The 41439-nt window shown below is 71.6% G+C and carries 44 protein-coding genes and 1 tRNA gene; 31 read left to right on the top strand and 14 right to left on the bottom strand.

Going from position 1 to position 41439, the window contains the following annotated elements:
• The 3 genes from ACIQMV_RS34530 to truA all read left to right on the top strand — a co-directional run.
• Positions 1-497: DNA-directed RNA polymerase subunit alpha C-terminal domain-containing protein (locus ACIQMV_RS34530; protein ID WP_388345496.1), on the top strand; the 497-nt coding region annotated here is incomplete at its 5' end.
• 201 nt (positions 498-698) lie between these two features.
• Positions 699-1193, top strand: coding sequence for a 50S ribosomal protein L17 (gene rplQ, locus ACIQMV_RS34525; RefSeq protein WP_100569758.1), 495 nt, complete (start codon positions 699-701; stop codon positions 1191-1193).
• Positions 1194-1284: 91 nt separating this feature from the next.
• Complete coding sequence (gene truA, locus ACIQMV_RS34520; protein WP_141359357.1) at positions 1285-2139, top strand: tRNA pseudouridine(38-40) synthase TruA; 855 nt, start codon at positions 1285-1287, stop codon at positions 2137-2139.
• Positions 2140-2194: 55 nt separating this feature from the next.
• On the opposite strand, the gene ACIQMV_RS34515 is transcribed toward truA, so the two are convergent.
• Complete coding sequence (locus ACIQMV_RS34515; RefSeq protein WP_402597121.1) at positions 2195-3076, bottom strand: hypothetical protein; 882 nt, start codon at positions 3074-3076, stop codon at positions 2195-2197.
• Positions 3077-3454: 378 nt separating this feature from the next.
• On the opposite strand from ACIQMV_RS34515, the gene rplM reads away from it, so the two are divergent.
• From rplM to glmM, 3 genes are all read left to right on the top strand, one after another.
• Positions 3455-3898, top strand: a complete 444-nt coding sequence (rplM, locus tag ACIQMV_RS34510; RefSeq protein WP_141359353.1) for a 50S ribosomal protein L13 — start codon at positions 3455-3457, stop codon at positions 3896-3898.
• Between the two features lie 42 nt (positions 3899-3940).
• Positions 3941-4453, top strand: a complete 513-nt coding sequence (rpsI, locus tag ACIQMV_RS34505; RefSeq protein ID WP_095750302.1) for a 30S ribosomal protein S9 — start codon at positions 3941-3943, stop codon at positions 4451-4453.
• 203 nt (positions 4454-4656) lie between these two features.
• On the top strand, positions 4657-6015 hold the full coding sequence (gene glmM / locus ACIQMV_RS34500) for a phosphoglucosamine mutase (RefSeq protein ID WP_402597120.1): 1359 nt from the start codon (positions 4657-4659) through the stop codon (positions 6013-6015).
• A gap of 187 nt (positions 6016-6202) precedes the next feature.
• Here the strand turns inward: glmM and ACIQMV_RS34495 are convergent, their stop codons facing one another.
• The gene (locus ACIQMV_RS34495) at positions 6203-7171 is read right to left on the bottom strand and encodes a DUF389 domain-containing protein (RefSeq protein WP_402597119.1); all 969 of its coding nucleotides are present in this window, start codon (positions 7169-7171) and stop codon (positions 6203-6205) included.
• 16 nt (positions 7172-7187) lie between these two features.
• Positions 7188-8156, bottom strand: coding sequence for a type I pantothenate kinase (gene coaA, locus ACIQMV_RS34490; protein WP_402597125.1), 969 nt, complete (start codon positions 8154-8156; stop codon positions 7188-7190).
• A gap of 218 nt (positions 8157-8374) precedes the next feature.
• Between coaA and ACIQMV_RS34485 the strand changes: the two genes are divergently transcribed.
• Positions 8375-9163, top strand: a complete 789-nt coding sequence (locus tag ACIQMV_RS34485) for a hypothetical protein (RefSeq protein WP_402597118.1) — start codon at positions 8375-8377, stop codon at positions 9161-9163.
• 100 nt (positions 9164-9263) lie between these two features.
• Entirely contained in the window at positions 9264-11111 is a 1848-nt protein-coding gene (gene glmS, locus ACIQMV_RS34480) for a glutamine--fructose-6-phosphate transaminase (isomerizing) (protein ID WP_141359343.1), read from the top strand.
• Here glmS and ACIQMV_RS34475 read toward each other — a convergent pair.
• Genes ACIQMV_RS34475 through ACIQMV_RS34465 form a run of 3 tightly spaced genes read right to left on the bottom strand, consistent with a single transcriptional unit; the run spans position 11072 to position 12356 of the window.
• On the bottom strand, positions 11072-11287 hold the full coding sequence (locus tag ACIQMV_RS34475; protein ID WP_402597117.1) for a DUF397 domain-containing protein: 216 nt from the start codon (positions 11285-11287) through the stop codon (positions 11072-11074). The two genes, glmS and ACIQMV_RS34475, sit on opposite strands and share 40 nt — an antisense overlap.
• Positions 11288-11295: 8 nt before the next feature.
• Complete coding sequence (locus ACIQMV_RS34470) at positions 11296-11496, bottom strand: DUF397 domain-containing protein (RefSeq protein WP_141366354.1); 201 nt, start codon at positions 11494-11496, stop codon at positions 11296-11298.
• An 8-nt stretch (positions 11497-11504) separates the two neighbouring features.
• The gene (locus tag ACIQMV_RS34465; RefSeq protein WP_402597116.1) at positions 11505-12356 is read right to left on the bottom strand and encodes a helix-turn-helix domain-containing protein; all 852 of its coding nucleotides are present in this window, start codon (positions 12354-12356) and stop codon (positions 11505-11507) included.
• 158 nt (positions 12357-12514) lie between these two features.
• Here ACIQMV_RS34465 and ACIQMV_RS34460 point away from each other — a divergent pair, with 158 nt between their 5' ends.
• The 9 genes from ACIQMV_RS34460 (at position 12515) to ACIQMV_RS34420 (ending at position 19776) form a co-directional block, all read left to right on the top strand.
• On the top strand, positions 12515-12928 hold the full coding sequence (locus ACIQMV_RS34460) for an ATP-binding protein (protein ID WP_402597115.1): 414 nt from the start codon (positions 12515-12517) through the stop codon (positions 12926-12928).
• Positions 12929-13053: 125 nt separating this feature from the next.
• The gene (locus ACIQMV_RS34455; protein WP_402597114.1) at positions 13054-13875 is read left to right on the top strand and encodes a hypothetical protein; all 822 of its coding nucleotides are present in this window, start codon (positions 13054-13056) and stop codon (positions 13873-13875) included.
• Positions 13862-14326 carry a type II toxin-antitoxin system VapC family toxin gene (locus tag ACIQMV_RS34450; protein ID WP_402597113.1) on the top strand — a complete coding sequence of 155 codons (465 nt, stop codon included), beginning with the start codon at positions 13862-13864 and terminating at the stop codon, positions 14324-14326. The genes ACIQMV_RS34455 and ACIQMV_RS34450 overlap by 14 nt, the downstream gene beginning before the upstream one ends.
• Before the next feature lie 48 nt (positions 14327-14374).
• Positions 14375-14746, top strand: coding sequence for a holo-ACP synthase (locus ACIQMV_RS34445; RefSeq protein WP_402597112.1), 372 nt, complete (start codon positions 14375-14377; stop codon positions 14744-14746).
• Between the two features lie 69 nt (positions 14747-14815).
• On the top strand, positions 14816-16252 hold the full coding sequence (locus tag ACIQMV_RS34440; protein ID WP_402597111.1) for an NAD(P)H-hydrate dehydratase: 1437 nt from the start codon (positions 14816-14818) through the stop codon (positions 16250-16252).
• 126 nt (positions 16253-16378) lie between these two features.
• Positions 16379-17587, top strand: a complete 1209-nt coding sequence (alr, locus tag ACIQMV_RS34435) for an alanine racemase (protein WP_402597110.1) — start codon at positions 16379-16381, stop codon at positions 17585-17587.
• A gap of 120 nt (positions 17588-17707) precedes the next feature.
• Entirely contained in the window at positions 17708-18961 is a 1254-nt protein-coding gene (locus ACIQMV_RS34430) for an alpha/beta fold hydrolase (RefSeq protein ID WP_402597109.1), read from the top strand.
• Positions 18930-19448 (top strand): tRNA (adenosine(37)-N6)-threonylcarbamoyltransferase complex ATPase subunit type 1 TsaE, encoded by a 519-nt coding sequence (gene tsaE / locus ACIQMV_RS34425; RefSeq protein WP_402597108.1) that lies wholly within the window; start codon positions 18930-18932, stop codon positions 19446-19448. The genes ACIQMV_RS34430 and tsaE overlap by 32 nt, the downstream gene beginning before the upstream one ends.
• 130 nt (positions 19449-19578) lie before the next feature.
• Complete coding sequence (locus ACIQMV_RS34420; protein ID WP_172632880.1) at positions 19579-19776, top strand: hypothetical protein; 198 nt, start codon at positions 19579-19581, stop codon at positions 19774-19776.
• A 304-nt stretch (positions 19777-20080) separates the two neighbouring features.
• On the opposite strand, the gene ACIQMV_RS34415 is transcribed toward ACIQMV_RS34420, so the two are convergent.
• Entirely contained in the window at positions 20081-20638 is a 558-nt protein-coding gene (locus ACIQMV_RS34415) for a hypothetical protein (RefSeq protein WP_402597107.1), read from the bottom strand.
• 113 nt (positions 20639-20751) lie between these two features.
• Between ACIQMV_RS34415 and tsaB the strand changes: the two genes are divergently transcribed.
• From tsaB to ACIQMV_RS34390, 5 genes are all read left to right on the top strand, one after another.
• A complete protein-coding gene (gene tsaB / locus ACIQMV_RS34410; RefSeq protein ID WP_402597106.1) occupies positions 20752-21405 on the top strand; it encodes a tRNA (adenosine(37)-N6)-threonylcarbamoyltransferase complex dimerization subunit type 1 TsaB in 654 nt (217 codons plus the stop codon).
• Between the two features lie 44 nt (positions 21406-21449).
• On the top strand, positions 21450-21932 hold the full coding sequence (gene rimI, locus ACIQMV_RS34405) for a ribosomal protein S18-alanine N-acetyltransferase (RefSeq protein WP_141366348.1): 483 nt from the start codon (positions 21450-21452) through the stop codon (positions 21930-21932).
• Positions 21925-23031 (top strand): tRNA (adenosine(37)-N6)-threonylcarbamoyltransferase complex transferase subunit TsaD, encoded by a 1107-nt coding sequence (gene tsaD, locus ACIQMV_RS34400; protein ID WP_402597105.1) that lies wholly within the window; start codon positions 21925-21927, stop codon positions 23029-23031. Before rimI ends, tsaD begins: the two co-directional genes overlap by 8 nt.
• Complete coding sequence (locus tag ACIQMV_RS34395; RefSeq protein ID WP_402597104.1) at positions 23028-23294, top strand: hypothetical protein; 267 nt, start codon at positions 23028-23030, stop codon at positions 23292-23294. Before tsaD ends, ACIQMV_RS34395 begins: the two co-directional genes overlap by 4 nt.
• A gap of 69 nt (positions 23295-23363) precedes the next feature.
• A tRNA-Arg gene (locus ACIQMV_RS34390) sits at positions 23364-23436 on the top strand.
• A gap of 192 nt (positions 23437-23628) precedes the next feature.
• Here ACIQMV_RS34390 and ACIQMV_RS34385 read toward each other — a convergent pair.
• From ACIQMV_RS34385 to ACIQMV_RS34370, 4 genes are all read right to left on the bottom strand, one after another.
• Complete coding sequence (locus ACIQMV_RS34385; protein ID WP_402597103.1) at positions 23629-25941, bottom strand: glycoside hydrolase family 3 N-terminal domain-containing protein; 2313 nt, start codon at positions 25939-25941, stop codon at positions 23629-23631.
• Positions 25942-26007: 66 nt separating this feature from the next.
• Positions 26008-26907: a carbohydrate ABC transporter permease gene (locus ACIQMV_RS34380; RefSeq protein ID WP_373996167.1), complete on the bottom strand. Its 900-nt coding sequence runs from the start codon at positions 26905-26907 to the stop codon at positions 26008-26010.
• 4 nt (positions 26908-26911) lie between these two features.
• Positions 26912-27808, bottom strand: a complete 897-nt coding sequence (locus ACIQMV_RS34375; RefSeq protein WP_402597102.1) for a carbohydrate ABC transporter permease — start codon at positions 27806-27808, stop codon at positions 26912-26914.
• Positions 27805-29115, bottom strand: a complete 1311-nt coding sequence (locus tag ACIQMV_RS34370) for an ABC transporter substrate-binding protein (protein ID WP_402597101.1) — start codon at positions 29113-29115, stop codon at positions 27805-27807. Before ACIQMV_RS34370 ends, ACIQMV_RS34375 begins: the two co-directional genes overlap by 4 nt.
• Positions 29116-29269: 154 nt before the next feature.
• Between ACIQMV_RS34370 and ACIQMV_RS34365 the strand changes: the two genes are divergently transcribed.
• Together ACIQMV_RS34365 and ACIQMV_RS34360 are read left to right on the top strand one after the other, a co-directional pair.
• On the top strand, positions 29270-30298 hold the full coding sequence (locus ACIQMV_RS34365) for a LacI family DNA-binding transcriptional regulator (RefSeq protein WP_141359310.1): 1029 nt from the start codon (positions 29270-29272) through the stop codon (positions 30296-30298).
• 94 nt (positions 30299-30392) lie between these two features.
• Positions 30393-31478 carry an LCP family protein gene (locus ACIQMV_RS34360; RefSeq protein WP_402597100.1) on the top strand — a complete coding sequence of 362 codons (1086 nt, stop codon included), beginning with the start codon at positions 30393-30395 and terminating at the stop codon, positions 31476-31478.
• 14 nt (positions 31479-31492) lie between these two features.
• Here the strand turns inward: ACIQMV_RS34360 and ACIQMV_RS34355 are convergent, their stop codons facing one another.
• The gene (locus ACIQMV_RS34355; RefSeq protein ID WP_402597099.1) at positions 31493-32809 is read right to left on the bottom strand and encodes a methyltransferase domain-containing protein; all 1317 of its coding nucleotides are present in this window, start codon (positions 32807-32809) and stop codon (positions 31493-31495) included.
• Here ACIQMV_RS34355 and ACIQMV_RS34350 point away from each other — a divergent pair.
• The 7 genes from ACIQMV_RS34350 to ACIQMV_RS34320 all read left to right on the top strand — a co-directional run bounded on the left by ACIQMV_RS34350 (position 32792) and on the right by ACIQMV_RS34320 (position 39722).
• A complete protein-coding gene (locus ACIQMV_RS34350; protein WP_402597098.1) occupies positions 32792-33721 on the top strand; it encodes a polysaccharide deacetylase family protein in 930 nt (309 codons plus the stop codon). The genes ACIQMV_RS34355 and ACIQMV_RS34350 overlap by 18 nt on opposite strands.
• The gene (locus tag ACIQMV_RS34345; protein WP_141359304.1) at positions 33718-34554 is read left to right on the top strand and encodes a polysaccharide deacetylase family protein; all 837 of its coding nucleotides are present in this window, start codon (positions 33718-33720) and stop codon (positions 34552-34554) included. Before ACIQMV_RS34350 ends, ACIQMV_RS34345 begins: the two co-directional genes overlap by 4 nt.
• A gap of 415 nt (positions 34555-34969) precedes the next feature.
• Complete coding sequence (gene groES, locus ACIQMV_RS34340; protein ID WP_100569792.1) at positions 34970-35278, top strand: co-chaperone GroES; 309 nt, start codon at positions 34970-34972, stop codon at positions 35276-35278.
• Between the two features lie 130 nt (positions 35279-35408).
• On the top strand, positions 35409-37034 hold the full coding sequence (groL, locus tag ACIQMV_RS34335; RefSeq protein WP_141359302.1) for a chaperonin GroEL: 1626 nt from the start codon (positions 35409-35411) through the stop codon (positions 37032-37034).
• 206 nt (positions 37035-37240) lie between these two features.
• Positions 37241-38020: a LamB/YcsF family protein gene (locus tag ACIQMV_RS34330; RefSeq protein WP_402597097.1), complete on the top strand. Its 780-nt coding sequence runs from the start codon at positions 37241-37243 to the stop codon at positions 38018-38020.
• Positions 38017-38679 (top strand): allophanate hydrolase subunit 1, encoded by a 663-nt coding sequence (locus ACIQMV_RS34325; RefSeq protein WP_402597096.1) that lies wholly within the window; start codon positions 38017-38019, stop codon positions 38677-38679. Before ACIQMV_RS34330 ends, ACIQMV_RS34325 begins: the two co-directional genes overlap by 4 nt.
• A gap of 113 nt (positions 38680-38792) precedes the next feature.
• The gene (locus tag ACIQMV_RS34320) at positions 38793-39722 is read left to right on the top strand and encodes a biotin-dependent carboxyltransferase family protein (RefSeq protein WP_402597124.1); all 930 of its coding nucleotides are present in this window, start codon (positions 38793-38795) and stop codon (positions 39720-39722) included.
• A 6-nt stretch (positions 39723-39728) separates the two neighbouring features.
• Here the strand turns inward: ACIQMV_RS34320 and ACIQMV_RS34315 are convergent, their stop codons facing one another.
• Both ACIQMV_RS34315 and ACIQMV_RS34310 read right to left on the bottom strand, forming a co-directional pair.
• On the bottom strand, positions 39729-40436 hold the full coding sequence (locus ACIQMV_RS34315; RefSeq protein ID WP_402597095.1) for an ester cyclase: 708 nt from the start codon (positions 40434-40436) through the stop codon (positions 39729-39731).
• A gap of 145 nt (positions 40437-40581) precedes the next feature.
• Positions 40582-41355, bottom strand: a complete 774-nt coding sequence (locus ACIQMV_RS34310; protein WP_376500803.1) for an SDR family NAD(P)-dependent oxidoreductase — start codon at positions 41353-41355, stop codon at positions 40582-40584.
• Positions 41356-41439 lie beyond the last annotated feature (84 nt).

Below are 41439 nucleotides of genomic sequence, written 5' to 3'. Positions count from 1 at the left end.
ACAAGGTCGAGGCCACGCGTGTCGAGCAGCGCACCGACTTCGACAAGCTGATCGTCGACGTCGAGACCAAGCAGGCCATGCGTCCGCGTGACGCCATGGCGTCCGCCGGCAAGACCCTGGTGGAGCTGTTCGGTCTGGCCCGCGAGCTGAACATCGACGCCGAGGGCATCGACATGGGTCCGTCCCCGACGGACGCCGCCCTGGCCGCCGACCTGGCGCTGCCGATCGAGGAGCTGGAGCTCACGGTCCGCTCCTACAACTGCCTCAAGCGTGAGGGCATCCACTCGGTGGGTGAGCTCGTCGCCCGCTCCGAGGCCGACCTGCTGGACATCCGCAACTTCGGTGCGAAGTCCATCGACGAGGTCAAGGCGAAGCTGGCCGGCATGGGCCTGGCCCTGAAGGACAGCCCGCCCGGATTCGACCCGACCGCCGCGGCGGACGCGTTCGGCGCCGACGACGACGCGGACGCCGGTTTCGTCGAGACCGAGCAGTACTGAGCGCTCCGCGAGGAGGCCGTACTGTGACTGCGGGCCGGCTGTGGCCGGCCGCGCCCGCACGGCGGAGCCGCATAATGTAGCGGCCCCGCACCCCTTCCAGATGCCCCTTCGGGAGCATCTGGATCTCCGACGGGCGACCGCTCGCTCGGATACTGACCCCGGTACCTGATACGGCCGGGGCAGACAACTAGGAGAAGAACCATGCCGAAGCCCGCCAAGGGTGCCCGTCTGGGCGGCAGCGCCGCGCACGAGAAGCTGCTCCTCGCGAACCTCGCGAAGGCGCTGTTCGAGCACGGCCGCATCACCACCACCGAGGCGAAGGCCCGCCGCCTGCGCCCGTACGCCGAGCGTCTGGTCACCAAGGCGAAGAAGGGCGACCTTCACAACCGCCGCCAGGTGCTCCAGGTCATCACGGACAAGAGCATCGTCCACACGCTCTTCACCGAGATCGGCCCGCGTTACGAGAACCGTCCGGGTGGCTACACCCGCATCACCAAGATCGGCAACCGCCGTGGCGACAACGCGCCCATGGCCGTGATCGAGCTGGTCGAGGCGCTGACGGTGCAGCAGAACGCCGTGGGTGAGGCCGAGGCCGCCACCAAGCGTGCGGTCAAGGAGGCCGAGGAGGCCAAGGCTCAGGAGACCACCGAGGCCCCGGCCGAGGAGGCCGCTGCCGAGGAGTCGAAGGACGCCTGAGGCTCTGCCTGACGCCGGAAGCGGGTCCGCCCTTCGGGGCGGGCCCGCTTTCACGTTTTTTCCGAGGGATCCGCCCTGAGAGGATCTGCACGTGAGTGACGAAGTACAGCCCGGTCATGTCCGCGTCCGTCTCGACCTGTCCTACGACGGCACCGCCTTCCACGGCTGGGCCAAGCAGGCCGGCGGCAGGCGGACCGTGCAGGGGGAGATCGAGGACGCGCTGCGCACGGTCACGCGGTCCGTGGAGACGTACGAGCTGACCGTGGCCGGACGGACCGACGCCGGGGTGCACGCGCGGGGCCAGGTGGCGCACGTGGACCTGCCCGAGCGTGTCTGGCGCGAGCACCACGAGAAGCTGCTCAAGCGACTCGCCGGGCGGCTCCCCAGGGATGTGCGGGTGTGGGCGCTGCGGCCCGCGCCCAGCGGCTTCAACGCCCGGTTCTCGGCCGTCTGGCGCCGGTACGCCTACCGCGTCACCGACAATCCCGGCGGTGTCGACCCGCTGCTGCGGGGCCACGTCCTGTGGCACGACTGGCCCCTCGACGTCGAGGCCATGAACGAGGCCGCGCGGCGGCTGCTGGGCGAGCACGACTTCGCCGCCTACTGCAAGAGGCGCGAGGGCGCGACCACCATCCGCACGCTCCAGGAGCTGAGCCTCGAACGCGGCGGCGACGGCATCATCACGGCGACCGTCCGGGCCGACGCGTTCTGCCACAACATGGTGCGCTCGCTCATCGGGGCGCTGCTGTTCGTCGGGGACGGCCACCGTGCGCCGGACTGGCCAGGAAAGGTGCTGGCCGCGGGCGTGCGGGACTCCGCCGTGCACGTCGTGCGGCCGCACGGGCTGACCCTGGAGGAGGTCGGTTACCCGGCCGACGAGCTGCTCGCCGCGCGCAGCCGGGAGGCGCGCAACAAGCGGTCCCTGCCGGCGGCCGGCTGCTGCTGAGCGGCGGTCCGCCGGTCCCCCGTGTGCCGCCCGCCGCGCCGCGGCGGGCGGCCGGCTACTGGTTGGCCGCGGCCGACGCCTGGGTCTCGCCGCGCCGGCGGATCTGCTGGAAGGAGAACTCGGCGAGGTCGTCGCCGGCCCGGAAGGCCGCGGTGTCCTTGTTCGTCACGCTCGTGCCGTTGGTGAAGCCGGTGAGGGTGAAGTAGGCGTAGCGGCCGTAGGAGTTGGTCGTGGAGCGGCAGACGGCGCCGTTGCAGAAGGCCTTGACGCCGCTGCCGGACAGCGGCTTGATGATGCTCTTCGTGTCCGTCTCGCTCTTCGCCTTGAGCGCCTGCGCCTCGGTGTCGAAAACCGCGATGCCAACCGTGACCGCGACGCCGCCCTGGCTGTAGGTCACCCGCAGCAGGCGGGTGCAGTCGTTGTCCGTGAGGGCCTTGACGAGCGTGCCCTGGGCGGCCGTGGCGCAGCTCTTGGCGTCGTCCGTGGGGCCCTTCTTGTACACGGTCTCGCCCATGGTCAGCTGGGTGCCCGGGAAGAGCGTGTCCGTGCTGAGGGGGGCCGTGTCCTTCTTCGCGCTGGATATGAAGTCCTTCGGGTCCAGCGGCGGCGGTGCGGTGGTCGGGGCGAAGGACGGCCCCGTGGCGGACTCGCTCGGCAGGGCGGCGGTGCCCGGCAACCGGGTGGCCGGGCCGCCCGACGCGTCGTTGTCGCCGTTCGCCGACACCACGGCCATGGCGACGGCCGCGCCGATCCCGACGGTGGCCAGCAGGCCACCGCCGACGAACAGCAGCCGGCGCCTTCTGTTCCGTGCCTCCGAGGCCTCGGCGAGCGCAGCCCAGTCCGGGGTCTGGTCACTGCCCCCGCTGCTCCGCGACTGCTCAGAATTCGGTTTCCAGGGATCCCACTGGGACTGCGAGCCCCCCTGCCCATAACTCATGGGGCGCATCTTAGACGGGGTCCGAGGGCCCTCCGCGCGCCCGCCGCCGGCCCTCCCGGGGCCTTAGGTGCACGCCGGTACAAAGCGACACGCCGCCGGCCGGTGCCGGCCGTCGAGCGGCCGGGAACGAGGTGCCGGAACCGCCGGGACCCGCGGTCGCACACCGTTTTGACCGTTCCAGGGCGCCACGGGTATCCTGCTTCTTCGTTGTGTATTGGCTTGCTCATTCTCACGGGACGGGCCCTTACACCGGTCCACCGGGCCGATGACCAGCGACCAGCACGCGGTTTGCGTCACCGTGGTGCGGTCAGGGCTGTCGTGATCGTCTTCGGTGACCTTGTCAGGACCACTCACTGAAGATAGCGAAGGCTACGAACCGTGCGTACGTACAGCCCCAAGCCCGGCGACATCACGCGCCAGTGGCACGTCATTGACGCCCAGGACGTCGTCCTGGGCCGCCTGGCGTCCACTGCCGCCACCCTTCTGCGGGGCAAGCACAAGCCGATCTACGCGCCGCACGTCGACGCTGGTGACTTCGTCATCATCATCAACGCGGACAAGGTGCACCTCTCCGGCAACAAGCGGACCCAGAAGATGGCGTACCGCCACTCCGGCTACCCGGGTGGCCTGCGCTCCGTCCGTTACGACGAGCTGCTCGACAAGAACCCCGAGAAGGCCGTCGAGAAGGCCGTCAAGGGCATGCTCCCCAAGAACTCCCTGGGCCGTCAGATGCTCTCGAAGCTGAAGGTCTACAAGGGTGACCAGCACCCGCACGGCGCCCAGCAGCCGGTGCCGTTCGAGATCACCCAGGTCGCGCAGTAAGTCCGGCCACCCCCTAAGACTGAAGAGAATCTGAGGAGAATCGTGGCCGAGACCACTGCCGAGCAGCCGCTCGAAGAGCTTGACATCGACAGCTACACCACCGAGTCCGAGGTCCCCGTCGAGGGCGAGTACACCTCGGAGTCCATGGCCTCCCGCTTCGGCGAGCCGCAGCCGGCCGCCGGCCTGGGCCGCCGCAAGAACGCCATTGCCCGCGTCCGGATCGTTCCGGGCTCCGGCAAGTGGAAGATCAACGGTCGCACCCTCGAGGACTACTTCCCGAACAAGGTGCACCAGCAGGAAGTCAACGAGCCCTTCAAGGTGCTCGAGCTCGAGGGCCGTTACGACGTCATCGCCCGCATCGCCGGTGGCGGCGTCTCCGGCCAGGCCGGTGCCCTCCGTCTCGGTGTCGCCCGCGCCCTGAACGAGGCCGACGTCGACAACAACCGCGGCGCGCTGAAGAAGGCGGGCTTCCTGCGTCGTGACGACCGTGCGGTCGAGCGCAAGAAGGCCGGTCTGAAGAAGGCCCGCAAGGCCCCGCAGTACAGCAAGCGCTAATCTCAGCGGCGCCCCTGCACGTACTCCGAACGCCCCGGCGGCACGCCTATGTGCCTCCGGGGCGTTCGTTTATCGCAAGGCTTCGGCGTATAACGGCACAAGGTGCTCAACGGCTGGTGTGATCGGATGCCCGGAGCGTCGAATGCCATGGACCGGCCCACGGACCGGCCCCTTCTCGAACTGACGCTTCCTCAGGAGGACAAGTGGGACGACTCTTCGGCACGGACGGCGTCCGTGGCGTCGCCAACGCGGACCTGACCGCCGAGCTGGCGCTCGGCCTCTCGGTCGCGGCGGCGCACGTACTGGCCGAGGCGGGCACCTTCGAAGGCCACCGGCCGACGGCGGTGGTCGGGCGGGATCCGCGCGCGTCCGGGGAGTTCCTGGAGGCGGCCGTGGTCGCGGGCCTGGCGAGCGCGGGCGTGGACGTCCTGCGGGTCGGCGTGCTGCCGACGCCGGCGGTGGCGTACCTGACCGGGTCGCTCGGCGCCGACCTCGGCGTGATGCTCTCGGCCAGCCACAACGCCATGCCCGACAACGGCATCAAGTTCTTCGCCCGGGGCGGTCACAAGCTCGCCGACGAGCTGGAGGACCGGATCGAGTCCGTCTACGAGGAGCACCGCACCGGCGCGCCCTGGAACCGCCCGACGGGCGCCGGTGTGGGCCGGGTACGCGACTACGACGAGGGCTCCGACGGCTACGTCGGCCACCTCGTCGGCGTCCTGCCGAACCGGCTCGACGGACTGAAGATCGTGCTCGACGAGGCGCACGGCGCCGCGTCCGGCGTCTCGCCCGAGGCCTTCCGGCGTGCCGGGGCCGAGGTCGTCACCATCGGCGCCGACCCGGACGGCCTCAACATCAACGACGGCTGCGGCTCGACCCACCTCGGCCCGCTCAAGGCCGCCGTCGTCGAGCACGGCGCCGCCCTCGGCATCGCGCACGACGGCGACGCCGACCGCTGCCTGGCCGTGGACCACACGGGCGAGGAGGTCGACGGCGACCAGATCCTGTCCGTGCTCGCGCTGGCGATGCGGGAGCGTTCCGCACTGCGCTCCGACACCGTCGTCGCGACCGTGATGTCGAACCTGGGCTTCAAGCTGGCCATGGAGCGCGAGGGCATCCAGTTCGTGCAGACCGCCGTCGGCGACCGCTACGTCCTGGAGGAGATGAAGGACAAGGACTACGCCCTCGGCGGCGAGCAGTCCGGCCACGTCATCATCCTGGACCACGCCACGACCGGCGACGGCACGCTCACCGGCCTGTTGCTGGCCGCCCGGGTCGCCGGGACCGGCCGTACGCTGCGGGACCTGGCCTCCGTGATGGAGCGCCTGCCGCAGGTCCTCGTCAACGTCCCCGACGTGGACAAGTCCCGGGTGCAGACCTCCGCCGACCTGGCCGCCGCGGTCGCCGAGGCGGAGCGGGAGCTGGGCGGGACCGGCCGGGTGCTGCTGCGCCCGTCGGGTACCGAGCCGCTGGTCCGGGTCATGGTCGAGGCCTCGGACATCGAGCAGGCCCGCTCGGTGGCGGGCCGCCTGGCCGATTCGGTGAAGTCGGCGCTCGGCTAGGGTCTTTCGTTTGGATCTGGCCGGATCAGGGAGCGGGATCCGGTGCCGTGCATCGCGAGGCGGAGGAGGGCGGCAGGGCGGAGCCCTGCCGACCGACGACAACGCGGCTGGGGGTACCCCCTGCTCGAAGAGCTTGGGGGAACGGTGCCAGGACCCGCGAGCCCGGCATGATCCAAACCGAGGGGCCCTAGCCCCTGCCGCTCTGGAGCAGGCCCTGTCCGGCCTTGGACACGCGCTCGCGCTGCCTCGCCCAGAACCACTTCTGGGCGAGCAGGGTGAGCGTGCCGGCCAGGACGATGCCGAGCATGTTCAGCAGGAGCTGGACCGTCGAGCCCATGGTCTGGGCGGTGTCGCCGTAGGCGAGCGCGACGGCCGCGTTGGCGGCGGCCGGGACGGTGGTCACGGAGATGGCCACGCCGATCAGGGCGCCGGACTTGGCGGAGGTCAGCGAGAGGGTGCCGGCGGCTCCGGCGAGGACGGCCACGACGAAGGAGAACGCGTCGGGGGCGTAGACGAAGGCGGTGTTGGGCCGGGGGCCCTCCAGCTTCGCCTTGCTGAACAGCCCGACGGCGTCCATGAACAGCGTGAAGCCCGCCGTGACCGCCATCGCCAGCGCGAACCCTGCCAGCAGGGCGATCAGCGAGCGCAGTGCCAGCCGCGGGGTCCGCTGGACCAGGGCCGTGCCGATGCCCGCCAGCGGTCCGAACTCCGGTCCCACGGCCATCGCGCCGACGATCAGGACGGCGTTGTCGAGCACCACGCCACAGGCGGCGATCATGGTGGCCAGCGTGATGAACGCGAGGTAGGTGACCGACAGCGTCGACTCCTCGTGTGTGGCCTCCGTCAGCTCCTGCCACAGCACCGCATCCGCGCCCTCGCCCGGTGCCGCCCTCTCGGCCCGCTCGGCCTGGGCGGAGAGCGTCAGGTCGGGGCTCTCGACGGAGACGGAGCCGCTTCGTTCGATCCCCAACTTCCGCAATCCGTCGAGGAGTTCGTCACCGGCTTCGCGTGCGACGTCGCACAGGACCACGTCACCGGCCGGGCTGCGGGCGGCGGAGGGCAGCACGACGAGGTGCGCGGTGCCGACCGTCGTCTCGATCAGACGCACCACGGCGTCGGTCTGTTCGGGCGGTGTGATCAGGCGCAGATGCAGCATGGCGGCAGCGTAGACGTCATAGTTTCCGCAGGCTCAGCCGCTGCACCTTGTGGTCGGGTCCCTTGCGCAGCACGAGCGTGGCACGGCCCCGGGTGGGGGCGATGTTCTCCACCAGGTTCGGCTTGTTGACCGTCCGCCACATCGTGCGGGCGTAGTCGAGGGCCTCCGCCTCGGACACCTGGGTGTACTTGCGGAAGTACGAGGACGGGTCCTGGAAGGCCGTCGTGCGCAGCTTGCCGAACCGGTTCAGGTACCACCGCTCGATGTCCTCGGCGCGCGCGTCGACGTACACGCTGAAGTCGAAGTAGTCGGCGAGTCCGACCCTGGTGCGGCCGTCCGTGCCGGGCAGGGCGGGCTGGAGGACGTTCAGGCCCTCGACGATCAGGATGTCGGGACGCCGTACGGTGAGCTTCTCGCCGGGGACGATGTCGTAGATGAGGTGGGAGTAGACGGGCGCGGTCACCTCGTCCTTGCCCGCCTTGATGTCGGCGACGAACCGGGTCAGGGCCCGCCGGTCGTACGACTCCGGGAACCCTTTGCGCGACATCAGCCCCCGCGCCTCCAACTCCCGTGTCGGCAGCAGGAACCCGTCGGTGGTGACCAGTTCGACCCGCGGATGCTCGGGCCAGCGGGACAGCAGCGCCTGGAGCAGCCGGGCGACGGTCGACTTGCCCACGGCGACCGAGCCGGCCACCCCGATCACGAAGGGCGTGCCCGACTGGGATCCCTGCTCGCCGAGGAACGTGTTCAGCGCGCCGCGCAGCCCGTCCGTGGCGCCGATGTAGAGATTGAGCAGCCGGGACAGCGGGAGGTAGATGTCGCGTACCTCGTCGAGGTCGATCACGTCGCCGAGACCGCGCAGCCGTTCCACCTCCGCGGCGGAGAGCGGCAACGGCGTCTTGTCACGCAACGCGCTCCACTCGGCGCGGGTGAGGTCGACGTAGGGAGTCGCCTCCGGTCGGGACCGGTGGGCGCTCCGGGGCATCGAGGAGACCGGAGAGATCACATTCCATTGTTAACGGAGTTCGAACAGCGCGCGGGGTGGGGTGTGTCACGTAGGCGGGGGATCGGAGGTCACGCCGGCGTCACGGTCGGATACCGGGCGGCCGATTCATGATCATCTTTGGCTTCGCGGCACGTAGGGTGCGCGGTAACCCGCCGCGGAGACCGTCCGCCGGTCTTGAAGAGAAAGAGTGCCCTTCCGTGAGTTCCCCCGTGGTCCGCCGTACCGTGCTCGCCGCGTCCACCGCCGCTCTGGTCCTGCTCGCCACCGCCTGCGGCGGTTCCTCCGGCAGCGGAGACGAGAAGGCCGCGGACGGCGGGACCGCGCAGGCCGACAAGACGGCCTCCGCCGCCCCGGCCAAGGCGCTGGGCGCCGCCGAGCTGGAGAAGGCCGCGCTCACCCAGGCGGACGTCAAGAGCGGCAAGGTCACCACCAAGCTGCCGGCGACGGACGACGTCGCGCAGGACAAGGTGAAGACCGGCGACACCGCCTGCACGCCGCTCGCCCTCCTCCAGGCCGGCAGTTACGTGGGCACGCCCGCGGCCACCGTGAAGCGCTCGTGGCTGGGCGACGCGAAGAAGCCCTCGGCGGGCGCCGACCCCCAGGTCGCCCTGCTGGCCGGACTCGACCGGTCGAAGGTCGTCGTGACCCTCGCCTCCTACGACGACGGCGGCGCCGAGCAGGCGATGAAGGACCTTCGGACGGCCGCCGAGAAGTGCGCCGGTGGGTACTCCTACACCGCGGCCGGCACCAGGACGGGGATCGACAAGGTGGCCGTGACCCAGGCGCCCGCGGGCGCCGACGAGGCGTTCGCCGTGACCCAGACCGTGAACGCCGAGGGCGTCAAGGCGCCGGTGAAGGCCGTCGTCGTCCGCAAGGACGCCACCCTGGCCTACTTCCCCGCTGTCAACCTCGCGTCGGCCGCCTCGGGCAAGGACTTCGACTTCCCCGCGGAACTCGTCGACGCGCAGCTCGCCAAGCTGAAGTGATCCGGAGACCCACCGGGGCCCTTCCTGCCCCGGTGGGAATTTCCGATTTCGGGCACGAAGTAGCCACTTTCGCCGGGTGCGTGCCCGTAGGCTGCCGCCCATGTGCGGAATCGTGGGATACGTGGGGTCGCAGTCGGCACTCGAAGTCGTGATGGCCGGTCTGAAGCGGCTGGAGTACCGGGGTTACGACTCGGCCGGTGTCGCCGTGCTCGCGGACGGCGGGCTGGCGGCGGCGAAGCGCGCCGGGAAGCTGGTCAACCTGGAGAAGGAACTCGCGGACCGGCCGCTGCCGACCGGTTCCACGGGTATCGGGCACACCCGGTGGGCCACCCACGGCGGGCCCACCGACGGCAACGCCCACCCGCACCTCGACAACTCGGGGCGGGTCGCCGTCGTCCACAACGGCATCATCGAGAACTTCGCCGCGCTGCGGGCCGAGTTGGCCGAGCGCGGGCACGAACTGTACTCCGAGACCGACACCGAGGTCGTGGCGCACCTGCTCGCCGAGGAGTTCTCGGTGAGCGCCGATCTCGCGGAGGCCATGCGGCTGGTGTGCCGGCGCCTGGAGGGCGCGTTCACGCTGGTCGCCGTGCACGCCGACGAGCCGGACGTGGTCGTGGGCGCCCGCCGCAACTCCCCGCTGGTCGTGGGCGTCGGCGAGGGCGAGGCCTTCCTCGCCTCCGACGTCGCCGCGTTCATCGCCCACACCCGCTCCGCGATCGAGCTGGGCCAGGACCAGGTCGTGGAGCTGCGCCGGGACGGGGTGACGGTGACCGGGTTCGACGGCCGGCCCGCCGACGTCCGCTCCTACGACGTCGACTGGGACGCGGCGGCCGCGGAGAAGGGCGGCTACGACTACTTCATGCTCAAGGAGATCGCCGAGCAGCCCAAGGCGGTCGCCGACACGCTGCTGGGCCGTATCGACGCGGGCGGCTACCTGACGCTGGACGAGGTCCGCATCTCCGCCTCCGAGCTGCGTGAGATGGACAAGGTCGTCATCGTCGCCTGCGGTACGGCCTTCCACGCGGGCATGATCGCCAAGTACGCCATCGAGCACTGGACCCGGATCCCCTGCGAGGTGGAACTCGCCAGCGAGTTCCGCTACCGGGACCCGATCCTGGACGCCCAGACCCTCGTCATCGCCATCTCCCAGTCCGGCGAGACCATGGACACGCTCATGGCGCTCCGGCACGCCCGCGAGCAGGGCTCCAAGGTGCTGGCCATCTGCAACACCAACGGCTCCACCATTCCGCGCGAGTCGGACGCGGTCCTCTACACCCACGCGGGTCCGGAGGTCGCGGTCGCCTCGACGAAGGCCTTCCTGACCCAGCTGGTGGCCTGCTATCTGGTGGCGCTGTACCTGGGCCAGGTCCGCGGCACCAAGTGGGGCGACGAGATCCAGGTGGTGATCCGCGACCTGTCGCAGATCGGCGGCGCGGTGGAGCGGGTCCTGGAGACGATGGAGCCGGTACGGGCGCTGGCGCGCTCGCTCGCGGACAAGAACACGGTGCTGTTCCTCGGCCGGCACGTGGGCTATCCGGTCGCCCTCGAAGGCGCCCTGAAGCTCAAGGAGTTGGCGTACATGCACGCCGAGGGCTTCGCGGCGGGCGAGCTGAAGCATGGGCCGATCGCGCTGATCGACGAGGACCTGCCGGTGGTCGTGGTGGTGCCGTCCCCGCAGGGCCGGTCCCTCCTCCACGACAAGATCGTCTCCAACATCCAGGAGATCCGCGCGAGGGGTGCCCGCACGATCGTGATCGCGGAGGAGGGCGACGAGGCGGTCGCCCCGTACGCCGACCACCTGATCCGCATCCCGGCCACCCCGACGCTGCTCCAGCCGCTGGTCGCCACGGTCCCGTTGCAGGTCTTCGCCTGCGAACTCGCGACGGCGCGGGGCAACGAGGTGGATCAGCCGCGGAACCTGGCGAAGTCCGTCACGGTGGAGTGACCCTTCAGCGCGTCAAGGAAGCTGGTGAAGGCCTCGGCCGGGAGCGTGACAGTGCCTCCGGCCGGGGCCTTGGAGTCTCGGACGGCTATGTGGGTGGGGGAGTGGGCGATCTCGACGCAGTCGTTGCCGTCGCCGGGGCCGGAGTAGGACGACTTCCGCCAGTCGGGGGTGGACATGGGGTGCGTCAGCCTTCCGGAGTGCCGGTGCTCTTCAGGGCCTTGACGAAGGCGGTGAAGGCTCCGGCCGGGAAGGTGAGGGTGGCCATGGTGGGCGTTTTCGAGTCGCGGATGGCTATGTGTGTTGGCGAGTTGGCGATCTCGACGCAGTTGTTGCCCTCGCCGCCGCCGGAGTAGGACGACTTTCGCCAGTTGGCCGGGGTGGTCACGATGAGCCTCACAATTCCTTGGCCAGCCTGTGGATGAAGTCACGCGATCGGTCGGGGTCGAGTGACACCTCCTCCACTTTACGGAAGAGCGTTCGAAAGACACCGAGTTGTGCCTCGGAGTCGATGAACGCCGTGCCGTGGGGTGCGTCGCGAACGGCTGTGTCCAGCTTGGGTACGGCACCGCCCGCCAGCATCATGTTGCTCCAAGCGCCCGCGAAACCGTCCAGGTCGAAGGGGATGACCCGCAGGCTGACGTGGTCCGCTTCGGACAGCTCCAGCACGCGGACGAGTTGAGCCCGTGCGGCAGCGCGGTCGCCGACTCTTATCCGCAACGCCGCCTCATGGATCACCGCTTTGTACGGGACGGGAGTCGGCCCGTCGATGACGACCTTGCGGTCCATACGGTGCCGTACCCGCAACGCGACCTCGTCTTCGGGCAGTGCCGGTACCTGGTAGGAGAAAGCGGCGCGGGCATAGTCCTCCGTCTGGAGGAGGCCAGGGATGCAGAGGAACTCGACGTCAGCCCGGTACGTGGCATGGTGTTCGAGCTCCGCGAGGTCCAAGTACAGCGTGGGAAGCAGGCCTCGGTACTTCTCCCACCAGCCGCGCGTCCGGTCGGTGGCGAGGGGGACCAGGGCATCGATGAACTCGTCGTCCGTACAGGCGTAGTGGCCTGCGAGCCGGCGCAGACGCTTCTCGCTCACGCCCGCGAGGCCGGCCTCGATCTGGCTGATCTGCGCGGGGCTCACGCCGAGTAGTGCTGCCGCTTCGCGGGATGTGAGACCGGCACCATCGCGGAGCCTGCGTAGCTCCATGGCCAGCCGCATCTGGCGTGCCGTTGGGTTGTGTCTCAACGCCACTGCCTGCTCCTCCCAACATGTCCGCCTGCGCGACTCGTTCGGGGGTCAGACTACGCGACCGGCTTGCAGAACTTAAATAGTTAGCCCTACCGTCGGTGATGTGCCGCACACGCTGCGGAGCGAACCGCAACCCCTCCCCGTCCGAACGGAGTTGAGCCATGCCCGAAGACGTGACGGAACCCTGGGAATACTGCCTCTACATCCCCAACGACCTCCGCGCCGTCACCGTCAGTCGGCGTACGCTCCGGCTGATTCTCACCATGCATGGGCTGATCCGGCTGGTCGACGTGGCCGAGTTGCTCGCGACCGAGTTGGTGTCCAACGCCGTACGGCACACCAAGGGGCCCGCCGCGCTCCGGCTGCGGTGGGCCGCGGGGGTGCTGCGGATCGGGGCGTGGGACGCCGACCCCGCGCCCCCCGAGCCGCGCGTGCCCTTGGAACGGGTGGGCGAGGGGGAGGAGGGACGCGGGCTGGCGCTCGTGCGGGACTGTTCCGACCTGTGGGGCTGGCAGCCCCTGGCCAGGGAGGGCAACCGCGGCAAGATCGTCTGGTGCGAACTGGCCGCCGCGTAGTGAGGCTCCGTCTCCCTTCCTCGACGGCGTCTCTTCCGGGTGAAAACGTGGTGGGTGAGCGGCACCATGGAGGCGGGCTCTGAGTACCGTGACGTCGCTAGCCCATGAGGGGGAGGAGGTGCGGCATGAGCGTCGAGCTCGAACTGAGGCTACGAGGCCCGCACGCCGGCATGGACGCCCAGGAGTCGCTGCGCACCGTGCAGAGTGTGCTGTCGCTGCTGCGCGAGCTGGAGAACAGCGAGACCGCGCGGCCGAGCCGCCATGGCACCCGCTGGTCCTTCAATGAGCTCAGGCTGGGCAGCGTCACCTGTATCCTTGAGCCGCTGCGCATCGCCGAACACTCCGACTACCAGGTCGTGGAGCGGGTGCTGCGGACCGCCGTGACCGGGCTGGGGGAAGCTGAGACCGCAGAACGTATCCCGACCGGTTGGACCGCCCGTGCGGCATCGCTGGGGCAGCAGGTCGCCCGTTCCCTCGGAGCATCGCCCGACGTCGGCATGTTCGTCGCGGTACGTGCGGACGGCGTCGAAGTCCGGACGGCTGAGGTCACGCAGAGGACCGCGTTCAATCTGCAAGCCGCCACGCGTGCGCGCCTGCGCACGTTCGGTTCGCGGCGGGGACGTCTCAGCGGCCTGGTGGAGGGAAAGCATCGCCGTCCCCGAGCGGTGCTGCGCACCGAGGTCGGCGGGGAAGTGATTCCCGTCTATTTCGGTGATGATCTGGACACCGAGCTGCGGCGGGCCTGGCGACGCGACCGGGTGGAGGTCACCGGCGAGATCACCGAGAACGCACAGGGCCAAGTGGTCCAGGTGCGTGCAACGGAGATCGAGCTCCTTCCGACGGAGCCGCAGCTCTCGGACGACGAGCTGCGGGCGGGGTTCTGGCCGGACATGACCGGCGGCCAGGACGCGGTGGACTATGTGGAGGCTCTGCGTGGGGGAAACTGACCGCCCCGAGTCGGTTTACTTGGACAGCAACTGCTTCATCGACTGGGCGCAGGGCACAGGCAGCGCGCGCGAGGCGGAAAGCATGCTGCGGGCAGCCAAAGCCGGGTATGTACGGCTCTACACCTCCACCGTCACCCTTGCTGAGGCGCGCGGCACCACCGCGAGTGTCCATCGGCTCCATATTCGGACCCTGCTCCAGGAGCCCTACATCACGCTGGTGGAAGTGACCCGCCGAGTCGGCCTCATCGCCAACGACATCACGGCCGAGAAGCCGAAGATCAAGGGGCTTGACGCCATCCACCTGGGGTGCGCGATCTTCGCCCGGGCCGAGATGTACGTGTCGCGCAACTTCCGCGACTTCGCGCCCGGCGACGTGTACAACGGCGTCTTGCTGCGGATGCCGTTCGAGTTCGGCGGCGAAGGGCTGTTCCCGGCCTCTGAAGTCGACTGACAGTGGGAGGACCACGGCAGGTGAGGTGCGGCCCGTAGGGTGCTCCGCATGAGCATCATCGGGGTCGGTATCGACGTGGCCGAGATCGACCGGTTCGCGGCGTCGTTGGAGCGGACGCCCGGGCTGGCGACGCGGTTGTTCGTGGAGAGCGAGTTGCTGCTGCCCGGCGGGGCGCGCCGGGGCATGGCCTCGCTGGCCGCCCGCTTCGCCGCCAAGGAGGCGCTCGCCAAGGCGCTCGGCGCGCCCGCCGGACTGCTGTGGATCGACGCGGAGGTGTACGTCGAGGACTCCGGCCGCCCGCGGCTGCGAGTGACCGGCACGGTCGCCGCCAAGGCCGCGGAACTGGGCGTCTGCTCCTGGCACGTGTCCCTGAGCCACGACGCGGGAGTGGCCTCGGCCGTGGTGATCGCGGAGGGCTGACGCCTTCCGCCACCGCCCCCGTCACCGTCCGCGTGCGGGACCGGACGCATCCGGGGCAGACTCGACCGCATGCGTACCGCGTACAGCGTTGAGACGGTCAGGACAGCCGAGCGCGCGCTCATGGCGAAGCTCCCCGACGGCGCGCTCATGCAGCGGGCCGCCGCCGGACTCGCCGCCGCGAGCGCGGACTTGCTCGGGCGGGTGTACGGACGCCGGGTGGTGCTGCTGGTCGGCAGCGGCGACAACGGGGGCGACGCGCTGTACGCCGGGGCCCGGCTGGCCCGGCGCGGCGCCGGGGTGACCGCCGTGCTGCTGGCGCCCGACCGCACCCACCCCGGCGGTCTCGCCGCGCTGCGCCGGGCGGGCGGGAGCGTGGCCCGGGCCGACGGCGCCGAGGAGGCGGTCGACCGGGCCGACCTCGTCGTCGACGGCATCGTCGGCATCGGCGGCAAGGGCGGCCTGCGCGCCGACGCCGCGCCGCTGGCCGAGCGCGCGGCACGCTCCGGGGCGGCCGTCGTCGCCGTGGACCTGCCGAGCGGGGTGGAGGCGGACTCCGGCCAGGTGCTGGGCGCCGCCGTGCGCGCCGACCTCACCGTCACCTTCGGCACGCACAAGCCGGGGCTGCTCGTCGACCCGGCCCGCGAGCACGCCGGCACGGTCCGCCTCGTCGACATCGGCCTGGGCCCCGAGCTGCCCGCCGAACCCGAACTGGAGGCGCTTCAGCACACCGATCTGGCCGCGCTGCTGCCGCTGCCCGCCGCCGAGAGCGACAAGTACCGGCGGGGTGTCGTCGGCATCGCCGCGGGCTCGGCCCGTTACCCGGGCGCGGCCGTGCTCGCCGTGTCCGGCGCGCTGCGCGGCGGGGCGGGCGCGGTGCGGTACGTCGGTCCGGCCGGACGCGCCGTCATCGCCCGCTTCCCGGAGACGCTCGTGTCCGACGAGGGGCCGCACAAGGCGGGCCGCGTGCAGGCGTGGGTGACGGGACCGGGCGCCGGGGACGACGCGGCCACCGTCGCCGAGGTGCTGGAGACCGACGTACCCGTACTGATCGACGCGGACGGACTGCGCCTCGCCGACCGCGACGCCGTACGCGCCCGTACCGCCCCGACCCTGATGACCCCGCACGCCGGGGAGGCCGCCGCCCTGCTCGGCGTGGCCCGCGAGCAGGTCGAGGGCGCGCGGCTGGCCTCCGTACGCGAACTCGCCGCCCGCTACCGGGCGACGGTCCTCCTCAAGGGCTCCACCACACTCGTCGCCGACCCGGACGGGGGCCCCGTCCGGGTCAACCCGACCGGCACGTCCTGGCTCGCCACCGCCGGCAGCGGTGACGTCCTGTCAGGCCTCGCCGGTTCCCTGCTGGCCGCCGGTCTCTCCGCCCGCGACGCGGGCAGTGCGGCGGCCTATCTGCACGGACTGGCCGGCCGGCTCGCCGCGCACGGCGCGCCGATCGGCGCCCACGACATCGCGGAGACCATCCCGCGGGCCTGGCGGGACGTGCGGGACTGAGCGGCGCACAGCGCGGCGGACGGGGCACGGCTGCGGACCGGAGCGTCGGCCGGCGGCACACGTCGCGTCCGTCACCGACCCGCTTCTCGAATGGCCGTACGGTGCCTCTGAGACACTGGGGGCGCGATGAACGACACAGCACACCCACAAACGACGCCGCTGCGTGCCCGTGCCGAGATCGATCTGGCCGCCGTACGGGCCAACGTGCGGGCCCTGCGCGGGCGCGTGTCCGGCGCCGCGGTCATGGCCGTGGTCAAGTCCGACGCCTACGGCCACGGCGCGGTCCCGTGCGCCCGCGCGGCCGTCGAAGCCGGGGCGACCTGGCTGGGCACCGCCACACCGGAGGAGGCCTTCGCCCTGCGCGCGGCCGGGCTGTCGCCCGCGCAGGCGCGGATCATGTGCTGGCTGTGGACGCCGGGCGGACCCTGGCGGGAGGCGATCGAGGCCGACCTCGACATGTCCGTGAGTGACATGTGGGCTCTGGCGGAGGTCCGGGAGGCCGCCCGGCAGGCCGGCCGTCCCGCGCGCGTGCAGCTGAAGGCCGACACCGGACTCGGCCGCAACGGCTGCCAGCCCGCCGACTGGCCCGAACTCGTCGCCGAGGCCCTGCGCGCCGAGGCCGAGGGGCTGGTCCGCGTCACCGGGCTGTGGTCCCACTTCGCCTGCGCCGACGAGCCGGGCCACCCCTCCATCGCCGCGCAGCTCGGCCTCTTCCGCGAGATGACCGCCCACGCCGAGCAGCGCGGCCTGCGCCCGGAGGTGCGGCACATCGCCAACTCGCCCGCCGCACTGACCCTCCCCGAGGCCCACTTCGACCTCGTCCGCGCCGGGATCGCCGTCTACGGCGTCTCGCCCAGCGCCGAACTCGGCACCCCGGCCGACTTCGGGCTGCGCCCCGCCATGACGCTGTCCGCCTCGCTGGCCCTGGTGAAGCACGTGCCGGGCGGCCACGGCATCAGCTACGGGCACCACTACGTCACCCCCGGCGAGACCACCCTCGGCCTGGTGCCCGTCGGCTACGCGGACGGCATCCCGCGCCACGCGTCCGGCACCGGGCCGGTCCTGGTCGGCGGCAAGTGGCGTACGGTCGCGGGACGGGTCGCCATGGACCAGTTCGTGGTCGACCTGGGCGGGGACGAGCCCGAGATCGGCTCCGAGGCCGTGCTCTTCGGCCCCGGCGACCGCGGCGAGCCCACCGCCGAGGACTGGGCGCAGGCCGCCGGCACCATCGCGTACGAGATCGTCACACGCATCGGAACACGCGTTCCGCGCGTCTATGTGAACGAGGAGCCGGACCGGGCAGAGGGCGGGGAGCGGGCAGCACAGGACGGGTGACCCACGCGGACACCCGGCCGGGGCACGGCACCCCGCGCGGGACGGCGGCACCCTCCGCGCCCACCGGGACCGGTGCCGGCCGGCGAGCGAACAACAGTACGGCAACAAGAGGAGCGGTACGTGAGCGAGAGCAGTGCGGGGGCCGTCGCGAAGGCCGCCACGGCGGCCGTCGCCTCTGCCGCGGAGGCGGTCGGCGGCTGGCGGCGGGCGACGGGTATCGCCGGCGCCGCGATAGGCGTGGTGGCGGCGGGCGCCGCCGCCGGGGTCGCCATCGAGCGGATGACGGTCGGCCGCGGCATACGCCGCAAGGCCCGACTCGCCCTGGACTCGGCGGGCCCCTACGGAGCCCTGCGCGGCACCCCGGGCAAGGCCCTGGCCGACGACGGCACCGAGCTCTACTACGAGGTCGACGACATCGACCCCGACTCCACCGCGAACCTCGGCCCGCGCCGCCGGCGGCTCTTCGGCCGCAAGGCCCCCGCCCCCGTCACCGTCGTCTTCAGCCACGGCTACTGCCTCAGCCAGGACTCCTGGCACTTCCAGCGCGCCGCCCTGCGCGGTGTCGTACGCACCGTGCACTGGGACCAGCGCAGCCACGGCCGGTCCGGGCGGGGTCTGACCCAGACCCGCGACGGCGTGGAACTGACCATCGACCAGCTCGGCCGCGATCTGAAGGCCGTCATCGACGCCGCCGCGCCCGAGGGGCCGCTCGTGCTGGTCGGGCACTCCATGGGCGGCATGACGATGATGGCGCTGGCCGACCAGTATCCCGAGCTGATCCGCGAGCGGGTCGTCGCCACCGCCTTCGTCGGCACCTCCTCCGGGCGGCTCGGCGAGGTCAACTTCGGACTGCCGGTGGCCGGTGTCAACGCGGTGCGCCGGGTGCTCCCCGGCGTGCTCAAGGCGCTCGGGCAGCGCGCCGAGCTGGTGGAGAAGGGGCGGCGGGCCACCACGGACCTTTTCGCCGGCGTCATCAAGCGGTACTCGTTCGCCGGCCGGGACATCGACCCGGCGGTCGCCCGGTTCGCCGAGCGCATGATCGAGAGCACGCCGATCGACGTGGTCGCCGAGTTCTACCCGGCCTTCACCGACCACGACAAGACCGAGGCGCTCGCCCTCTTCGCGGACATACCGGTGCTGGTCCTCGCCGGGGTGCAGGACCTCGTCACGCCCAGCGAGCACAGCGAGGCCATCGCCGACCTGCTCCCCGACGCGGAGCTGGTGCTGGTCCCGGACGCCGGGCACCTGGTGGTCCTGGAGCATCCGGAGGCCGTCACGGACCGCCTCGCCGACCTGCTCGCCCGCGCGGGCGCGGTCCCGGCAGGCACTACCGTTGATGGCTATGGAAGCACCAGCAGCACGGCACACCCCTGACCCCGGGTCCGTCGAGATCACCGTCAACGCCCCCGAGCAGATGCGCGAGCTGGGCCGCCGTCTGGCCAAGCTGCTGCGCGCGGGCGACCTCGTGATGCTCAGCGGGGAGCTCGGCGCGGGCAAGACCACGCTGACCCGCGGTCTCGGCGAGGGGCTCGACGTGCGCGGCGCCGTCACCTCCCCGACCTTCGTGATCGCCCGTGTGCACCCGGCCCTGGTCGACGGCCCGCCACTCGTCCACGTCGACGCCTACCGCCTGTCCGGCGGGCTCGACGAGATGGAGGACCTCGACCTCGACGTGTCGCTGCCGGACTCGGTGGTCGTCGTGGAGTGGGGCGAGGGCAAGGTCGAGGAGCTGACCGACGAGCGGCTCCAGGTCGTGATCCACCGGGCCGTCGGAGACACCACGGACGAGGTGCGGCACGTGACGGTGACCGGGATCGGGGACCGCTGGGCCACCGTCGACCTGGGCATTCTGACCGCCTGAGGGCCGGCCGGACTTTCCGACAGTACGTCGGCAAATCCTTGCGCCGGGTGCTCCGGGCATGGTCACATGGTGGTCAGCCCGTGGTTAGGCGTGCCTCACCACGTCCGCCCCCGGCCCCCAGGAGGCGTCCATGTCGGCCATGGAGAGCAACGAGCAGCAGCAGCGGCGGCACCGGACGAATCCGAAGCCGCGGCCGTACGCGGTGGGCGGTGTGTCCATGCGCGATCTGCTGGCCGCCTGCGCCGCCGCCGACGCGGTCTCCCGGCCGCCGCGCGCCCCGGAGCCGGCGGACCCCCGCACGGTGGAGGAAAGCCGTGAAGCGGCGTAGCCCCATCGGATGACTTTCGGCCGACGCGCCCCGGTGAAGGACACGACCTCGCGAGGGCGCGTTCCGCTGGGCGGCGGCTCCAGTGCTGTGACCGGAAGGGTTCACCGGCTCGCGACGGCCGGCACGGCACTCCCCCAGCCTTCGGCCGGGGGTACCCCCACGCCGCGTTGTCGCATCACCCGAGTACATCCCGTACGCGGGCAATGCTCCGCCTTGAGATGTTCCCCCACTGCCTGAACGGCGTGGGAGGTGCCCCCAGCACCGGACGCCGCGAGCTTCCCGGCAAACCTTCCCGGCCACAGCACTAGCGGATGACGACGACCTTCTGGCCGATCGTCGCGAACATCCACATCGCCTCGCCGTCCGCCCGGGACTCACGGATGCCGCCGGTCCTGATCGCCGGGTCGGACGTCGGCCAGGAGCCGTCCAACGCCGCGCTGAAACCGATGACCGCCCCGTCCGTGCTGGTGAAACGCACGACGTGCTCGACGGGGACACCGTCGGTCCCGGTGATCGCCTTCGAACGGGACACGACGGCGTAGGTCCCCGGCGCCGGGTCGACGTTGCCCGGGCCGACCCGGAAGGTGTTCTGGACCGACCCGTCCGGGCCGACCAGCCACACCCGGTCGTCGTCCAGCGAGTACACGACCCGCTCGCCGGTCCCGGAGCCGCCGGGCAGCGCGGTCGGGCGCCGTTTGTCCCGGGGTGCCTTGGAGACGCTCGCCGCGGGCGTCGCCGTCGGGCCGGGCCGGCCGCTCAGGCTCCGCGGAATGGTCGCCTGCGCCTGGTGGGCGAGGAAGCCGACCGTGAGGACGGCCGCGGCGGTGAGCCCGGCCACGAACCCCGAACTGCTCCGTGCCACGGTCGTCCACCTCCGCCTCGGTCGTCACGAGCTGCCTCGCGGCGACCGTAGCAGCCGGAATCCGCCCGACCGGGGCGGCCGTGCCGGAGGCGCGGGAGCCGTAGGCTGTTTGCGTGCTCTTGCTCGCTCTGGATACCGCCACCCCCGCCGTCACCGTCGCCCTGCACGACGGAACGGACGTCATCGCCTCCTCCAGCCAGGTGGACGCGCGCCGGCACGGAGAGCTCCTGCTGTCGGCCGTCGACCGGGTGCTCACCGAGGCCGGGCTCAAGCTGGACGCCGTCACGGGCGTCGTCGTCGGCGTCGGGCCCGGCCCGTACACCGGCCTGCGCGTCGGCCTGATGACCGCCGACACCCTCGGGCTCGCCCTCGGCGTGCCCGTGTACGGCGTGTGCACGCTCGACGGCCTCGCCTACGCGGCCGACCTCCCCGGCCCCTTCGTCGTGGCGACCGACGCCCGCCGCAAGGAGGTCTACTGGGCCCGGTACGCCGACTCGCGCACCCGGGTCACCGACCCGGCCGTGGACCGGCCGGCCGACATCGCCGACCGGGTCAGGGGCCTGCCCGCGGTCGGCGCGGGCGCGCTGCTGTACCCCGAGACCTTCCCGCAGGCGCACGAGCCCGAGCACGTGTCGGCCGCCGCCCTCACCTCGCTGGCCGCCGAGAGGCTGGCCGCCGGTGAGGAGCTGCCCGCGCCCCGGCCGCTGTACCTGCGCCGGCCGGACGCCCAGGTGCCCAAGAACTACAAGGTGGTCACACCGAAGTGACGGGACAGACGACGACCGGGTCCGCCCGGTGCGCACTGCGCGAGATGCGCTGGTGGGACATCGACCCGGTGCTGGAACTGGAGAAGGACCTGTTCCCGGAGGACGCCTGGTCCCGGGGCATGTTCTGGTCCGAGCTGGCGCACTCCAGGGGCCCGGAGGCGACCCGGCGCTACGTGGTGGCCGAGGACGGCGGCCGGATCGTCGGGTACGCCGGACTGGTCGCCTCCGGCGGCCAGGGCGACGTGCAGACCATCGCCGTCGCCCGCGACCACTGGAGCACCGGGCTGGGCTCCCGGCTGCTGACCGAGCTGCTGCGGGCCGCGACCGCCTTCGAGTGCGCCGAGGTGATGCTCGAATGCCGCGTGGACAACGTCCGCGCGCAGAAGCTCTACGAGCGCTTCGGCTTCGAGCCCATCGGCTTCCGGCGCGGCTACTACCAGCCTGGGAACGTGGACGCCGTGGTGATGCGCCTGTCCGACCCGGCAACCTCCGTCAACGGTGTACAAGGAACCGAGATCCATGACTGACTTGAGGGACGAACCGCTCGTCCTCGGCATCGAGACCTCCTGCGACGAGACCGGCGTCGGCATCGTCCGCGGCACCACCCTGCTGGCCGACGCGGTCGCCTCCAGCGTCGACGAGCACGCGCGGTTCGGCGGGGTCGTCCCGGAGGTGGCCTCCCGGGCCCACCTGGAGGCGATGGTGCCGACCATTGAGCGCGCGCTCAAGGAGGCGGGGGTCAGCGCCAGGGACCTGGACGGCATCGCGGTCACCGCGGGACCCGGTCTGGCCGGCGCTCTGCTCGTCGGCGTCTCGGCGGCCAAGGCGTACGCCTACGCCCTGGGCAAGCCGCTGTACGGGGTCAACCACCTCGCCTCGCACATCTGCGTGGACCAGCTGGAGCACGGCCCGCTGCCGGAGCCGACGATGGCGCTGCTGGTGTCCGGCGGGCACTCCTCGCTCCTGCTGTCCACGGACATCACCGCGGACGTACGGCCCATGGGCGCGACGATCGACGACGCGGCGGGCGAGGCCTTCGACAAGATCGCGCGCGTACTGGACCTGGGCTTCCCGGGCGGGCCGGTCATCGACCGGTACGCGACGGAGGGCGACCCGGCGGCGATCGCCTTCCCGCGCGGGCTGACGGGTCCGCGCGACCCCGCCTACGACTTCTCCTTCTCCGGCCTGAAGACGGCCGTGGCCCGCTGGATCGAGGCCAAGCGGGCGGCCGGGGAGGAGGTTCCGGTGCGTGACGTGGCCGCGTCCTTCCAGGAGGCGGTGGTGGACGTGCTGACCCGCAAGGCCGTACGGGCCTGCAAGGACGCGGGCGTCGACCACCTGATGATCGGCGGCGGCGTGGCCGCGAACTCGCGGCTGCGGGCCCTGGCGCGGGAGCGGTGCGAGGCGGCCGGGATCCGGCTGCGCGTGCCCCGGCCCAAGCTGTGCACGGACAACGGCGCGATGGTGGCGGCGCTGGGCGCGGAGATGGTCAGCCGGGGCCGGGCGGCCTCCGGCTGGGACCTGTCGGCGGACTCCTCCCTGCCGGTGACGGATCCGCATGTGCCGGGCACGGGGCACACCCATGACCATGTGCACGAGGTCAGCAAGGAGAACCTGTACCCGTGACGGTGGCGCTGATGTGGGAGGCGCGGGCGGTCGCGGGCCGGGGGGAGGAACTGCTTGCCTGGGCCCGGCGGCAGGAGCTCGCGCCGACGCCCCTGCGGCGGGAGACCTTCCGCGCTCCGCAGGACCGGGTGCTGGTCATCACCTGGTGGGACGCGGAGCTCACCGCCGAGCTGCCGGAACTTCCCGAGCCGGAGGGTGAGTTGGTCATGCGGGCCGTGCATCGGTGGCGGTTCGAGTCGGTGGGTGAGGGCCGGGACGGCTGATTGGCCCCCGGCCCTTCCGGTGGGCTATGATCATCACACGCAAGCGGCCAACTCAGGCCCGCGAGCAGTGCGTTGGTGGTCCAAGGAAAGACGTCCCGCTTCCTGCGGGGAGATGCAGGTGCAAGGCCTGCCCGGCGCTCCACGGAACCCCGCCCCCGGTGCAACCGGGGGCGGGGTTTTTTGTCGCGACTTCGCCCACCCCCTGGGGCTCCGCCCCGGACCCCGGCAGGGGGGCTCTGCCCCCTTGCACCCCCGCTTTCCCACCCTCCCACCTGTCTCGGTGAGTTGAGAGGCTGTGAAGCGGGGGTCCGGGGTGGCGGCCCACAGGGGCGGGTCAAGCCGTCGGTGAGGTTTCCGTCTCGCAGTGCAGGCGGCGCTCCACGCCCACCTCGCGCACCGGACCCGTCAGGGTCAGGTGCGCCGTGTGGCGGACGTCCGACGCCGACGTGGCCAGCCGCAGTTCCAGGGCGCCCGGCTCCACCACCCGCCGGCCCGTGCGGTCGGTGAACGCCGACAGGTCCGCGTGGAAGCGGAAGGTCACCCGGCGGGACTCGCCGGGGTCCAGCTCCAGCCGCCGGTAGCCGATCAGGCGGACGTCCGGACGGGTCACCGACGCCACCGGGTCGTGCAGGTACAGCTGCACGACCTCCGCGCCGGTCCGGTCACCGGTGTTGCGCACGGTCAGCGAGACGTCGTGCGAGCCGTCCGTGCCGATCTCGGTGACATCGTTGCCCTGGAAGTCCGCCCACTCGAACGTCGTGTAGGACACCCCGTGTCCGAACGGGTACAGCGGCGTCGGGTCCAGGCTGCTCACCTCGCCCGCCAGGCCCAGCGGCGGCTGGAGGTACGTCCACGGCTGGCCGCCGGGCCCGCGCGGCACGCTCACCGGCAGCCGGCCCGAGGGGTTCACACGGCCCGACAGGACGCCCGCGACCGCCGGTCCGCCCTCCTCGCCCGGGAAGAACGCCTGGACGGCCGCGCCGAGCCGGCCGTCCCAGCGGCCGAGCGCGTAGGGGCGGCCGGTGAGCAGGACGAGGACGACGGGGACGCCCGTCTCCACCAGCGCGTCCAGCAGCGCGCCCTGCACACCGGGCAGCGCGAGGTCCGCCACGTCGCAGCCCTCGCCCGACGTGCCCCGGCCGAACAGGCCCGAGCGGTCGCCGAGGACGGCCACGCACACGTCCGCCTCCCGCGCCCGGGCGACCGCCTCCTCGAAGCCCGAGGTGTCCGGCTCGGAGACGCCGCAGCCCTCCGTGAACGTCACCTTCGCGTCGGGCAGTTCGCCGCGCAGGGCGTCCAGCAGGGTGGGGATCTCGATGCCCATGGGCACCTCGGGGTGCTGCGTGCCCACGTGGGACGGGAAGGAGTAGCAGCCCAGCATCGCCAGGGCGTCCGCCGCCCGGGGGCCGACGACCGCGATCCGAGTGTCGGGGGAGAGGGGCAGCACCCCGTCCGGGTTGGCCAGCAGCACCACCGACTCCTCGGCCACCCGGCGGGCCACGGCCCGGTTCTCCGCCGAGTCCAGGTCGATGGACTCGGCCGGGGCGTCCGCGGCCCAGTCCTCGTCCAGCAGGCCCAGTTCGCACTTCTGGAGCAGGACGCGGTGGGCCGCGCGGTCCACCAGCGACTCCGGGACCGTGCCGTCCTGGACCGCCGCCACCAGTTCCTTGCCGTAGCACTTCAGCGTCGGCAGTTCGACGTCGATCCCGGCGGCCAGGGCCAGATGCGCCGACTCGGCGGGGGTACCGGCGACCCGGTGCAGGGTCCGCAGGAAGTCGACGGCGAAGTAGTCGGCGACCACCGTGCCGGTGAACCCCCACTGCCCGCGCAGGAGTTCGGTGAGCAGCTGCGGGTCCGCGGAGGCCGGGACGCCGTCCGTCTCCGTGTACGCGGCCATCACCGAGCGCGCGCCGCCCTCGCGCAGCGCCATCTCGAAGGGCGGGAGGGTGACGTCGGCGAACTCCCGGGTGCCGGCCCGCACCGGGGCCAGGTTGCGGGCGCCCGCCGAGGAGGCGTACCCGGCGAAGTGCTTCAGCGTGGACACGATCCCCGCCGACTCCAGGCCCCGCACGTACGCGCTGCCGATCGTGCCGACCAGGTACGGATCCTCGCCCGCGGTCTCCTCGACCCGGCCCCAGCGGGGATCGCGGACCACGTCCAGGACGGGCGCGAGCCCCTGGTGCACGCCCACCGCGCGCATGTCCCGCCCGATGCGGCCGGCCATCTCCTCCACCAGCGCCGGGTCGAACGTGGCGCCCCACGCCAGCGGGACCGGGTAGGCGGTCGCGCCCCAGGCGGTGAAGCCCGCCAGGCACTCCTCGTGCGCGACCGCGGGGATGCCGAAGCGGCCGGCCTCGGCGATCCGGCGCTGGGCGCGGGCCAGTGCCTGCGCGCCCAGCGCGGGGTCCACGGGGGCGGTGCCGAAGGAGCGGGTGAGCTGACCGAGCCCGAGGGTGATCAGCTCGTCCCAGTCGTAGTCCGTGTTCATCTGCTGCTGGTGCGGAGCGACGCCGTCGCCGTCCGTCGCGGCGCCCACCCACACGCCGTACAGCTGGGCGACCTTCTCCTCGATGGTCATCCGGGAGAGCAGGTCGTCGACGCGGGCGGCGGCGGGCAGGGCGGGGTCGCGCCAGGGGGCGGTGGTCATGAAACTCCTGTCGGGTCTGTCAATGAGGGGGGATTCGGCTGCCGCGGGTCGGTCCCGGTCACTCGGTCACTTGCCGCCCACGCCCATCAGGCCGCCCACGAGGGCGCGCCGGGCCACCAGGTAGACGGCGAAGATCGGGATGCCGGAGAGGACGACGGAGGCGAGCAGTGCGGGGATGTTCACGCCGAACTCGCTGACGTAGTTGAACAGTCCGAGGGTCAGCACGCGCGGGCCGTCGGACTGGGTGAAGATCAGCGGGAAGAGGAAGCCGTTCCAGGCCTGGAGGGCGGAGTAGACGACGACCGTGCTGATGCCGCCCTTGGCCATCGGGATGACCAGCTGGAACAGCATGCGCGTGGGGGAGGCGCCGTCCAGCGCCATCGCCTCGTACAGCTCCTCGGATATGTCCCGCAGGGTGCCGGTGAGGATGAGCGTCGAGACCGGCATCGCGAAGGCCGCCGTCGGCAGGATGACCGCGAGCAGGCTGTCGTACAGGTTCAGCTTGGCGATCATCAGGTAGAGCGGGACGACGACCGCCTGGGCCGGGATCGCGACGCCGAGCAGGAACATGCGGAAGGCCGCGCCCGACCAGAAGCTGCGGGTGCGGACGGCGACGTAGGCGAGCGGGACGCACAGGACGAGGACGATGGCCACCACCGCCGCCGCGACGGTCACCGTGTTGGCGAGGAGGTGGCCGAAGCCGCTGTGCAGGACGGTGTTGTAGTTCTCCAGGGTCGGGTGCTCCGGCGGGTCGAGGGCGTTGCCCAGGGCCTCGTCCTGCCGGGTCAGCGAGGTCGAGATCATCGCGTAGATCGGGATGATCACGATGATCAGCCAGACGACCGAGCCGAGGCCGGCCAGCGGGTTCGGGCGCCTGGTCCAGTGGCGGCGGCGGTGCGTGGGGGCCGCGGTCACCGGCGTCCGGGGGGTGCGCAGCGGACGGCGCGGCAGCGTATCGTGTGACACTTCGTCACATTCCTTCCCTGGTGCTGCGCATGGCGCCGAAGCCGGTCAGCCGGACCAGCAGCAGCGACAGCGCGGTGGCGGCCACGACGAGGAAGGACGCGATGGCGCTCGCGTAGCCGAAGTCGTAGCTCTTGAAGCCCGCCTCGTACATCAGGTACGGCAGGATCGCGGTGTCCGTGCCGGGGCCGCCCTGGGTCAGGATCAGGACGGTCTCGAAGTACGTGAGCGAGCCGACGATCATCAGCACGCTGGACGTCGTCGCCGTGTTGCGCAGCTGGGGCAGGGTGATCGAGAAGAACTGGCGGTAGCGGCCGGCGCCGTCGATGGCCGCGGCCTGGTAGAGGACCTCGGGGATCTGCCGTGCCCCGCCCTGGTAGATCAGGGTGTGGAAGGGGATGAACTGCCAGCCGCCGACGAACACGATCGCCAGGAAGGCGCCGGACGTCGAGCCGAACGTGTCCCCACGGATGATGCCGAAGTTCGGGTCGAGCAGGGAGTAGAAGAGCAGTGCGATCGCCGTCGAGGACAGCAGGAACGGCGTGAAGAAGATCGCTGAGAGCACCGCCCGGTTGCGCTGGCGGCCCGCCGCCCAGACGCCCAGCAGCAGCGAGACCACCGTCTGGAAGGTCCAGCTGACCACGGTGAGCAGCACGGTCACCGTGATGGACTGGGTCAGGCGCGGGTCGTCGAACAGTTTCCGCCAGTTGGCCAGGCCCGCCGGTTCGGGGTCGCCCAGGCCGTTCCACTTGGTGAAGGACAGGTAGAACGCCAGGACCATCGGGGCGATGGCGAAGAAGGCGAAGAACAGAACGCCGGGCAGGGCCCAGGCGGCGTGCGGGCGACCGGCCCGCACGCCCTTCCCGGGCCTGCCCTTCGTCCCGGTGGAGACCGTCGAACTCACTTCAGCCCCTGGAGCGCGGTGACGAACTGGCTCGGGCTCGACTTGCCCACGAACAGCTTGTTGATCTCGGTGAGCATCGGCGTGGAGATGTTCGGGTCGACCGCCTGGTCCCAGCTCAGGGTGAAGGCGGGGGCCTGCTGCACCATCGAGTACTGGAACTTGGCGAACTCGGGGTTGGGGGAGGCGTCCAGCAGGTTGGCCGCGTTGGACGTGGTCGGGATGTCGCCGTTGGCGATCAGGTCCTTGGCGTACTGCTCGGAGGCGCACTCCCTCAGGAAGGCGATCGCCGCGTCCTTGTTGGACGTACGGGCGTTCACCGACCAGTAGTTGGTCGGGTTGCCGACCACGTTGCGGATGTCGCCGGCGCCGCCGTCGTACTTCGGGAACGCGCACCAGCCCAGGCTCTTCTTGGCGAAGTCCGGGAACTCGCCGAGCTGTGTGGAGTACTCCCACGAGCCCATCAGGTGCATGGCCGCCTTGCCCTTGGCGAAGACCGCCGGCGCGCCCTTGTTGGTGTACGCCACCGAGCTGAAGCCCTTGCCGAAGGCGCCGTCGTCGATGAGCTGCTTGACCGTCTCGGCGGCCTTGAGGACGGCCGGGTCGCCCCAGCCGGAGGAGTCGCCGTTCTTGATCTTTTCGAAGACCTCGGGGCCGCCGATGCGGTCGACCAGGTACTCCAGCCACATCAGTTCCGGCCAGATGTCGGCGCCGCCGAGCGCGAACGGGGTGATCTTCGCCTTCTTCAGCTTGGCGTTGATGTCGAGCAGCTGGTCCCAGGTGGTGGGCGGCTGGAGCTTGTGCTCGGCGAAGATGGCCTTGTTGTAGAAGAGCATCACCGGCTGCATGCCGCGCATCGGGATACCGAAGTTGCGTCCGCTGAGCGCCCCGGCCGCGAGCACGGAGGGCAGGAAGCCGTCCTTGAGGACCGGGTCGGACTCGATGGTGTCGGTGAGGTCGATCAGCTGGTCCGCGTCCTTGTACGCCTTGATGGAGCCGCCGCCCCAGTTGAAGAACACGTCCGGGGCGTGGGGCGAGCCCATCGCGGTGCGCAGCTTGGCCGGGTAGTCCGAGCCGGGCACCTTCTCCAGCTTGATCTTGCCCTTCGCCTTCTTGGCCGCGGCGGAGGCGTTGAACCGGGTGACGGCCGCGGTCTGCACCTTCACGGCGTCGTCGCCGTACACCATCGCCGTGATCGTGCCGCCCGAGCTGCCGGAGCCGCTGCCGGAACCGCAGGCGGTGAGTCCGGCGGCCGAGATGAGGGTGGTGGCGCCGGCGCCGAGAAACCAGCGCCTGCTGTAGGACTCCATGTGACGGCACCTCTCACGAATGTCGTGTTCCGAATGTTCGTCTGGCCGAACTGTTCGAGTGGCCGAATGTTTCGTATGGCACTTCGAATGTTCCGGGAACCTAAAGCGGTCGAGGGGGTTCGTCAAGAGGTCTCGCAGAGATACGATCGCGGCCATGAAGCCGACGAAGACTGCAGGAACGCAGACCGCCACGCTCGCCGAGATTGCCCGCGAGGCCGGCGTGTCGGCTCCGACTGTTTCGAAGGTTCTCAACGGTCGCGCCGACGTCGCCCCGACCACCCGCTCCCGGGTCGAGGAGCTCCTGCGGGCGCACGGCTACCGGCGCCGGCGGGCCGAGGCGACCCGATCGCCGCTGATCGACCTGGTCTTCCACGAGCTGGAGAGCGCCTGGGCGATGGAGGTCATCCGGGGCGTGGAGAACGTGGCGCGGGACGCGGGGCTGAGCGTCGTGCTCTCGGAGAGCGCGGGCCGGCTCACACCCGGTCGGACCTGGGCCGACCAGGTCGCCGCCCGCCGGCCGCACGGCGTGGTCCTGGTGCTGTCCGGGCTCGACGAGTCCCAGCGGGCGCTGCTGACCAGCCGTTCCATCCCGTTCGTGGTGATGGACCCGGCCGGCGATCCGGGCGCCGACGTGCCCTCGATCGGCGCGACCAACTGGCAGGGCGGGCTGGCCGCCACCCGGCACCTGGTGGAGCTCGGGCACACCCGGATCGGCGCGATCAGCGGGCCGTCCCGGATGATGTGCAGCCGGGCCCGGGTGGACGGCTACCGGGCCGCGCTGGAGACGGCCGGGCTGCCGGTGGACCCGTCGCTGATCGTGACCGGCGACTTCCACCACGAGGCCGGCTACCGGCTGGGCCTGAAGCTGCTGCGCCGCGAGGACCGGCCGACCGCCGTCTTCGCGGGCAACGACCTCCAGGCGCTCGGCGTGTACGAGGCGGCGCGCGAACTGGGCCTGCGCGTCCCGGAGGACCTGAGCGTGGTCGGCTTCGACGACCTGCCGGTGGCGCGCTGGGTCGGGCCGCCGCTGACGACCGTGCGCCAGCCGCTGACGGAGATGGCCGAGGCGGCGGCGAAGCTGGTGCTGGACCTCGGGCGCGAGGAGGACTCGCCGGTGGCGACCCGGGTGGAGCTGGCCACGAGCCTGGTGGTGCGCAGCAGTACGGCGGCGCCCGCGAAGTGAAGCTCAAGTGCCGAAAGTTTCGGGGAAGATGAGATTTTCCGAAGAAATCGGTCGTGGGCGCCTCCCCCTGTCGGGCTCCTCATGAGTCGGACGTATGTTCCTCCCCGTGAGGGGACACAACAGGGGACATGACAGCGGACAGGGCGACAGCGACAGCGGGGACGCGGGCGGAGGGGCCGGCCGGCGGTCACGGGCCCTGAAGGCCGTGGGCCTCGGCCTGTCGGGCGTCCTGGTGCTGGGCGTCGCGGCGGCGGGCATCGCGTACTGGCACCTGAACCAGAACATCAGGAGCGTCGACATCAACAGCGCGCTCGGGGACGACCGCCCGGCCGGGTCGCGTACGGGACCGTCGGCCGACACGGCCGCCCTGCCCAGGGGGGCCCTCAACATCCTGGTCCTCGGCTCGGACTCGCGCAGCGGCGAGCAGAACGAGGAACTCGGCGGCGGCGACAGCGAGGGCGCCCGCTCCGACACCGCGATGATCGTGCACATCGACGCCGGCCGGACCTCGGCCACCGTGGTGAGCATCCCGCGCGACACGCTGGTGACCCGCCCGTCCTGCCCGCTCGAGTCCGGCGGTTCCACGGCGGTGGCGAACTACACCATGTTCAACAGCGCGTACTCGGTGGGCGGACCGGTGTGTGCGGTCAAGACGGTCGAGACGCTCACCGGCATCCGCATGGACCACTACATCGAGATCGACTTCGCCGGCTTCGCGAAGCTGGTGGATGCGATGGGCGGGGTCACCGTCACCACCGAGCTGGACATCGACGACGACAAGAGCCATCTGCACCTGAAGGCCGGCACCCACCATCTGAACGGCACCGAGGCCCTGGCCCTGGCCCGCACCCGGTACGGCGTGGGCGACGGCAGCGACCTGGGCCGCATAGGCCTCCAGCAGACGCTGGTCAAGGCGCTGCTGGAGGAGATCTCCGGCTCCGGCCTGCTGGACGACCCCGCCGGGCTCTACCGGGTCGCCGACGCGGTGACCGGCAGTCTGACCACCGACACCGGCCTCGACTCGCTGGGCGAACTGACGACCCTCGGCGAGAGCCTGAAGGGCCTGTCGGCGCAGAACGTGAAGACGGTGACCATGCCGGTGGTGACGGCCCCGTGGAACCCCAACCGGGTGGTGGCGCAGGAACCGGACGCGGGCGAACTGTGGACGTCGCTGCGGTGAGCCGGTGACCGGCGTCAGCCCGCCGGGTGGCCGAGCAGCATGGTGGGTGCCCCGGCGACCCGGGTGAGGAACACCGTCGCCGCGTTCCTGCCGTGCGGCTTCGGCAGGACCTTCCTGCGCAGTTCCTCCGGCTCGACCGCCGAGCCCCGCTTCTTCACGGTCAGCGCGCCCACCTCGCGCTCCCGCAGCAGGGCCTTCAGCTTCTTGACGTTGAAGGGGAGCCGCTCGGTGATCTCGTAGGCGGTGGCGTACGGGGTGGGGCGGAGTTCGTCGGCGGTCACGTACGCGATGGTCGCGTCGATCAGGCCGCCGTCGAGCTCCCGGGCGGCCTCGGCCACCAGGTGGGCACGGATCACGGCACCGTCGGGCTCGTACAGGTAGCGGCCCGGGGTGCGGACCGGGGGATCGGGCAGGCCGCGGCCGCGCAGGGTGCGCGGGCCGGGCAGCAGGGTGGCCCGGATGAGGCCCGGCTCGGTGCCGAACCACAGCACCGCCTCCTTCACGTCCCCGCCGTCGGAGATCCACTCGGCCTCGGCCTGCGGCGGGATCAGCTCGTGCGGGATGCCGGGGGCGATCTTCAGGGCCGCGCGGGGCGCCCGGAGCGCGGCGCCGACCGCCCAGGACAGCGGCGGCGAGTACGCCTCGGGGTCGAAGACGCGCCCGCCCGCGGCCCGTCCGCCGCCCCTCCCTCCGCCCGTTCTGCGGGCCGGATCCACGAACACCGCGTCGTACGAGGCCGTGTCGACCTCCGTGACGTCCGCCTCCCGTACCTCGATCAGGTCCGCCACCCCGAGCGCCTCGGCGTTCGCGCGGGCCGCGGCGGCGGTCAGCGGGTCCCGGTCCACGGCCAGGACCCGGATCCCGGCGCGGGCGAGGGCGATCGCGTCGCCGCCGATCCCGCAGCACAGGTCCGCGACCGAGGCCACCCCCGACTCCCGCAGCCGGCCCGCCCGGTACGCCGCCACACTCGCCCGCGTCGACTGCTCCACCCCGTTCGGCGTGAAGAACATCCGCCCCGCGTCCTCGGCCCCGAACTTCGCGGCCGCCCGCTGCCGCAGCCGGGCCTGGCCGAGCGCCGCCGACACCAGTTCGGCGGGGTGCTCACGGCGCAGCCGGGTGGCGACCGCGAGTTCGTCGGCGGGTTGGGTGCCGCGCACTTCGTCGAGGAGGGCGCGGCCCTCGGGGGCGAGCAGCGAGGCGAAGGCGTGGAGGTGGTCGTTCACCGGCTCATTGTGGGCCAGTCGGTGGACGGTGTGCCTCCGGCCGCGGTGTCGCCCCGGCTTCCGGGCGGTGGCCTGCGAGGATCCGGTGCCATGAGGGTAGTCGTACAAAATGACAAAAAGGGTCCGGAAAGGGTCCCGAGTCGCGGGACCCGGATCCGCGGCGGGCTCGCGGTGCTCGCCGTCGCCGCCCTCGCCTCCGGCTGCGCGCAGCCGGACGTGCAGGTGCGCCCGGCCCCCGGCCAGCAGCACCCCCAGGCGCACGCCCCCGGCTCCTTCGCCGACCGCCTGCACACCTCCTACGCGCAGCGGGTGGCCACCGCCAAGAGCTGGAGTCTGGAGCGGGTCCCGCTGATCCCCCCGCAGCCGCCCACGACGAAGCCGAAGGCCACCGCCCGCGCCGGTTTCGAGGTGAAACACCAGAAGGACTGGAACCTGCCCCCGGTCTTCACCACGGTCCCCACCAAGGACAAGGTCGTCTTCCTCACCATCGACGACGGAGCGGAGAAGGACCCGCAGTTCCCGCGGATGATGCGGGACCTGAAGATCCCGTACACCGCGTTCCTCACCGACGACCTCGTCAAGGGCGACTACGGCTACTTCTGGAAGATGCAGGGCTCCGGGGTCACCCTCAACAACCACACCCTGCACCACCGTTACCTGCCTGCCCTGTCCTACGAAGAGCAGAAGCGCGAGATCTGCGGCATGCAGGACATCATGGAGGAGCAGTTCGGCAAGCGCCCGAAGATGTTCCGCCCGCCCTACGGCAACTACAACCAGGACACCCTGCGCGCCGCCAAGTCCTGCGGCATCGAGTACGCGCCCGTCTGGAACGAGGAGGTCTACGTCGACCACTGGGAGTTCCGCGAGGACGACCAGCGGCTGCGGCCCGGCGACATCGTGCTCACCCACTTCCGGGGCCGCAACGAGTGGAACGGCACGATGGCCGACGACATGCGCCGGTTCCTGAACAAGGTCACGGCCGACGGGTACGCGGTGGCCCGGCTGGAGGACTACCTGTGAGACCGCGGCCCGTCCGGCCGCGGCACCTGGCCGTGGCCCTGCTCGCCGCCTCGCTGCTGACCGGCTGTGCCACGTCCGTCGACCCCATCGAGCGGCTCGGCCGCAAGGCGGCGCAGGGCGTACGGTCGCAGAGCCCGACGGCCGACCAGGCCTACCGGCGCTGGGGGCTCAGGGCGCCGCTCGCCGCGCCGCCGAAGCCGCCGGCCCGTCCGCCCCGGCTCGCCGGCGCCACCCCGTCCGCAGGCCTGCCCGAGGTCGTGGACCACGTCGCGACCTCCGACCCGGTCGTCTTCCTCACCTACGACGACGGCGCGGAGAAGGATCCGCGGTTCGTCGACATGGTCCGTGAACTGCGGCTGCCGGTCAGCATGTTCCTCACGGACAGTGTCGTCGGACCGGGGTACGGGCACTTCGCGCACCTGATGTCGGTCGGCGCGGACCTCCAGAACCACACCCTGGACCACCCCTCGCTGCGCGGCCTGCCCTACGCGGGCCAGCGCGCCGAGATCTGCGGCCAGCGGGACAAGATCCGCTCCCGCTTCGGCGTCACCCCCCGCCTCTTCCGCCCGCCCTACGGCAGGTACGACACGACGACCCTGCGCGCCGCCGCCGACTGCGGGGTCTCGGCGGTCGCCCTGTGGCGCGGCGTCACGACCGACACCGGCCTGCGCTTCAGACACGGCCCCCACGAACTGCGTCCCGGCGACATCCTCCTCGTCGCCTCGGACGACGACGACCTCGACGGCCCGCCCCTGCGCGACCGCACGACCCGCCTGCTCCGCGGAATCCAGAGGAAGGGCCTGACGGTGGGCCGACTGCAGGACTATCTCTGAGCAGGGCCGTCTCCGGGCTGGGGCGGGACTGTCCTTGGGCCGGGCTTCTCAGCCGAGTCCGGCATCAAGCAGCCCGTCCGGGGGTCCCCCTGCTCGAAGAGCTTGGGGGAGCTTGAGGACGAGGCCGTCCAGGCCGAATCGGGGGTCTGGGGCCGGCAGCCCCAGGGCGCCCACACAGGCCCACCGCACCTTGAACAGACGTTCCCCGAAACGCACCCCACCCCCGACGCGCCACGAGGCAATTGGCACTCCGCTTGACCGAGTGCTAACGACGGTCATAGTCTCAGGTCTGGCACTCCCCCCTGGAGAGTGCCAACAAAGCGACGGGCAGGTCCGGCACCCGCGACGACGGATCGACCTGGTCGCCACCTCAGACAGTTAACCCCGTGAGATCTCCGAAGGGGGAGGTCGGATCGTGACGACCGCCAGCACCAAGGTTGCCATCAAGCCGCTCGAGGACCGCATCGTGGTCCAGCCGCTGGACGCCGAGCAGACCACGGCCTCTGGCCTGGTCATCCCGGACACCGCCAAGGAGAAGCCCCAGGAGGGCGTCGTCCTGGCCGTGGGCCCGGGCCGCTTCGAGGACGGCAACCGTCTTCCGCTCGATGTGAAGGTCGGCGACGTCGTGCTCTACAGCAAGTACGGCGGCACCGAGGTGAAGTACAACAACGAGGAGTACCTCGTCCTCTCGGCTCGCGACGTCCTCGCGATCATCGAGAAGTAGTTCACCCGCTTCTTCACGAAGCCGAAGCAATTCTGCTTGAGCTGCGCCCCTGGCCCCCCGCGACCGATAAGAAGCCGGGCGCCCGGGGCGCAGTGTCTTACCACCAGATTTCGAGAGGGCTCCCGCTGCCATGGCGAAGATCCTGAAGTTCGACGAGGACGCCCGTCGCGCCCTCGAGCGCGGCGTCAACAAGCTCGCCGACACGGTCAAGGTGACGATCGGCCCCAAGGGCCGCAACGTCGTCATCGACAAGAAGTTCGGCGCGCCCACCATCACCAACGACGGCGTCACCATCGCCCGTGAGGTCGAGATCGAGGACCCGTACGAGAACCTCGGCGCCCAGCTGGTGAAGGAGGTGGCGACCAAGACCAACGACATCGCGGGTGACGGCACCACCACCGCCACCGTGCTCGCCCAGGCGCTCGTGCGCGAGGGCCTGAAGAACGTTGCCGCGGGTGCCTCCCCGGCCGCGCTGAAGAAGGGCATCGACGCCGCGGTCAAGGCCGTCTCCGACGACCTGCACGCCTCGGCCCGCCCGATCGACGAGAAGTCCGACATCGCCGCCGTGGCCGCGCTGTCCGCCCAGGACCAGCAGGTCGGCGAGCTCATCGCCGAGGCGATGGACAAGGTCGGCAAGGACGGCGTCATCACCGTCGAGGAGTCCAACACCTTCGGTCTGGAGCTGGACTTCACCGAGGGCATGGCCTTCGACAAGGGCTACCTGTCCCCGTACTTCGTCACGGACCAGGAGCGTATGGAGGCCGTCCTCGACGACCCGTACATCCTGATCCACCAGGGTAAGATCTCCGCCATCGCGGACATGCTCCCGCTCCTCGAGAAGATCATCCAGGGCAACGCCTCGAAGCCGCTGCTGATCATCGCCGAGGACGTCGACGGCGAGGCCCTGTCGACCCTGGTCGTCAACAAGATCCGCGGCACGTTCAACGCCGTGGCCGTCAAGGCCCCCGGCTTCGGCGACCGCCGCAAGGCGATGCTCCAGGACATGGCGGTCCTCACCGGCGCCACCGTCATCTCCGAGGAGGTCGGCCTCAAGCTCGACCAGGCCGGTCTGGACGTCCTCGGCTCCGCCCGCCGCGTCACCGTCACCAAGGACGACACCACGATCGTCGACGGCGCCGGCAAGAAGGAGGACGTGGAGGGCCGCGTCTCCCAGATCAAGGCCGAGATCGAGAACACCGACTCCGACTGGGACCGCGAGAAGCTCCAGGAGCGCCTCGCGAAGCTGGCCGGCGGCGTGTGCGTGATCAAGGTCGGCGCCGCCACCGAGGTGGAGCTGAAGGAGAAGAAGCACCGTCTGGAGGACGCCATCTCCGCGACCCGCGCCGCGGTCGAGGAGGGCATCGTCTCCGGTGGTGGCTCCGCGCTCGTCCACGCCGTGAAGGTCCTGGAGGGCAACCTCGACAAGACCGGCGACGAGGCCACGGGTGTCGCGGTCGTCCGCCGCGCCGCCGTCGAGCCGCTGCGCTGGATCGCCGAGAACGCCGGCCTCGAGGGCTACGTCATCGTCTCCAAGGTGGCGGAGCTGGAGAAGGGCAGCGGCTACAACGCCGCCACCGGCGAGTACGGCGACCTGATCAAGGCCGGCGTCATCGACCCGGTCAAGGTCACCCGCTCCGCCCTGGAGAACGCCGCCTCCATCGCCTCCCTCCTGCTCACGACCGAGACCCTGGTCGTCGAGAAGAAGGAAGAGGAAGAGCCGGCCGCCGCGGGCCACGGCCACGGCCACGCCCACTGAGCACTCCGCTGAGCTGAACCGAACCACCGGTGCCCGGTGCCCCTACGGGGGCGCCGGGCACCGTCGTCGTCGGTGCCGTTGCCGGTGGCCTGCGGCATGATGCGGGGCGAGCGAGGGCTTGGTGCGGCAGGGGGCGCCGACGACGAGCATCGCGCCCCGCACGGCATGACCCGTCCCGAGTGGCAGAACCGAGCTGCGGAGCGTTCATGATCGATCTCAACAGTGACCTCGGCGAGGGTTTCGGGCAGTGGCGGCTCGGTGACGACGACGCGCTGCTGTCCCTCGTCACCAGCGCCAACGTGGCCTGCGGCTTCCATGCCGGCGATCCGACCGTGATGCGCCGGACGTGCGAGCGGGCCGCCGAGCGCGGCGTCGCCATCGGCGCCCAGGTGGGCTACCGGGACCTGGCGGGCTTCGGGCGCCGCTTCATCGACGTCGATCCCGCCGAGCTGGTCAACGACGTCGTCTACCAGATCGCCGCGCTCGACGGCTTCGCCCGCCTCGCCGGTACCCGCGTCGCGTACGTCAAGCCGCACGGCGCCCTCTACAACGCCATCGTCCACCACGAGACGCAGGCCGCCGCCGTCGCGGAGGCCGTGCGCCGCTACGACCCGGAGCTTCCGGTGCTGGGCCTGCCCGGCAGCGTCTGGCTGCGCACCGCCGCCGCGGCCGGGCTCACCCCGGTCCACGAGGCGTTCGCGGACCGGGCGTACACCCCCGCGGGCACCCTGGTCCCGCGCCGCGAACCCGGCGCGGTGCTGCACGACCCGGAGATGATCGTGCGGCGCTGCCTGCGCATGGTGACCGAGGGCGTGGTGGAGGCCGTGGACGGCAGCGACGTTCCGCTGTCCGTACGGTCGTTGTGCGTGCACGGCGACACGGCCGACGCGGTCGCGATCGCGCGCAGGCTGCGTGAGGAGCTGGAGCGGGCCGGTCTCGCCCCGACGTCGTTCGCTGTGCCGAAGCCCCTGACGGTGCCGGCGTGAGCGTCGGGATCCGCCGGGTCGGCAGCCACGCCCTGCTGGTCGAGGCCGACGGCCTGGAGCAGGTGCTGGCACTGCGCGGCGCGCTGGAGGCGGACCGCCCGCGCGGCGTCCGGGAACTGGTCGCGGCCGCCCGCACGCTGCTCGTCACCTACGATCCCGCGGTCACCGCCCACTCGGCCGTGGCCGCGGCCGTGGCGGAACACGCGGCGGCCCTGGGCCCGGCCGGGCAGCCTGCCCCCGGCACCCCTGCGTCCGCCGAGCCGGTCGGTGAACGGATCGTCACCCTCGCCGTCCGCTACGACGGCGAGGACCTGTCCCACGTGGCCGAGTCGACGGGCCTGGGCGTGGGTGAGGTGATCGCCCGGCACTCGGCACCCCTCTACACGGTCGCCTTCGCGGGCTTCGCCCCGGGCTTCGGCTACCTCACGGGCACCGATCCGCTGCTGCGGCTGCCGCGCCGGTCCGAGCCGCGCACCGCGGTGCCGGCGGGCTCGGTCGCCGTCGCCGGCGGTTTCACGGGTGTCTATCCGCGCTCCTCGCCCGGCGGCTGGCAGTTGCTCGGCACCACGGACGCCGTGCTGTGGAACGAGCGGCGCGACCCACCGGCGCTGCTGGCCCCCGGCAGCCACGTCCGCTTCGTTCCCGAGGAGCCACGGTGACGACGCCCGCAGCGAAGACAACGCCCGACACCCGGGCGGCGAGCGCCCCGGCCACGACCACTGCGGCGGCGAGTGTTCCGGCCGAGACCGCCCCGGTCACGGGTGCTCTGGAGGTGACTGGTCCGGCCACGACCGCCCCGGCCGCGAGCGCCCCGCCGACCGGTTCCTGTCTGGAGGTCCTGGCGCCCGGTCCGCTGGCCACGGTCCAGGATCTGGGCCGGCCCGGCTGGGCCCACCTCGGGGTTCCGGGTTCCGGTGCCGCCGACCGGGATTCGCTGGCTCTCGCCAACCGGCTCGTGGGCAATCCCCAGGACGCGGCCGGAATCGAGACCACCTTCGGCGGCCTGCGGGTGCGCGTGCACTGCCGTACGCCGTCGGGGGCGCCGTCGGTGCTGTACGCGGCCCTGACGGGGGCGCCGTGCCCGGCCACCGTCGACGGCCGGTCCGTCCCGGTCGACGCGCCGTTCCCGCTGCACGACGGTCAGACGCTGCACCTGGGCGTACCCGGCACGGGGCTGCGGACGTACCTCGCCGTGCGCGGCGGGCTCGACACGCCGCTGCTGCTCGGCTCCCGCTCCACCGACCTGCTCTCCGGCATCGGCCTCCGGCCCCTGCGCACCGGCGACCGGCTGCCGGTCGGCCGCCCCGTGCTCCCCTTCCCGGGCGTGGACCTGGCTCCTCGCACGGCGCCGCCGCGCGAGTTCACGCTCCGCGTGGTGCGCGGGCCGCGCGACGACTGGTTCGACGACGCCTCGTACGCGGCGCTGCTCGGCGCCCGCTGGGAGGCGACCAGCCGCAGCAACCGGATCGGCATCCGGCTCGACGGCCCGGCCCTGACGCGTGTCCGTGACGGGGAACTCCCGGCCGAGGGCATGGTGCCGGGCGCCCTCCAGGTCCCGCCGAACGGCAGACCCGTGCTGTTCCTCACCGACCACCCCGTCACCGGCGGCTACCCGGTCATCGCGGTCGTCGACGCCGCCGACCTGCCCCTGGCCGGACAGATCCCGCCGGGCGCCACCGTCCGCTTCCGTGCCACCCGGTGAGTCGCGCTACTGCTCCAACTCGTCCAGCGCCCCCAGCTGTTGCAGCAGTCCCAACTGGTCGTGCTGCCACCACAGTTCGGCGATCCTGCCGTTGCCGCCGACACGGAAGACCGTCATGCCGGTCATGGTGACCCGCCTGCCGGTGGGCGCGATGCCGAGGAACTCGCCCTGGTGCGTGGCGGTCCAGCTCCAGCGGGCGCAGACCCGGTCGCCCTGCGCGATCAGGTCCTCGACCGTGAAGGAGGCGTCGAAGGCGTCGCGCCACATGCGGAAGTCGCGGCGGAGGGCGTCCAGGCCGATGGTGACCTGGGGGTTGACGGGGTCGTGGCTGTGGCAGTCCTCGTCGATCAGGTCGTTGAGCGGCGGCAGCTCACCGGCGGTCGTGAGGGTGCCGTAGAAACGGCGCACGGCGAGCTCGCAGAGCTGCTCGTCCCGGACGACGTCCAGGTCCGTGAAGGTGGGCGTCCCGTCGCAGAGGGCGACCAGGTCCCGGAAGATCTCGTCGGTCTCCGGCAGGTTCGAGCTCCGCATCGCCTCCTCGTACGACGGGAACTCCACCAGCTCGACGACGTGGGCTCCGTCCGACCGGTCCTTGCCGACGACCGCGTGCGTCGCGGTCCGCCTGCCCCCGGTCTTCTCGACCCAGCTGTCCAGCAGCCGGTTCATCTCCTCGAACCGGCTGGTCCTGCAGTCGATGAGCTGTACGAAGGTCATGACGCGCCTCCGGTCCCCCGGCCTGGTCCGGCTCTCCGTCAAGGAGGTCCGGGAAGGAAGGATGTTCGTGATGTCCGAGAAGCCCATTTTCCCACCGGGGCGCCGTCGTCACCTCCGTACGTCACCTCACGTCACTTCCGTGACGTCACTGCGGGCCGTACTTGCGGCCCGTCTTCGAGGTGATCCCGCCCAGCAGGCCGCGCGGCGTCACCTTCACCAGGCCCATCAGCGCCTTGTACCGGGGGTCCGGGATGGACAGGGTCTTGCCGTGGGCCAGATCCGTCAGGGCCGCCGCGACCAGCTTGTCCGCGTCCAGCCACATCCAGTTCGGGATGTTGTCCGTGCCCATGCCGGCCCGCTGGTGGAACTCGGTGCGCACGAATCCGGGGCACAGCGCCATCAGCCGTACGCCGCTGCCGGCCAGATCGCGCGCCGCGCCCTGGGTGAACTGCACGACCCACGCCTTCGACGCGCCGTACGTGCCGCGCGGCACGAAGGCGGCCACCGAGGCCACGTTCACGACCCCGCCCCGGCCGCGCTCGCGCATCGCCGCGGTCGCCGCCGACGTCAGCCGCAGCACCGCCTCGACGTGCACCTTGATCATCCTGAGCTCGTCGGCCATCGACACGTCCAGGAAACGGCCCTTGTTACCGAAGCCCGCGTTGTTGACCAGCAGGTCCACGGGGTCCTTGCGGTCGCCCAGCCGGGCGGCGACCGCCTCGATGCCCGTGTCCGTCGCCAGGTCGGCCGTCAGCACCTCCGCCTCGATGCCGTGCCGGTCGTGCAGTTCGGTGGCCTGCTCCGTCAGGCGCGCGGTGTCGCGCGCCACCAGCACCAGGTTGTGCCCGTCGGCCGCCAGCCGCCGCGCGAAGGCGGCGCCGATGCCCGCGGTCGATCCCGTAATCAGAGCCGTTGTCATGCCGAAAGATTAGTGGTCCCCGGCGCGTTGTCCCGATCTCTGCACAGGCCCTCCCGATCGGTGATGTCCACGTGTCCGTCCACA

Source organism: Streptomyces sp. NPDC091412, from assembly GCF_044756885.1.
In the GTDB taxonomy this organism is placed as follows: Bacteria; Actinomycetota; Actinomycetes; order Streptomycetales; family Streptomycetaceae; genus Streptomyces.
Note: the sequence above shows the minus strand (reverse complement) of the source record. Positions and strands in the feature narration are given on the sequence as shown.

Excerpts from the sequence above, each read along its gene's own strand:
- rplQ (WP_100569758.1), top strand. The coding sequence starts at position 699 with ATGCCGAAGCCCGCCAAGGGTGCCCGTCTGGGCGGCAGCGCCGCGCAC.
- ACIQMV_RS34515 (WP_402597121.1), bottom strand. The coding sequence starts at position 3,076 with ATGAGTTATGGGCAGGGGGGCTCGCAGTCCCAGTGGGATCCCTGGAAA.
- ACIQMV_RS34495 (WP_402597119.1), bottom strand. The coding sequence starts at position 7,171 with ATGCTGCATCTGCGCCTGATCACACCGCCCGAACAGACCGACGCCGTG.
- coaA (WP_402597125.1), bottom strand. The coding sequence starts at position 8,156 with ATGCCCCGGAGCGCCCACCGGTCCCGACCGGAGGCGACTCCCTACGTC.
- glmS (WP_141359343.1), top strand. The coding sequence starts at position 9,264 with ATGTGCGGAATCGTGGGATACGTGGGGTCGCAGTCGGCACTCGAAGTC.
- ACIQMV_RS34475 (WP_402597117.1), bottom strand. The coding sequence starts at position 11,287 with ATGTCCACCCCCGACTGGCGGAAGTCGTCCTACTCCGGCCCCGGCGAC.
- ACIQMV_RS34460 (WP_402597115.1), top strand. The coding sequence starts at position 12,515 with ATGCCCGAAGACGTGACGGAACCCTGGGAATACTGCCTCTACATCCCC.
- ACIQMV_RS34455 (WP_402597114.1), top strand. The coding sequence starts at position 13,054 with ATGAGCGTCGAGCTCGAACTGAGGCTACGAGGCCCGCACGCCGGCATG.
- ACIQMV_RS34445 (WP_402597112.1), top strand. The coding sequence starts at position 14,375 with ATGAGCATCATCGGGGTCGGTATCGACGTGGCCGAGATCGACCGGTTC.
- ACIQMV_RS34440 (WP_402597111.1), top strand. The coding sequence starts at position 14,816 with ATGCGTACCGCGTACAGCGTTGAGACGGTCAGGACAGCCGAGCGCGCG.
- alr (WP_402597110.1), top strand. The coding sequence starts at position 16,379 with ATGAACGACACAGCACACCCACAAACGACGCCGCTGCGTGCCCGTGCC.
- tsaE (WP_402597108.1), top strand. The coding sequence starts at position 18,930 with ATGGAAGCACCAGCAGCACGGCACACCCCTGACCCCGGGTCCGTCGAG.
- ACIQMV_RS34420 (WP_172632880.1), top strand. The coding sequence starts at position 19,579 with ATGTCGGCCATGGAGAGCAACGAGCAGCAGCAGCGGCGGCACCGGACG.
- rimI (WP_141366348.1), top strand. The coding sequence starts at position 21,450 with ATGCGCTGGTGGGACATCGACCCGGTGCTGGAACTGGAGAAGGACCTG.
- tsaD (WP_402597105.1), top strand. The coding sequence starts at position 21,925 with ATGACTGACTTGAGGGACGAACCGCTCGTCCTCGGCATCGAGACCTCC.
- ACIQMV_RS34385 (WP_402597103.1), bottom strand. The coding sequence starts at position 25,941 with ATGACCACCGCCCCCTGGCGCGACCCCGCCCTGCCCGCCGCCGCCCGC.
- ACIQMV_RS34370 (WP_402597101.1), bottom strand. The coding sequence starts at position 29,115 with ATGGAGTCCTACAGCAGGCGCTGGTTTCTCGGCGCCGGCGCCACCACC.
- ACIQMV_RS34365 (WP_141359310.1), top strand. The coding sequence starts at position 29,270 with ATGAAGCCGACGAAGACTGCAGGAACGCAGACCGCCACGCTCGCCGAG.
- ACIQMV_RS34360 (WP_402597100.1), top strand. The coding sequence starts at position 30,393 with ATGTTCCTCCCCGTGAGGGGACACAACAGGGGACATGACAGCGGACAG.
- ACIQMV_RS34350 (WP_402597098.1), top strand. The coding sequence starts at position 32,792 with ATGAGGGTAGTCGTACAAAATGACAAAAAGGGTCCGGAAAGGGTCCCG.
- groL (WP_141359302.1), top strand. The coding sequence starts at position 35,409 with ATGGCGAAGATCCTGAAGTTCGACGAGGACGCCCGTCGCGCCCTCGAG.
- ACIQMV_RS34330 (WP_402597097.1), top strand. The coding sequence starts at position 37,241 with ATGATCGATCTCAACAGTGACCTCGGCGAGGGTTTCGGGCAGTGGCGG.
- ACIQMV_RS34315 (WP_402597095.1), bottom strand. The coding sequence starts at position 40,436 with ATGACCTTCGTACAGCTCATCGACTGCAGGACCAGCCGGTTCGAGGAG.
- ACIQMV_RS34310 (WP_376500803.1), bottom strand. The coding sequence starts at position 41,355 with ATGACAACGGCTCTGATTACGGGATCGACCGCGGGCATCGGCGCCGCC.